Genomic DNA, 49,053 nt, shown 5'->3' with positions numbered 1-49,053 from the left:
GGTGTCAGCGGCCTGTTGAATGGGTGGCATGGCGGTCGATTTTCTAAGTGATGAGCAGGTTGCAGGGTTCGGCGGATTCCCCGACGAGGTACCAGCGGAGGACCTGGAACGCTTCTGTTGGTTGGACGACGCCGACCTGTCGGTGGTTGGTCGCCGCCGGGGAATGCACAACCGCCTGGGATTTGCTGTTCAACTGATCACGGTGCGGGTAGCCGGACGTTTTTTGACGGATCCATTGGCTGTTCCGTGGCCGGTGGTGGAATCCCTGGCCGGACAGCTGGGCATTGCCGATGCTTCCGTGCTCAAGCTGTATGCGCAGCGGGGACAGACCGGGTATGAGCACGCCGCGGAAATCTCCACCGCGTACGGGTATACGGATTTCTCCGATCCGGCCAGGTACGAAGAGCTGAGGCTGTTCCTGGAGGCCCGGGCCTGGACTTCGTCGGAGGGCCCGGTGCGTATGTTTGAACGGGCAGTGCTCTGGCTGCGTGAGCGCAAGGTCCTGCTCCCCGGCCTCTCCACGCTGACACGACTGGTTTTAGAGGTCCGTGCAGGATCAAATGACCGTCTCTATTCCTTGCTGATTGACGCTGCCGGCCCCGCGTTGATTCTGGAACTGGAAAGCCTGCTCCGCGTTGAGGAGGGATCAAGGCTGACTGCGTGGGAGCGGCTGCGAACCGGACCGGCGAGGGTATCGGTGCCGGAGTTGTTGCGGCAGTTGGAGCGGCTGGTTCTCTTGCGGGCATTGGGTGCCGGGTCCATCGATGTGGAGATGGTCCCCGAGGGCCGGATGAATGCCCTGGCCCGCTACGGGTTGGCGGGCAAGGCCTCATCGCTTCGAGGACTATCGGGACAGCGCCGGGGTGCGACACTGCTTTGTGCCGTGCGCGCATTGACGTCGGAGGTTGCCGATGATTTGTGTGATGCTCTGGATGCCATTGTTACCGAACGCGTTCTGCGCAAGGCAACCAGGGAATCCAGTGCGGCTCGGTTGAAGTCCCTGCCCCGTTTGTCCAAGGCCTCACTGCAATTGGCGAAGGCCGCGAAAACGCTGGTCGAGGTGTTGGACAACACGGAGTATTCCGGCGCAGAGGCCGCCTCGGTGCTGGCCGATCAGGTTTCCTTGTCCGAGCTACGCGCCGCGCTGGAGGTGGTGAACGAAGTGGTGAATCCCGACGGTGCCGAGGCTGACACCGCGGCCGAGATGCTGCGCCGGTTCGCCACCGTGCGCTCGTTCCTGCCGGCGTTGGCCACCGCGGCACCCTTCGGGGCCACCGTGGGCGGGACGCCAACGTTGGCGGCACTGACAGCGCTTCCGGAGGTTCTGGACGGCCGCAAGAAAGACCCGGCCGAGGTTGATCTGTCCGTGCTCTCGCCGGCTTGGCAGCGTCTTGTCACGGTTGCGGAGGAGATCGATCGCAAGGCCTACACGGTGGCGGTGACGGTGGCCGTCCACAAGGCGCTGCGGCGCCGGGACATTTTCGTGGTGGGCGGGCGTCGCTGGGGAGACCCTCGGGCGCGGTTGCTGACCGACCCGGTGTGGAAGGCCACCAAAAACGAGACCTTGAGGGCGCTCCAGCTGCCGGAAGACCCAACGGACCACCTTGCCGGTGTTCGTCACCGCCTGGACATCAGCTATCGTTCGGCGGCGGAACAAATCGAAGACAATCCTGCGGTACGCATTGATGATGCTGGCAAGGTCCACCTCTCACCCCTGGAGGCCAAGACGATACCGGAGTCCCTGACCCAGTTGCGGGGGCTGGTCTCCGGGATGCTGCCGCGGGTGGACCTGCCCGATGTGCTGCTGGAAGTGCATTCCTGGACGGGGTTCCTCTCGGAATTCAGCCACGTCTCGGAGGCCTCCGCGAGGATGGGCCAGCTCAGCGTCTCGGTCGCCGCCATCCTGGTGGCCGAGGCATGCAACGTCGGGCTAACACCGGTGGTCAAGGACGGCCACCCAGCACTGACTCGGGGACGCCTGAGCCACGTCGATCAAAACTATGTGCGCGCCGATACGCTTCGCGCGGCTAACGCCCGGCTGATCCAGGCCCAGTCCGGTCTGGGACTCGCGCAACGCTGGGGTAACGGGTTACTGGCGTCCGTCGACGGAATGCGGTTCGTGGTTCCGGTGGCCACCGTCAATGCCGGGGCGAATCCGCGCTACTTCGGTCAAGGCCGAGGCCTGACCTGGCTGAACTATCTCAACGACCAGGTCTCCGGCCTGGGTGCCGTTGTGGTTCCGGGGACGGTCCGCGATTCCTTGCACATTCTCGATGGGCTGCTCGACCTTGACGGCGGCCAACGCCCCGAGATGGTCGCCACCGACACAGCCTCCTACTCGGATCAGGTTTTCGGGCTCTTCACCCTGCTCGGATACCGGTTCTCACCCCGCCTTGCAGGGTTGCCGGACCAGCGGTTCTGGCGCATCGACACCACAGCGGACTACGGGAAGCTGAACGCGGTGGCCGGCCGCAACCGCATCAACATGGAGCTCATCACGGCCAACTGGCCGGACATGCTCCGCCTTGCCGGATCCCTGACCGCCGGGACCGTGCGCGCCTCGGAAATCCTGCGGGTCACCCAGGGCGGTGGGACACCAGCCCTGCTCGGAAAGGCGTTGGCGGAGTACGGAAGAATAGCCAAGACCGAGCATCTGCTGGATTTCATCGATGCTGATGAGGGCTACCGCCGGCAAATCCATACGCAGCTAACGCTGCAGGAATCCCGGCACGCCCTGGCCAGGCTCATCTTCCATGGCAGGAGGGGGCAGATACGCCAGTCCTACCGGGAAGGCCAGGAAGACCAACTCGGCGCACTCGGTCTGGTGCTGAACGCGGTCATCTTGTGGAACACCCGCTATCTGGACGCCGCGCTCACCGAACTCCGCGACCGCGGCGTCCCCGTCGCCGACGAGGACGTACAACGACTGTCGCCGCTGGTCTCGGAACACATCAACATGCTGGGCCGATACTCTTTCGCCACGGACTCCACCGGCACGCAACTTCGACCCTTCAGGAACCCCGACAAGGACCTGGAGACCTAAACGAGGCGACATTGCCCTGAACATATCTCGGCCGTAGGGGGAACCCTGACGGTGACTGTCATTTTCAAAATCCACCATCAAGGGGTGTGCTGCACAAAAGAGTTCATGACCTTTCGCGGGGAACACTGTAGGGGCTTCCCTAAGGCTTGGCGATTGAATCAATGATCAGAAAATTGAGATATCATCAGTAAATGCTGATCAATCAAAATGCTCCGGTGGACGCTTGTGGACTGGACCCCGCGGCCGCCTTGTTCCGTTCCCTTGGCGACCCGATCCGTCTGAAGATCCTCAAGCGGATGGCGGGCGGAGAGGTGCGCGTCGGCGACCTCACCCGCGAACTGGGTCTTCCCCAGTCCACGGCTTCGATGCACGTGGCCTGCCTACGTGAGTGCGGTCTGGTTGAGGGCCGTTCCCAGGGCCGCAGCGTGTACTACTCGCTGTCTCGCCCGGAGTTGATGGATATGCTCGCCCAGGCCGAGATCCTGCTGGCCGCCACCGGTAGTGCGGTGAGCCTGTGCCCGAACTACGGCACCGACGGCATCACCACCCCGATCATTGAAGAGGAGAACGCCCGATGAGTGACGCCTGCGGATGCAGTGATGACACCCCCGAAACCGGTGAAACCGAAGAAGAGGCCCTGGGGTTTTGGCAGGTAACTGAGGTTCGCGCTGCCGCCGTTTCCGGCGTGCTGCTGCTGGCGGGATGGATTTCCTCGCTGGCCGGAGGCCCCCGGATGCTGACGCTTCCGCTGGAAATCGGTGCGCTGCTGGTTGCGGCCTGGACGTTCGTTCCCTCCACGCTCCGACGCCTGTTCAAGGGAAAGATCGGCGTCGGGACGCTGATGACGATCGCCGCCGTGGGCGCGGTGGCCCTGGGCCAGTTCGAGGAAGCCGCGATGCTGGCCTTCCTCTATGCGATTTCCGAGGGGCTTGAGGAATACTCCCTGGCAAAAACCCGGCGTGGTCTGCGGGCGCTGCTGGATTTGGTTCCGGCCGAGGCCCGGGTCCTGCGCAACGGCATCGAAACCACGGTGTCCCCCTCCGAGCTGGTCGCCGGGGACCGCATGGTGGTCCGCCCCGGAGAACGCCTGGCCACCGACGGGCGCATCCTGACCGGACGTACCTCCCTGGACACCTCGGCGCTGACCGGCGAATCCGTTCCCGTCGAGGTCGGCCCCGGCTCCGAGGTCTACGCCGGGTCCATCAACGGCACCGGCCCGCTGGAAGTGGAAGTCACCAGCACCGCCGAGAACAACTCACTGGCCAAGATCGTGCACATCGTCGAGGCCGAGCAATCGCGCAAGGGCCCGGGCCAGCGACTGGCCGACTCCATCGCCAGGAAACTGGTCCCCGGCATTCTGATCGCCGCGGCCCTGATCATCGTCTTTGGCTTCATTGTCGGGGAACCGGCCTTGTGGTTCGAACGCGCCCTGGTTGTCTTGGTGGCTGCATCGCCCTGCGCGTTGGCCATCTCCGTTCCCGTGACCGTGGTGGCATCCGTCGGGGCCGCCAGCCGGATCGGGGTACTCATCAAGGGCGGCGGGGCACTGGAAACCCTGGGCAAGATCCGCACCATCGCCCTGGACAAGACCGGAACCCTGACCCAAAACAAACCCTCCGTGATCGAGGTCGTGGCCACCGCCCCCGCCACCCGGGAACGGGTGCTTGCCCTGGCGGCGGGCCTGGAATCCCGCAGCGAACACCCGCTGGCCCGCGCCATCCTCGCCGCCACCACCGAGCGTGCATCGGTCACCGACGTGGACACGGTTCCCGGGGCCGGTCTGGAGGGGCGGCTCGATGGCAGGCGTGTCCGGCTCGGCCGTCCAGGATGGATCGATGCCGGAGCACTGGCCCCGGACATCGAGCGGATGCAGCACGCCGGAGCCACGGCCGTGCTCATCGAGGACGACGGCAAGGTCATCGGCGCCATCGGGGTCCGCGACGAACTGCGCCCCGAAGCCCGCGAAGTCATCGCCAGGCTCACGGCATCCGGCTACACCACGGCCATGCTCACCGGGGACAACATCATCACCGCAACTGCCTTGGCCAAGGCCGCAGGCATCACCGAAGTCCACGCCGACCTGCGCCCCGAAGACAAAGCGGAGATCATCCGCACCCTCCAAACCCGGCAGCCCACCGCGATGGTCGGGGACGGAGTCAACGACGCTCCCGCACTGGCCACCGCCGACACGGGCATCGCCATGGGAGCCATGGGCACCGACGTGGCCATCGAAACCGCCGACATTGCCCTGATGGGCGAGGACCTGCACCACCTGCCCCAGGTCCTGGACCACGCGCGCAATACCCGGCGCATCATGCTCCAGAACGTGGGCCTGTCCCTGCTGCTGATTGCCGTGCTGATCCCGCTGGCCCTCTTCGGGGTGCTCGGGCTGGCCGCTGTGGTGCTCATCCACGAACTGGCGGAAATCGTCGTGATCACCAACGGCGTCCGAGCCGGCCGGATCAGCGGCAAGGCCGCACTGAAAAACTCGCAGCAGGTGCCGTCACTGGAGCCGGCCACATGAGCGGCCAACCAGAAGCACTCCCCGAGACCCGGGACCGAACCGAGCGTACCGTCAGGACCGCTATGCTCCTAGGCGCTGCCGTGCTGGTCGCCGCCGACCTGGGCATCAAGGTCTTGGCCGAGGCCGTGCTTTCCAACGGTGCAACGACCGACCTGGGGTTGATCAATTTCCGACTGCTCTACAACACCGGGGTCGCGTTCAGTGTAGGTGCGGACCTGCCCGCCTGGGTCATTATCACGGTCACCGGACTGATCATCGTCGCGCTGACCTGGTATGCGGTATCTTCCGCGCCTTCCATGGGCCGGATCTCCCGAACGGGTGCAACCCTGATGCTCGGCGGAGCGGTCGGCAACTTCATTGACCGGCTCGATGGGCGCGGTGTCGTGGACTACCTACACACCGGGTGGTTCGCCACCTTCAATCTGGCCGATGTGTTTGTCACTGCGGGCGTTGTTCTGTATGCACTCGGCACGCTTCGCGCCGCTCCTTCCCGGGACGGCAATTAACCACCGATGCATGCGCGCTGGCATCGGTGGTGAACTGAGCCGCCGACGTCCCGAAAGAGAGGGGCGTTTGGAGACGTCCCGCAAGAGGGTCCTCCACCGGACACACCTGCCGCTGACCTGCTGCTTTGCTAATGGTGGGCTATGTAGTGTCCGTATAGGGTGTACGGTGAACTGTCCGGTGACGGGGCCTTATGTGACACACTGATCTACATGTCTAAGATCATGGTCGGCTACGGACGCGTGTCCACGGAAGAGCAAGACCTCACCGCCCAACGTGATGCTCTGGCATCCCTCGGCGTTGAGCCGGAACGGATCTATGTTGATCATGGCTTTACCGGCAGGAACAAGAATCGCGCCGGACTCCGTGAAGCCCTCGCCGCGTGCCGGGCCGGGGACACCTTCGTTATTACCAAGCTTGACCGCCTGGCCCGGTCCGTCCGGGACGCGCACGAAATTGCAGACGACCTCGCCAGTCGCGAAATTAAACTCAGCATCGGCGGCTCCGTCCATGACCCCACCGACCCCATGGGCAAACTACTGTTCAACGTCCTGGCGATGATCGCCGAGTTCGAAGCCGACCTCATCAGCATGCGGACCCGCGAAGGCATGAAAGTCGCCAAGGCCAACGGCCGACTCCGAGGGAAGCAACCCAAGCTCACCGCGAAGCAGGAAGCTCACCTCCTCGAACTGCACGACGCCGGGGAATACACCATGACCGAAATGGCAGAACTATTCTCCATCAGCCGATCCACCATCTACCGGGCCGTTGAACGCGGCCAACGCAAGAAAACCGGCACAATCACTCCGTGACCTCTTCCTGTCACCAACGAAAGATGACGTGCGGCTCTCATCGTTGCCCGACACTGCGACAGCTTTGCGCCGGGCATTTCGCTTTTTCGCAAGCCCTATCCCCGCCAGGATCGACACCGGGATGTCGTTAGCGTGAATTTCCGTGCCGATCTTCCTCAGACCCCGATCAACAGCCGATAGCAGGGGGGACAGAATGACATCTGACAGCTTCGAAACACTCAAGCGAGTAGTGGAGTCAGAATCGGTGGCCGGTGAGTTTTTCAGGGCCGTTCTTGAGTGGAATGTTGTGGAGCTGGAAGAACACCCTACGGGGGAAGGCGCATGCGTCTGTGGTCAGCAAAACTTGGTCAAGATGTTCACTATCAGGAACCACAAAAACGGCTCTGAGCTTTTTCCAATCGGCAGCCATTGTGTAAATCACTTCGGCCGAGAAGACCTAAACCTTCAGGTCACCGTGTTCAGCGACCTTTTCTCTCTTCGCAAGTCCATTCTTGCGGGAGAGCGCATTACTCTTACCTCTGAATATTTCTCGCGTGCGGTGCTGAAATGGCTTCTTGACGAGGGAGCCTTCCCTGCAGACCAGTGGAACTACGGCAACGGCGAGAATGACTATCAGTTTCTCCTCGACATGTTCAACAAGCGCAACAAGGATGAACTCAGCCGGAAGCAAGAGGCAAAAATTTACCAAATGCTTAAGTACAAGGTGGTTCCATTCGTCAGGGATCACGCAGCTCTGGGGCAATGATCTGAGTAGTGGCAGAACAGGATTGCGCGTTTAGCTGACCCGTAGAGCGTGGAACATCAACCGCTGTTTCAAGGCATAGGCTGACGAGAATGGAAGACGACACAGAAGTACAGGGGCACCGCCTCTGGGTGGGCATGACCTCTGAGGGGGAAGCCGCTGTAGGCCGGATAGCACTCTGGGCCGCATCCGTGGAAGAAAACCTTGCGGATTTGTGTGCGTCACTGATTAACCACCTCGACCCTGAGGTCGGTCATGCGGTGGTTGCAAATATGAGCGCGTCATCAATGATCCAGCTTGCAAGGAAACTGGCGACTGACTCAGATGCAGTCAGAGTCGAGGACAGGGCGGAAATTCTGGCAATGCTCACGGAAGCGAAAGCTGCACTAGAGCAACGCAACAAGATACTCCACGCGAGCGTGTTAGAGATTATGTTTGGGGGCAAAACGGCCTTCCGTCACCGGAGAAAAGGGAGGCCCGTAGCGTCCGGCCCGCAGCCGCATTGGGAGATTACCTTGCGTGGAGTGGACGAGCTTGACGAGATTGGCGCACGTCTTTTCAGGGTGTCGGAAGACCTGTGGGGGTACGTCAACCTGCCGGCGGAAGAATTTCTGGCCGTCCCTCCGATGGAGCCTGGACAGGCCTCCGATTAGCCCTAGTTTTGCGTGCTGGGTTCCCCTAGACCATGCAAACCCGTTCAAGGACTTTTGGCTATGACGGCTTCCATACTTTGGTAGCACGAGCGATAGCCGCAGAAAGGGATTCTCACATTGAGAAGCCTCGCACGAAAGAGGGTCAGCACCATGTGGTGCTGACCCTCTTTCGTGCGAGGAGAGTCGCCAGGCTAGCGACTCATGCCCTTTTGCAGGATCTTCGCTAGGCCGGGGACTCCACGTGACTTCCGTGCTTTTGGTGCCTTCCCCAACGCTTTGGCCACTGCTGCGCTGGGTGGTGTTCCTTGGTCCTGGTCAGCACTCAGTCGTGCTTGCACGGCTTCCTTGTCGGCAACAGCATCCAGGCTCGCGGCGAGTCCCTCACGCCGCTCGGCCGAGTCGTATTTGACGCCGGCTTCTTCTCGCAACCCGGGGGACTGGTCTTGCTCATGACGCTCGGACTCCGACGTTCCGTTGTATTCCTCAGTGATTCCGGCGCTCTCTGCAATCTTTAACTTTTCGCTGACCAGCTCTGCTGCCTCTGCTCTGAGAGATTCTGCTTGCCCTGGCAAATCAGCATCTTCAAGAATGTCAGCGTTGATTAGGTTGCGCTCAGCTTGCACGTCCAGTTCGTCAATGCGTGTTCGTGCTTCGGCAGCGGTCAACGGCATGTTCGCATCTCGGCTGCCTGCATCCTTCCCTGCACCGGCATCCGGTCCGGCTGCCTTGTTTTCCTCCGCTGTTGTCTTCTGGCGGTGAAGGTCTTCTCTGTTTGCTTCTGCCAGGAGCAATGCTGCCTGTGTGGTCTCTTCGCGGCCTGATCCTCGCTGCTGGTCGGCCTGGGCCTTCCATCGGCTAATGAGTCCAGTTTCATCGCTGCGGCTGGCTTCCATGGTGTCCGCGTACTGGTGGGATTGGTTCCATTGCTTGTAGTACTCGGGGTCATTCTGGCTGAACCATTCGCGTGCCTGGTCCAGTTCTGACGGCAGCGCACTGTCTTGTGAACCGGTTCGCTCGATGCTTGCCGTTGGGGTGGATAACTCGGTCACGTCCATGCCGTACCTGCGCTGCACCTGGTCCCGGATCGTGTCGGCGGCGTTGCGGGCGGTCGGGTCGTGGTCCTTCCACGCTGTGGCTGTCTCGTGGGCGCGTTCAATGTCTTTGGTGCTGGCGTTGTCCCACCACCGGTTGTCCATGACTGGGGCGAGCTGGGCGCGGGCTGCTGCCCGTTCAGCATCGAACCGTGCTTGCAGTTCACGCCCTTGCTGTTCCTCGGCCGCCTGAGCGCGCCGCAGGGCCGTTTCACGCGCCCTGGCCAGCTGTTCGCCAAGTCGGCCGGCAACGGTCATCCCGACGCGGGACATTCCTTCGATAGCTTCCTCAATACCGTCAGATTCACTCATGGTCTGGCCTCCTGCTGCTATCTCTCAATGTCCGGGCGGGTGGTCCCGCCACGGGTGGTTACGGGGGTACGTGCTTGTTCGTATTTAGGTGGCACTACGGAGCCAGCCACACGTGCCGGCACTTCCCCGGCGGCACTCATGCTGACGGCCTCTGCTGCTTCGCTGTCAATGGCCGGCGATGGAACAGTAATGCTCGGAAGTGTGGCTGCCACCTGACTGAGTTGTGTCTTCACCAGTTCGCTGATCTGGCGTGCGCGGCGCAGGTCGTTGGAGGCTTTGTGCATGTCGTGGACGGCCTTGGAAACGTTCAGCAACTGCCGCAACATGATGGCCTGCGCCGCTGTGCCCTGGCCGCCCATGGTCGCCGTCATAAGGATCATGGAGGCACCGCGTGCGGACGGTCCAACACTCTTGATCGGACGCACAGGGTAGCGGCGCAGCTGCGCCGTCTTGGAGAGTTCATCGGCCGCAGCTGCCAGCGGCCCGGGCGTAGCCTCGGTGGCCGTTGACCAGGCTGCAAACGCACCGGACGTCTCCCGTGCGACGTGCGCCCAGGTCGCGTGATCGTCCAGCGGAACGTTGCGCAGGCTCTCGCGCAGCTGCGCAACTTCGTCGCTATACCGCTCCCACATTTGCGGGTCTGGTTCGCTGACCTCCCGCCCGACACTGACCGGACGCCGGCCACGTGCGGCGGCTCCCCATTCAGCCACGGCCTTCGTCGCAAGTTGTGGGCTGTCGTTCCAATCGCTGCGCAGTCGTGGCAGCGTCAAGTCCTTGGCAAGGTGTCCCCCGCCGTACCAGACGGGACGAACCCCCTTGGGGGGACGTTCGGCCACTGAGTAGCCAACAACTACGTCGTCGCGGCCGGCTGCGTAACGCGGTTTGATCATGGCACCCGTGTGGCGAAACCGGCGGACAAACTCGGCTTCATCCTGTGCCGCCGTGGCGCAGGCGCGGACCTTTCGGGCCAGGGACCTGCGTTCTGGTTCTGGTGCCCCTCGGCGTTCGGCCGCTTCACGTTCGCCCGGGCGCAGGCCTCGCATGGCGTAGACGGGAGAAAGTTCTTCTAGGCCATACTTCTTTTCCAGTGACCGTGCTGTGTCCTGTGCCCTTTTGAAGTCAAGGTGGCTGCTCCATTTGGTGCCGTCCTCGCGCACCATGGAAGCAGCAATATGAATGTGGTCATTGCCGGCCTTGCTGTGGCCGTGACGAATGGCCACCCACGACACAGGCGCTTTGCCGCTTGCCTCAGTGAACCCCATGTCGTCCATGAAATCGTTGGCAATCTCCGCCCACTTCTGGTCGGTAAGGTCACCTTCCTCAGCGCGCAGACTAAGCGAACAATGCCAGACATGTCCACCCTTTACCTCAACGCCCAGGATGTTCTTAGCCTGGTCCAGTTCATGTGCAATGGACAGGGCCGCGTCGCGTCCCAGTTCGTCGTCATTGTGCCACGCCATGATCGGTGCGGAGCCGGTCACAAGGTGCGGGTCTGTGTGTTCGTTGGCGCGGCCCGAGCCTGCCAGGTAGACCAGCAGTCCCGCCATGCGGTCGCCCTTAGTGATGTTCGGAATCATTAGCCGGCCAGCCCGTCAACAAGATTGTTGATCCGCTCCGCAATGTCGCGGACCCGTCGCAGTGCGGCCCGTGCCTCGTCGGGAAACTCGTCGGTGGCATTGGCATGCTTGGCGAGCTGGTTCACATTGTTGGACAGGGCCGCCAGGTATCGGCGAGCTGCCATGAACTCAGTGGCCAGAGCGCGGCGTTCGGCCAACGATTCAGAAGACTGGGCGTAAAGGGCAGCACTGACCAGGATTTCCGATGGGCTTCGTCCGGTCTGCTCTTCCAGAACGTAGAGGCGGGTGCGTTCCTGTTCCGACATGGACACCCGCACGTACTGGGTTTGACCGTCAATGTTCGCACGGCGACGACGGCTCAAACGACGGCTGGAACTCTGTTCCTCAGCCATTGCCTTACCGCCTTTCCATGCCCAGCGCAGCGCCCCGGATTCTCCGGGATCACACTTCCAGTGTGACGCATCCTCGACACGAAGTCGAGGTGCAAGCCCACTTATGGCACATAAGTGTATAGCTTGCTCCGTCTGGTGACTCCATGCGGGAAAACTCACCTTCGCAGACGGTGAGTGAACGGCTGCGCCGTGCTCCTTCTCTTTAGCGCCCTAGCGGGCCGAATGCCTGCTGCGCTAGACTGGGTGCCATGGCTACCCAAATAGATGCCCAGAGAATCGAAGCCGAGCTGCAGAAGCGGCTAACCAACCGCATGGATTCAGTGCGAGCCCTGGTGAAGTCTCGCCAAGCCGTGGCAGACGCCCGCGACGCCCTCAGTAAGGCCGAAGACGAAGATGCTCGGCGGTTCCAGGCCGCGCTGGGCGCAGGCTGGACAGTCGAGGAGCTGCGCAGCTCTGGCCTCCCTGAGCCAGAAAAGAAGCTGCGCGTGCGCAAGCGAACAACCCGCACGAGAAAGGCCCAGGAGTCTGATCCGCTAACCGAGCGTGCTCAACAAGAAGTTAACCAAGCCAAACGAGCTGTGCACACGGCAAACGAGGCTACGAAGATGGCACGAGAAGAACTTGGCACAGCTGACTGAATAGTGGCACGGTAGCGCGAAACGATGAGTTGCCTCTCGTCCACAAGTGCACAGCAAAAGATTAATCCTTCGGTCTTTTCCTGCACACAGGTGGACGACAGGGACCAGGTGACCGGCTGCACACAACCGCCACGGCACCGACACGATAAGAGGTCACGCAGGGCGAGCAGCGGTCATGCACAGCCTCCTTCGTCCGTGGATTATGGCAAGCGAAAAGGGCCGGCTAATGCCGGCACTTTTTTATTGGTTATGTAACCTCGTGCAGACAACCAATCAAATATTTTGTCTGTCTTGTTGGTCGCACAGTCGCCGCGCGGGTGTATCCGGGTCTGGAACGCCGGAGGCAAGCCAACCCTCTAATTGAGCCCGCTCTTCGGTAGCCGGGGAGTCCATCTTTCCCCTGACAATGTCGGGTTCGATTCGATCCGCGAATGAATGCTCCATGGTTCTATCTATCCATTCCATCGCTCCGTTGGGGACCTGTTGAACGCACTGTATTACCGGCCATCGAATCTGACGCTGGTGTCGTCTGACGCTGTCCAGCAGGTGATGGGAAATCTGAACGGTGGCTCTTGCGAAGAGCCTCCAGTTCGGCGTCGAAAGTTGGTTGCGGAGCATCTTCACCGCGCATTTCACGCCCTATGCGCTCAACTTCCCATCGGGTCGATTTTAAGGCGTCTTCGTGCTTGAAGGGTTCTCTCAGCGCGGTTGCGGCATCTCTGTATTCTTGTCGTGCTTCCTCGATCTTTTGTTCTTGTTTTGTGACTGCTTGGGGCAGACGCATGACTTGATTTTCCAGTCTGGTAATCAGTCCCACATTCGGGTTCAACGCGGCGTCCCGGCGAACTTCCACGTACACTCCGGGGGCTTGGTCAATGTGAAATCGAACCGGTGATGAGTTGATGTCCCCGAGGATTGCCATACCCTCCATGACGCGGACATTGTGACCAGCTATGGTGGCGGCAATACCCGCATCACGTTCTGCATGCGCCGAAGGCCTAAACGACGTATTTTCCTTTACCCAAGAACCTAGTGCTTCTGCGGCCTCGGTTCGCTTGTTGTAGCGTGAATCGTTGATCGTCATGGCAAACGATTCACCGCCAAGTTCGCCGGTCGTCCGGGCAACGGCTTCCTGCAACTTAGGCAGGTTCTCAATCAACTTGCGCCCCCTTGACTCGGCGCCGTCCTTGCGGTGCACCAAAGACGACTGATTGCGATTCCAAGCACGGCTCAGTCTCTCCAGACGCGAAAGTTCTTGGTCCGCTTTGGACTTCTCGAGGATCAATGGATTGCCGCTGGAGATAGCCTTGACCTCCGCGTATGAGAGTGTATTTTCTCCAACATCCTCGATTTCGCGCACGTCCAGTTTGCCGCGCATGATCTGGTCAATGAAGCGCGATTTCCGCTCCAAGGTCTGCCACATGAAGGTGTCGAACGATCCTTTGGTGACCACCTGGGATATGTCGACTTCGGGGTTTTGGTTCCCCTGACGGATAACCCGCCCATGGCGTTGGGAAACGTCAGCAGGCCGCCAGGGAGCGTCCATATCCACTAGGTGCACTGCCCGGTCTTGGATGTTGGTTCCCACGCCCATTTTCTGTGTGGAACCGACAAGGACGGCGACTTCTCCGCTGCGGCAGGCGGCAAAGAGCCGGCCCTTTTCGGCATCGTTTTTGGCCTCGTGCATGAAGCGCACTTTTTCCGCTGGCACACCACGGCTAACAAGATCGTCTCTGAGCTGGTCATACACATTCCAGCCCTTTGACGGTGTGCCCATATCGCAGAACACGATTTGCAGGGCTCCAGGGGTTGGGTGGTCTCCGCCGGTGGCAGGGTCTTGGTAGATGCGGTCCTTGTTTTTCTCATAAACCCCGGTGATGAGGTCCGCCGCTGCACTTGTTTTAGTGGCTCCTTCCAGCATCTCCAGCGTCGGATCAACGAGTCGCATATCGAGTGCGGCCTTGCGGCCGTCGCTGGATATTTTGAGCATGTTGTCATCGTGTGGGTCGATCAGTCGTTGCTGGACGGCTTCAGCGCGTTTCCCGATGTCCGCAATGTAGTCCGTCAGCTCTGCGCTGGGTTCCACAGTGACCATCCGCGGGAGTCGTTTTCCATCGTCGCGTGCAGCCATTTTTGGTACGGGTAGCTGGAGGTCTTCGGCGGTTTTGACGTCCGCGAAGGTGTGGAACATTTTCAAGAGCTCAGGGACGTTCTGGAATTTGGCGAACCGTTCCTTCATCTTGAAGTTATCTCCACCGGCTACGGACATTTCCATCTCGGAGACGACCTCACCGAATGTTGCTGCCCAAGTGTCAAAGTCGTGAATGCCCGCTTTTTCCAAGAGGTCCGGACGCAGGTACCTCATCATCACGTACATTTCGGTGACACTGTTGGCAATCGGGGTTGCCGTAGCACCGGTGACGACCCGGTCGCCGTGCGTTTCGCGTAAGTATTCGATCTTCGCGTGTAGGTCCGAGGCTCGCTTAGAGCCATCAATGGCGGCGTCGCTGATATTGGAAGGTGTATCGAGGTTCTTGAAGTCGTGTAGTTCATCAACGATTAAGTAGTCGATGCCCGTCTGCTCAAAGGTGATACCTGGGTCCACAGGCCTATCGAGCCTGGTCTTCATCTTTTCTTCTCGCGCTTGGAGGCGTGCCTCCATCTTCTTGACCGTCATCGACTTTTCGCCGCGTTCAGCTGCCCGGGCACTGGTGGCAGCCAGTTCTTGGCGCATGCGTTCCGTCTCGCGGTTCATGTAAGCCTGCTCCGACGCAGGAGACAGCTCGATGCGTTCAAAGGCTGTGCGAGTCATAATGACCGCGTCCCAGTCATTGGCCGCGACGCGGGCGACGAACTCCCGGCGCTTTTCCCCTTTCAAATCGGCCGACGACGCGGCCAGGATGCGTGCTTGGGGATAGATTTGTAGCCATTCCCGGGCGAACTGGTCCAGCATGTGGTTGGGAACGACAACGGCCGGCTTGTTCGTCATTCCAAGACGGCGTAGTTCCATTGCTCCCATGGCCATCTCGGCAGTTTTGCCTGCTCCAACTTCGTGGAAGAGTCCTACGGAGGGTTCTGAAATCATGCGGGCGACCGCGGCGCGCTGGTGAGGTCGCGGTTTCCAAGACTTCACCAGCCCAGGCAGTGTTAGTCGTTCACCTTCGATGGTGTAATCACGCAGGACCAGGGAATTGAAGCGGCGGTTGTATTCATCGGTCAAAGCAACAGTGCGTGCCGGGTCTTCCCAGACCCATTCGCTGAACCGGTCCTTGATCATCTGTGCCTTTTCTTGCGCAGCCGTGGTTTCTGTGGGATTCACGATGCGCCGGGTGCTCTCGGGGTTGTCTGGGTCGGGGTCGGTGACCTGGACGCGGCGCTGTTCCAGCAGGTTCTTGAAAATGTCTCCGGCGGGCATCCGGTCGGTACCCCAGTCATTACGGGCCTGAAAGGTGTGTTTGCTGGCTTTTACATCCCAGTTCGCGCCGCTGGCGCGGTCCACATGGGCGCGAGGGTCTTTGATCAGTTGTTGTAGGAACTGTGCGTGGATGTCTGGGGAGATCCATACCGAACCGATCTTGGCTTCGATTTCATCTGCACCTAGTGGGCGTGGCATCACATTGTGGAGGTCCGTGACGTTGCGTTGATAGGACGGATCGTCGGCAGCCGCTTCGGTGGCTGCGTCGAGCTTTTCGCGGATATTGCCACTGAGGTATTCGGCCCGTGTTTCCATGGCACCCGGTTCTCCGGGAATGTCATAAACCAAGTCTCCGAGGGCTTCACGCGCTTCTTCTTGTTCGATGCCCAGCAAAGAGGCGATGTTCTCCAAATCCACTTCCCCGGTGGTCTCCAGGGTCACTGCCAAGGCATCTGCCGGGTTGTCGACGCCAAGGACGGGTTTGCGTGGCTGTACTTGGCGTTCCTTGAGTAACGCTGCGGGTCTAGCTTTCTGTGTTCCCTCATCGAAGTATTCAAGTGCCGTCACTAAGGGACCGTAGGGGTCTTTGCGCAGCGTCGCCATGACACGGGGTTGAGTCCGGGCCATGATCTCCTGCCCGTTTTCTTCGGCGCGTCCGGTGCGCCGCTCCCCGAACCGGTTGATGGGACCGTACTTGTCTGCATATTCCTGATACTTAACGGCTAGATCCGCCCGTGCTGTTGTCAGCTCGTCGGTATCCTCGACGTTGGATGCTTCCAAGGTCAACACGGCGCGTGCACGATCGCGCAAGCCCAGTAGTGCGCGAAGCTCTGCTTGTTGGGTGGCCGGGACGCTCAGTTGCTCGGTGACTCTGGCTAGGTTCACTTGGGTGAAGGTGCCGTCCTCAAGGGCCGCAATATGTCCTACCTGCTCGGTGGCTGGGGACAGCGGCAGGCTCGCGGCGGCCCGCACCTCGGGGGAGCGCTGGTCTTGGCCGAAACCCCGCCCGGCGTTTACGGCCGTTGTCGCAATCTCCTGCAACTGCTCGTGCAGCTGTGCTGGGACTGCTTGCAAGTCCTTGGTGCGTACGTTCACTGTGGCGGTGCCGTACATACCGTTGCCTACTTCAATTTCTCCCAGCACCTTATCCGGGTTCTGGGTGAAGTAGTCATTGATGCGTGCATCGACCCCGGATGCTGTGGATACCGGATGCGACGTAATCCACGCCGCGTTTCCTGGTTCCTCCCCGGGCAGACGGCGGCGAAAGACAAGTACGTCAGTCAGGGCATCAGTGCCGGCTGACCTCCGGTGAGCGCCGTTGGGCAGGCGTACCGCACCCAAAAGGTCCGCATTTTCGTAGATTTCTCGGCGTGCTGCGGGGTTCTGTGCATCGAGGGTAAAGGCTGAGGAAATGACTGCGACCATCCCGCCTGGCCGGGTGAGGTCCAAAGATTTAATGATGAAGTGGTTGTGCATCGAGTGTCGGCCCTGGTTGTGGGTCGTATCGTGCAGGATGTTCCTGCCAAAAGGCACGTTGCCTACGGCTGCGTCGAAGCGTCCACTTCCGAATTGCGAATCTGCGAAGGACTCGGAGCGGATGGTGGCTTCTGGGTAGAGAGCCTGAGATATGCCTGCGGTGACTGGGTCCAGCTCTACGCCGGTCATGGTGGTACCTTGTGGGGCCAAGCCAATGAAGGTGCCCGCCCCAGAGCCCGGTTCCAGGACGTTCCCGCCCTCGTAGCCCAGACTTTGCAGCGTTTGCCATATTTCGGTGGCCAGTGCCGGGTCTGTGTAGTGGGCATTGATGACCGTGCGGTTGGCTGCGCGGTATTCATCCTCGGTGAGTAATTCGCGCAACTCGGCCCTGTCAGCAGCGAACTCAGCCCGGTTTTCATCAAAGACCTCCGCGACACCCGAAGCTCCCCAGCTTCCCCACCGGGCAAGAATTTCCTTCTCCCCTCCGGTGGCCGCCCGCTCGTCTGCTTGCAGTGCTCGCAAGGTACGTAGGGCATCAAGGTTTGCCTGGAAGCGTGCCCTCGCTCCTGAAGGCGCCAGGGCATCCTGGCCTGCGGGAATGAACCGCGCCGGTGCGGCTACTGATTCAGGTGGCTGTCCCTGTCCAACTGGTCCAGTTCTTCTGTCGCCTGCTGTTGCAGTTCTCTCATTTCCTTCACGAACTGGAGGTGAAGGCTCATCTCGCTCGGCTCCTGGTCCTCGTCCTCCGTCAGTTCCTCGGCCTGCGGCGTCAGCATCTCTACTCTCACGATTTCCTCGGCCTGCGTTTTCGCCGCGTTCAACCGACCTACCTTCTCCAGGTAGCTCTCCCCCTGCAGGTCCTTTCCCGCGATTTTCACCGACAGGTCCCCCACCGCGTTCTCCGCTTCCTTCCCCAGGTTGGTAAACCATTCCTCCGGGTTCACTATCAGCTCGTACTGGCGCGGGGCCAACATCTTCCACGTGTCCTGCGCGAACTTGCCGTATGTGTTCATTGCGAACCTCCTCTGGTTCTGGAAAGAGAAAATCATCAAGAGATATTTGGCCCTGAATCTGGGTTTTGCGTGCTCTGGCCATCGGTAGACTCCCGGGTTGAGTTAGCTGGTTTGGTACCAGCGTATCCATCGCCTGCTAAGCCGTCTTGGCGCAGCGCACGAATAATAGTGGATCGACTGACCTTGAATTTGGCAGCAATCCTGTCAAGGGACCATTCCTCGCGTTCCCTCAGCCTGCGTGCCTCGCGCACATCATGAGGCTGCAACCTCGGTGGCCGGCCACCCTTGCCAGCCGCCACGGCCAACCCTGCCATGGTGCGTTCACGAATGAGCTCGCGCTCCATCTCGGCCACTGCGGCGATGATGCTAAACATCATCCGGCCCTGCATGGTGGTGGTGTCGATGCCTTCGCTCAACGAACGGAAGGCGATTTTGCGGTCCTTCAAGGTGTCCAGCAATTCCACCAAGCCACGCACGGTCCTGCCAAGGCGGTCCAGTTTGGTGACCACTAGTGTGTTCCCGGGCTGCAGGGCACGCAGGCAGGCGTCCAGCTCGGGGCGTGTCATCGTCGCCCCTGATTTCCCGTGATCGGCGTACACGTCATAGCAACCTGCGTCCGTGAGTTGCTGACGCTGGCTCTCTAAGGACTGATCGCGAGTGGACACGCGTGCGTATCCAAGAGAGACGCCCTCAGGGACCATGCGTGGTTCCTCCACGCCGTCCAGGCTTTCTGGCCGTTCCATGTTGATCTCCTCCTTGTGGGTCAGAAACCGTGTCAAGGTCTTGGAACGAGCATACATGTTTCGTACTTGGTTTGTGACTACCTTTGGAGGCAGTTTTTGCGGTTCACAATTATGCGTCGACAAACGATCGTTTTTGGTCCGTCTCAAAAAAGAACGTCAAGAGGCCTTGACGCGCATTTTCTCGTCAAGTTGACTGGACGTATGGAAAACGACGACACACACCGCCTCCCGCCCGACGTTAGCGAATACATCAAAGCGTGGGACGCACATGAATCGCGACAAATGTGGCAGAGAGTTGTCGACCGGGGCGGCGATGCGGAGGTGGCACAATCTGCTCTCGACCAAATCCCTGAGGTGGATGCAATCGAGGCGCTTGCCGCAAATGCAGCCGCCGTCAACCTCCTTATTGGTCGACGCTGGTACGTCATGCAAGCGGCCCGCGAGGCCGGCGCGACATGGGAGGCGATCGGGACGGCATTGAGGATTACGAAGCAGGGCGCACAGGACTACTACCGTCGTCAGATCGAGAACCAGGAGAAGTACGCCGCTAACCTCCATGACACCGATCGAGCCCGGGCCGCACTCGACGGGAACGATGTTCAGTGACGGTCGTTAAAGGGGGTGGAACAGGATACGCCTGAAAGGGGCAGTGCTTACTTGGGTGGGACCCAAGTACTCCCGAGACAGTCCATGCTCCAACTTCAGATAATAGTGAATATCTGAAGTCAACTACGTCCGTGGCTTCAGATATCGCGGTATCGGCGGATCGCGAACACCTTCAAACAACTTCAGATATCACATTTTGCCATTCCGCTCTCCCAGGGGTCGCTGCAGAAAACGGATCTTATTGTGCCGTAAGGAGTCACGGGGGAACATTTCTGTGACACGTTGGAGTCTGTTTTCCCTGCCAGCGGCTATTTGTGGACTTGTGACAGGTGGCTGGGGCATAACCTCCGTCAGATTTCAGGGCTTGTAGATGAATCCCCTAGTCGTAGCCGCATCGGCCAGATCGTCACGAAGGAAACTACGCTCGCTCTTGGTAAGCCCGTCAAAGTCGATGTACGTGTGCCCGGGTGTGGGTGGTACGAACGTTTGAATGGCCGAGTCGTCTACGGCTCGGCTGCCGGCTGCCACGACTTCACTAACCGAGACAGCGCAAGTGCCGGCGGACTGAAGGTTGAGCTTTCCTGTGTGGTGGTCGTAGGCGCCCTGAGGAGTCTGGAAACTTTCGCGGCTGCAGGAACATTGCAGGCTTGAGGATCCAGGATGAAACGCTTGCTCCGTTATCTCTTGGCCATCTACGTAGCGGGGATGAACCTGCCGTAGCAATAGTTCGTCTTGGTTCGTCAGCTGCTGCGCACCAGAGGGAGGCCGGGGCCAAATCCGTTGCGGGACGGGGTTGACCGTCAAGATACCCACTCCTCAATAATTTTGACTAAGGCTTCCATATCCTCCGGGTTCCCTTCGACTCGGGACCGGGTCTGTCGGTTCGAGCGCCGTGTTTCGAGCTCAGCTTCTGAACTGACTGCAATCACATAGCGACTCCCGTCGGCGCTCCATTCAAGCTGAACTCCTCCGGCGGGAGTCGGGAAGATGCCCGGACGTAGATACTTGGCCTCAAGGGTTTTTAGGACATCTCGCGCAAATTCAAGACTCGGTGTGGCTACAGCCTCGCCTTCTTCAATCCAGCCGTCCTGGAGGTCCGCCAGTTCTAATAGTCGGCGTCCCCATTCGGTGTCCGGAACATCGAACACCTCTACTGAAGCTACGTCGGCGACGGAATGGATTGATGAGTCGGGTCTGATCCTGAAGGTTCCCTGGAGTCGAACCCAGCAGTTATCAGATTCTTGCCTGAGAACCTCATGTAGATCGGCCCACAGCTGAGGATCCTGATAGACCCCCGGGACCTTTGTGGAATTGGTCGGCGCGAATGTAAATGTTTGTTCATCTACGTCCAGAGCACTGACTCGCCCGACTCTTGATCCGTCCTGCACAACCAGACTGTTTCGCACGCTTCCGAAAAAGTTTTTCCGGATGGATGAGGAGTACACAATAGGATCTGCGGCCCCGCTTCGGAAGATGGCTAGCTCGTCTTCTTGAAACGAAGAGCCGAATCGAGCCATTGCAGCCGCAGCTTCATCGGGGAAGTTTTCGGGGAGAACCAGATTGTTGACGATGCCAGCGAAAGCTTCCTCGATGACTTCCATACTCAAGTCGAAGTAATCCGCGAAGTCAGCACCCAATAGCCCCTGGTCCTTTTCGGATCGCTCAAGAACTGGGATTACGCTGCCGGGTTTCACCCGGACCAGTCTCAGATCGAAGGACGACGTGAAATTCTTAGGGACACGAGCCCTATCTGGGTTGGCTCTCTTCCAGAGAGCCTTCGCTACCGTTTCGATGAGAGCTTCGAGGCGCTCCAATTCGATAAGCCCGTTCACCGGGAATCCGAGCCGCTCGAACCTTCCGCCACTCAGACGGAGATCGACAAACCCTTCCGAGCGCGTGGAAGGATCATCGGCATCGTTGCCAGCGTCCCCATCGGCGGCGGCTCCGCGGCCGCCTTCGGAGTTGTCAGTATCCATAGACAGATCGTAGCCTACGAAAATCTTCAGGGTTCTCCCCGACAAACAGATGAGCAGTAAGCCGTGGATCACGGGTAGCCGAAAACGTCCTCAACCCCTGCACTGTCCCTTTCAGGCGTATCCTGTTCCACCTCCTTAAAGGCTACTGCCACTTCTGAGACGGCACAGTGGGCTGTATTCATGGTCCAAGTCTTAGGCCTCAGCTTTCCGATCACAGGAGTCCGGCTTTAGTGGTCGTAACTAGCTATCCCTCGATCCCAAACCAAAAAAACGCTCGAAGAACACACCGAGTTTCGTGATGACGTTTTGTTTTTTCTCTCCGTGGCCGCCGTCCGAGGAGAAGCGCGAAACTGGCGGAAGAACCTTGGTGATGGCTGTTCCGGTGGTGTGGATTTGACCGTCCCGGAAGGCGGTCTGCACGAAGTCGCGGGTTTCCTCCGGCCGGAGGTTCTCCTCTTCAATAATGGTCTCGAGCTCAGCTTCACGTTTGGCGGCGATGAATGCCCGCCATTCCTGGTCAATCTCTCCATCGGCAGAAAGAGAGTCGACGAAGTCTTCGATGAGGTCCTTCTTGTTGCGCAGGGTGGGGCTGGCATCCACCGCGCGGGTGATCTCTGCGCGGATTTCCTTGTCGTCACCGTCACCGTGCTCGGCCCGGTATTTCTGGACGAGCATCAGGATGTAATCGACGTTAATCTCGACCTGTTTGATCAGCTCGATCTCGAAGACAATGTCGTCGTTGATCTGCTCCTTCTCGGCGTCCGTGCCCTTACGGAAGTCCGCGTACAGGTCCAGGTACACACTGCGGTAGTCCTGCCCCTGCCGTTCACTGAGGATTTCGTTTCCGGTGAATTCATCAAACGAGGTGAGAATGTTCTGCAGGCGCAGGATGGTACCGAGCAGAGAAATGAATTCCTTTTGTGCTGACTCGCCGATGATCGGGGACCCCAACGGGAAACCAACCAAGAGCTCGGTCACTTTCTCGGCGTAGTCGCTATAGTACTCACCGTATGGCTTGAGCAGCACGACCCCACGGGCATCCTTGTTACCGAACAGTGCGATCGCATCATTGGTCTGCTCCTCCAGATCACGGAACGAGACGATGTTGCCGTAGGTCTTCACGGAGTTCAAGATGCGGTTGGTGCGCGAGTAGGCCTGGATCAGACCGTGGGCGCGCAGGTTCTTATCTACGAACAGGGTGTTCAAGGTGGTCGCATCAAATCCGGTGAGGAACATGTTGACCACGATCACCAGGTCTATCTCGCGCTGCTTGAGCTTGAGGGACAGGTCTTTGTAGTAGTTCTGAAATCTATCGGCGCTGGTATCGAACGAGGTGCCGAAAACGGCGTTGTAGTCCTGGATCGCGGTTTCCAGGAACGTGCGGGCGTCGGTGTCTAGCGCGCTGGTGTCGAAGCCTTCTTCTTCCAAGGCACCGTCTTCCACAGGGTCGTTCGCACCGTAGGAGTAGATCAGCCCGATTTTCAGCCGTTTGTCGGGAACCAGCGCTTTCTGCTGGTCCCGGAAGTGCTGGTAGTAGGTGCGGGCGGCGTTGATCGACGCAGTGGCGAACAGGGCGTTGAACCCGCGCACCCGCTTTTCCCCGAGCGTGTAGCCTTCGGCGCGTTTGGTCTTCTGGTCGAAGTGCTCGCGGGTGTACTCCACGATCTTGCAGATCCGCTCGTCAGCCAGCAACGCTTTTTCGGTGTCGATCGATGAAACCTGCTTGTCGACTACGTTGCCGACCTTGACCGTGTTCACGTAGTCAATGCGGAACGGCAACACATTCTTGTCCGTAATCGCATCCACGATCGTGTACGTATGCAGCTTGTCACCGAACGCCTGCTCGGTAGTCCTCAGCTGCGGGTTCCCACCGCTGCCAGAATTGGCTGCGAAGATCGGAGTGCCGGTGAACCCAAACAGGTTGTACCGCTTGAACGCCTTGGTGATTGCCGTATGCATGTCACCGAACTGGGACCGGTGACACTCGTCAAAAATGAGAACGACATGGCCGGCGTAGATCGCATGGCCCTTGTTCGCGTCGATGAAGGTAGAGAGCTTCTGGATCGTGGTGATAATGATCCGTGCACTTGGATTCTCCAGCTGCTTCTTCAGGACGGCGGTGGAGGTGTTCGAGTTAGCGGCACCCTTTTCAAACCGGTCATATTCACGCATGGTCTGGTAGTCCAGATCCTTGCGGTCCACCACGAACAACACCTTGTCCACAGAGGGCAGTTTCGAGGCCAGCTGGGCCGCCTTGAACGACGTCAATGTCTTGCCTGACCCGGTCGTGTGCCACACATACCCACCAGCCCCGATGGTGCCTAGCTTCTTATAGTTGGTGGCGATCTCGATCTTCTGCAAGATCCGCTCTGTGCCGACGATCTGGTACGGGCGCATGGCAAGCAGCATCTTATCGGCAGTCAACACGCAGTACTTGGTCAGGATGTTCAGCAGCGTGTGCTTGGCGAAGAACGTCTTCGCAAACGCCGAAAGATCGGTGATCGGCTTGTTCTGCGCATCCGCCCACCACGAAGTGAACTCAAAAGAATTGGAGGTCTTGCGGACCCGCTTCGAACCTGCAGACTCGCTCAAATGCTGGCGACGCGTGGTGTTGGAATAGTACTTCGTCAACGTGCCGTTGGAAATCACGAACAACTGAACGTACTCGAACAGGCCAGAGCCTGCCCAGAAGCTATCCCGCTGGTAGCGGTCGATCTGGTTGAACGCCTCACGGATATCCACGCCGCGGCGCTTGAGTTCGACGTGGACCATTGGCAGCCCGTTGACCAGAACCGTCACGTCATACCGGTTTGCGTAGGTCCCACCGCCCTCGCCCTGTGGGATCTCGTATTGATTGATGACCTGAAGGCGGTTGTTGTGGATATTCTGCTTGTCAATCAGCGTGATGTTCTTGACCGACCCGTCATCGCGCTTCAGCAGCTGGACATGATCGTCCTGGATGCGCACCGTCTTCTCTACAATGCCGTCATTCGCCCCCGAGACACGCTCGGAAAAGAACTGCTCCCACTCAACGTCCGAGAACGTAATGCCATTCAACACCTCCAACTGGGTACGCACATTCGCGACTAGTTGTTCCTCGGAGGTAATTGGTAGGTACTCGTACGCCTGGGACTGGAGAAGCCTGATCAGCTCGCGCTCAAGGTCAGCTTCCGACTGATATGAGGCTTCAGCCTTCGCATCAGGCACATACTCTGAGACGACAGTGCTCTCATTGGAGACCGCAATCGGATCATACTTCCGCCCAGTCGCCTCACTCATGCCGTCATCTCCGGAAATACCACGTCCGTGAGAAGCAACAGAAGATCGGCTGAAGACAATGACTCCAACAGCGGATTCCCGTCTGGAACCTGCGTGACCTCGGTCAGGTCCGCGAGTTCTCCAGGCAATGTACCGGGCGGGACTTCGAAACCCTCGATATCTCCGTGACCGGAGAAGACGATAGACACCATCTCACGCGACTTCGACCCCCGGACGAAGACTGTGTCCTTCAGGAGGACATGTTCAAGGAGCACTGGAGGCAACTTCGGCGTTGGCATGACTGTCAAACCATGTTGCTGAATTGCCGCCAATACCGCATCTTTGTGCGTCGGTTGATACTGCTCGTTCATGCGGCCGCCTCCTCGAACGTCAACAAGCAATCACGGTAGTACTCGTACTGCTTCCGTCGAGCCGCAAGCTCAGCAGGAAGACCAACACTGAGGTCATTCACGAGCGCATCGAACTTGTCCAGCAGCTCGACTACCTGCTTTTGCCTCTCCTTCGTCGGGAGGGGAATCTCAACTGAGCGCACGATAGCGGCATTGAGGTTCTTGACCGTGCCAGCGCCAGCACGACGCGAAAATTCTTCCTGCACAGGAGTTGATCGCAGCAAGTAATACAAATAGTCGGAAACAAATGACTCCTCGAACGCGCTAATCGCGAGCCAACCATCATGGATGTATCCGTCGATCTTGGAGATGTATGGTCGTCCAAAGCTCATCGAATTCGAGAGAACGAAGTCACCCGGACGCACGCGGCGCGACTTCGCGGCGCCCTCCGGTGTGACACGTTGTGCCGTGTCCGTGATGTACTTGCCGCGCGCAGGAACATCCCCGATCTTGATCCAGGGGACACCGTCAGCACTGTCAGCGATGAATTGTTGGATCGGGCGCGGCGATGCACCTCGAACGATCGTAGCGACGTCGCCGAACCTGACTCGAGGAACATCCTCGTCGCTCTCCAGAAGAACACCCGCATAGTGCTCGTATTGGCGGCGGCGGGCTTCCAGCTCCGCTTCGAGCTCCGCTTCGAGCTGGGTGAACTGATCCAAGATCCGTACAATCTCCCGCTGTACTTGAAGTGGCGGGACGGGAATTGGCGAATTGCCTAGGTCCCCTGACGATAAGTGCTTGACAGTCGACGCTTGGATACCAAGGTGAATTCGATCTAGTTCACCTTGGACGTAGTAGTACATGAACTTAGGCTCTAGAGTGTCTGCGAAGTCTTGGAGCCGACAAACACGTTGGTTCAAGAGCGCTTTTCCGTGAGACCACCGAGTGACACGAAAATCGCCGTCCATTCCAATCAGAATGTCACCGTCGCTAACGATGAATCGACTATCAAATTCTCCCGAGTAGTAAGTGCCTGAAACACCCGTATTTACGTCTCTGATTCGAATGAGCGGAAGCCCAACCCCCTCTGTGTTGAATAGTTTGGACTTGAATGCATAGCCGCTGAACACGACGCAGAGCTCCCCCAAAGGCTGAAACTCGACGCCATCCGGACATAGTTCGGTGATCAGAGCATCAATTCGGCTCATTTCGCACCTTCCAGATCGGCGACGATCTCGTCGATCGAGATCCTCAGTTCCTGTTGCCGCGTGACGATGCTGGCGATTTCTTCATTGAGCACGCTGATGTCGATGACTTCGCGGGTGTCTTCGGCTTCGACGTATGAGGTTACGGCGATGTTGTAAGCGTTCCCGCTGATATCTTCGTTCGACACGAGTTTGGCGAAGTGTTCTGCGTCCTGGCGGTCTGTGAAGGCCTCGAGAATGGCTTGCTGGTGTGTTTTGGTGAGTTTGTTCTTGTTCCCGTTGCGGGTGAACTCGGCCGAGGCGTCGATGAACAACACAGCGTTATCGGTCTTGGATTTCTTGAGCACGACGATGCAGGTCGCGATCGTGGTGCCAAAGAACAAATCTGGCGGCAACTGGATGACGGCGTCGACGTAGTTGTTGTCGATCAGGTACTTGCGGATCTTGGCTTCCGCACCCCCACGGTAGAGGACACCTGGGAATTCGACGATAGCGGCGGTGCCGTTGACGGCCAGCCAGGACAGGATGTGCATTGTGAAGGCGAGGTCTGCTTTGGACTTCGGCGCAAGGACCCCAGCAGGGGCGAACCTTGGGTCGTTGATCAACAGCGGGTTCGCGTCGCCATCCCACTTGATCGAGTACGGCGGGTTAGAAACAATTGCTTCGAACGGCTCGTCGTCCCAGTGTGCGGGATCGGTGAGGGTGTCGCCGTGGGCGAGGTTGAACTTCTCGTAGTTCACGTCGTGGAGGAACATGTTGATGCGGGCCAGGTTGTACGTGGTCAGGTTGATCTCCTGGCCGTAAAAGCCCTGGCGAACATTGCCCTTGCCGAGTATCTTGTCGAATTTCAGCAGCAGGGAGCCCGATCCGACCGCCGGGTCATAGACCTTGTTGACCTGGGTCTTGCCGACCACGGTGATGCGGGCCAGCAGTTCAGAGACTTCCTGCGGCGTGTAGTATTCGCCGCCGGACTTGCCTGCGCTGGAGGCGTACATCTGCATGAGGTACTCATAGGCGTCGCCGAACAGGTCAATGGAGTTGTTGGAGAAGTTGCCCAGCGGCAGGTCCCCGATGGCGTCCAGAAGTTTCACGAGCTTTTCGTTGCGTTTGGCAACGGTGTTGCCTAGCTTGGAGCTGTTGACGTCTAGGTCATCGAACAAGCCCTTAATGTCGTCTTCGCTACCAGTGCCAACTGCGGAGCCCTCAATGTTCTTGAAGACCCTGGCCAGGGTCTCGTTCAGGTTCGCATCGTTCTGGGCCCGCTTGCGGACGTTCTGGAACAGCTCAGATGGAAGTATGTAGAAGCCCTTCTCCACGACCGTCTCGGTGCGGCCGAACTCTGCCTGCGAGTTGGGGAGAACGGCGTAATTGAAACTAGCGTCACCGGCTTTGTGTTCGCCGGCGTTGATGTACGTAGTGAGGTTTTCCGAGATGAACCGGTAGAAGAGCATGCCGAGCACATAGCTTTTGAAGTCCCACCCGTCGACCGACCCTCTGAGGTCATTTGCGATGCGCCAAATTGTCTTATGTAGCTCAGTGCGCTGCGCTTCTTTGGTCGTGGGGGTCATATCTCGTCTCCTGCGCGCGGGCGCGCTAATAAATTGTGTTCAGGTCCAACGACTCAGGATATCTACGAAATCTCACAATGCAGCTTCCCTCCACCCAAAACGGCTCAATCCTGTTCCAGCGTTCAAACAAAAGATCCCTGGACGAGCCCAACGTCATGGTGCATCCGACCTATCTATACCCGCCCAGGGCATGGAAATCATGATGGATCCGCACAAAGCGGGCCGGCTGACCGCCTCGTTCGGTCTACATACGTCTTGCTAATCCACCACCAACACTCATCGCTCTAGCCCTTCTTTGATCCCCTGTCCTGCTGCATAGGCTTTCGCTCTTGGGCCGGTTGAATCCTGGCAATGAGCGCATCCTGGGTATTTTGCAACGTGGTGATGGTAGCGCGGGCTTCTGCCAGCTGGCTTTTGAGCTCTGCCGTGGCTTCCGCGTGCAACCTCGCAGCAAGGGTGAGCTGCTCTCGCGCCTCAGCTGCCGCGGCCGCGTTATCACGTGCTGCCTGGTCGCTCTCCTCGGCCTGGGTTTTTAATTCCTTGACGGTTTCCTGGTGGGTGCGGGCGGCGGTGTCGAGGTCGGTGGCGAGTTCATTAATTTCGCGGTCCTTGTGGGCCTTCTCGTCCCGCCAGGCTTTCTCGATGATGGCATGCTCGGCCGTCGCGGTGTGGACTGCCTCCGCCCAGACTGTGCCGGCGAGGCGCAAAGCCTGTTCGGTGATGGTGGCAGGGGTGGCGGCGATCTTGGAGCCGGCGCTGTCGCGCTCGGTCCGCCATTCCTTCAGGAACCGGGTGGCGTCGGCGTTGGACACGCCAGCGGCTTCGCGGACGGTGGCGACCGTGGGGTTCTTCTCTGCGCTGATGCGCTCGGCGGCGGCGTACACGCGATCTTTGACGGACTGTTCGGCCACGGCGACTCTCCTTTAGTAGTAATCGTAGTAGTAATACTACTACGATTACTACTAAATGGCCATCGCTTCGCCGCATGAATTTGGAGGTTCCCCCGCCGTTAGTAGCGCCACCATTGGGTGCCCGTCGCGGCGGCGTCCGCGGCCTGTTTAGCGGGTGCCCATGGCCATAGTGGGCGTGCCGTCAGCGGCCGCCAGCGGGTGGAATCCGCGGCGGGCGTAGATGGCTTTGTGAGCCTCGCTGCGTGCTTCCGTGTAGAGCGGCGCGCCGTCCGGGACGACTTGCTCTATAGCCGCCCTGGCGAAGGCCAGGCCTTCGCGGGTTTGCGGGTACATTGCCAAGTAAGAGACCTTGTAGGCCTCCCGACCGAGCAGGGTCCGTCTCCATTGCCGGATGGCATCAGCATTCCGGGCGGACCGGCGTGGGTGCATCTCCCCAAGTGCTGGGACGACGGCCGGCAGCATGAGGAGAAGGACGCCGATCCCCACTGCCCCGCCGGCCTTTATGATCCCCAGAAGGGCCTGCAGGCCAACCCTGTCCACCGTGGGGATCCACCCCGACAGTGCAATGGCCGCGACGGCGCAGAATCCTGCGGGTGCTAGCCACTTCAACCGGGTCGGCGGTTTCTTGCGCTCGATGGCGATGATCGCTTTCCTCTCCCAATGCCACAGCCGGCCACCCCAGGCCAGCAGGCCAAGGGAGTACAGGTGCATCAGGTAGAGACCACGGGCACGGCATTGAATACCGGTCTTGCCGGATTCGGCGGCGAAAGCCTGTGCGGCAGTCCAAGCCAAGGCCGGCGTGTCCCGCAAGCGTGCCCGTTCAATCTTCATCGCTTGCTCTCGTGCTCTTGAGGTGATCCGTGGCGGCGTCAGCGCTTAGCCAAGCGCTACCGTACTCGATCGGGCCCGGTCCAGCGGTACTTTCGTCATCACAATTTCCATGCTGACGGTTTCTCTCCCTAGGTATGTCATTGCGTCTTATCGTCCTGGACGCCGTTCACGGGGTATCCAACCCAGAGATCGTTGCCGCAGCCGGTGCAGGTCCCTAACCCATCGCTCGTCCCTTCGGGATGATCAGGACTGTGCGATGGGCCTACTGCGCACACCCACACACCGCGTTCATCGTTCATCTCACTCATAGCGCTTCCCTTTCCCCTGCCGTTCCCGGAGCTGGCGGTTCTTGTCCACGTGTCCCAGCCCTCCGGCCCTGGTCCTTCATCGTTTCCAGATCGTCCCTCATGGTCCGATCCTTCTGGCGGGGTCAACTGCCCAGGGGTTTTCCCTGGGGAATTTCTCGGGCGGCCAGCGGCGGCCATTCCTTGCCCCTGTTGTAAGCCTGCTCCAAGGCACTGACTTTCTCGTCAATAGCGGCATTGATGAACTCACTGAGGGAACGGTGTCCGGTGTGCATTTGGGTGTTCAGGTAAGCGGCGCGCATCCGGTCCGCGTCGTCTTCTCGCTGGTAGAAGCTTGTCTTCTTCGGCGCCACCTTGGCGGGCCTTTCGTCCGTGGACGGATGGACAGCCTTGGGCGACACTGGGGCGGCCGCCGGCTGGCTGGCCAGTTCGCTCACCACATCACTGGGGGCTGCCTTGCGCAGTCGCGAGGGGGCAGCGGTGCCCAGGGCTGCTAATGCGTCGGGGTCCGGGGCGCTCCCCCGGCGTCGGTTCTCTGCCATGGTCCTACTGCTCCTTCATGATGGTGCGGGCGATTACTTCCAGGCTGTCCAGTAGCTCGCGGCCGGCCGGACCGTAGTTGCGCAGCGGCACGGCTGCGGAATTGGCTTTGGCGAAAGCTTCGCGCTCCGGCAGGTAGGGCGGGAGTAGCTGGGGGCCGTAGTCGGATTCCAGCCTCCCAATCCAATACGCCTGATCCACTTTCCGCTTGTTCACTTTGTTGACGATGATCCCGGCCAGGGCCAGGCCGGGATTAAACAGCTGTCGGACACTGCCCAGGGTTTTGACGATTTCAGCCAAGCCCTCGACCGATGCGGCGCGAGGCTCCGTGACCAGTAGGGCTGCATCAGCGGCCACCAGCGCGTTGATGGTGAGCTGGCCCAGCGACGGCGGGCAATCCAGCAAAATGACGTCATAGCCCTCGGTGGCCCCGTCAAGGGCGATCCGCAGGCGGTGTTCGCGGCCCATCATCTGGTCTTGCTCCCGGCCAGCCAGTGCGCGTTCGGAAGACACTAGATGCATGGTGGGCCATTCTTGGCCCTTGCCGGCGTCGGCTTGCCAGTCGGAGCCGGCATGTACGGCCGCGTCGGCCATGATGCCCGGAATGATCTCGCCACCCTCTCCCCCGGCCATAACGTCGTTCAGGGTGAATTCTGCTTCGTTGACCCCTAGGGTGCTGGTGGCGTTGAACTGAGGGTCAACGTCGATCAGCAACACCCGCTTGCCCAGGCGGTGGGACAGGACTTCGGCCAGGCCGGCGGTGACGGTGGTTTTACCAACGCCGCCCTTCTGGTTACATACGGCAATGATTTGCGCGTTCATATAAATACCTCCAACACTTCTATTAGTGGTGTTAGGGGTGGAATCATCGAGCAATTCCACGCCATTCCATCGTTGTTAAGCAAACTCTACTGGAAACCTCTAACAGTTCTAATAGAACCATTAGAGGCCATTTAGGGAACATTCCCGACTGGTGTGCGGATAGTTCGTGATACGCCACGGCATCCACCCAAGCGCTGCCCACCACGGACAGGGTGGTGACCGTCATTTCAATGTTCTTTCGTTAGTACCTCTAACACTTCTAACAGTACCATTAGAGGTGTTAGAGGTTGAGATTCGTGTAGCTCGGCTGTGCGGTGATAATGGCTACGTCGTAGCGGACGAGGTCGGGCAGCTGGCCAGCTTCGGTGGACACCAGGCGGTTGGTTTCCGCTCGGGTGATTTGCTGCATCGCGTCCGTCATAGTTTTACCTCTTTTGCTTCTAATAGAACTGTTAGTGGCGCGTCGCGCCGAGCGCTGCTGCTACCTGGTCGATCAGGTCTGGTCGGAAGCCCGACCAGTGGTTTTCGTCGTCCACCACCACCACAGGGGCTTGTGAGTATCCGAGTTCTTCCGTGATGTATTCCAGCGCGGCAGGGGAGGTGGTGACGTCCACGGACTCATAGCGAATACCTTTCCTGTCCAGCGCCAGATACGTCATGCGGCACTGCGCGCAGGCCGGTTTGGTGTACACCGTAACGGCTGCTTGTTCCGCGTTCATGTCGATCTCCTTTTCGCTTCTCTTTATACTTCTAATAGTACTATTAGAAGTATAAGAGGTCAATGATTTTCCTTGTTTTTCTGGGTTTTGTCTTCCTTGTCAATGGTCTTCTTGGTGTCGTTTCTGGCGTGCGCGGCGCTGGGTAGATGTGGTGTCAGAACGGATAGTACCTCAGCGTAAATCCCCTCAGGCGCCTGAAAACACATCCCCGTTGCCAGGTTCCTGTGCCTTGTCGAGGTGGCTGCGCCCTGCCGTCCATGGTCGTCATTGCTGAAAAGGACCCTTGCCCTTTGGTGGGTGGGCCGGGCGCTGTTGTCTTGGTCCATGGGGGAGTTGTCCGGGCTTGTTCCTGTTGTCAGTGCGAGGTTCTAGGGTTGGGTCTTATGGAAAGAGTGTTGGTAACGACGTCGGCGGCCGGCGTACCGCTGGTGTTGGATATTGAGGGCCGGCGTTGGCAGGTCGGTGCGGAGCCGATCCGCTGGTATGAGCGTCAGGCGTGGTGGGAATCTGCACGGCGGATGCCGCGCGGTTCAATGGCCAGGATTGATGTGGAGATATGGCAGGTACAGGCCCGGATCGGCCGTAACCCAAGGTCACCGCTGGTGACGTTTGAACTCGTCCATGACCGCGACGGCGGCGGTTGGGTGGTCCGTGCCAGGGAAACGGCCGCCGCATAGCCGGCCCTTATTCTTATACCCTGCCGTCCCTTAGCCACCCCAAGACCAGTCAATAAGGATCGTTTTTGGCGTGGTCGGCCGCTACTTGGCTCCCGCCCTGAATGACCTCTGCCTGGCACCGCGACGTGGGCTAAGCGTTCAATCCTGTTCCATTACTACCAAGACCCGGTTATGGACAGCACAGCAGAACAGGCGAACACGTCATGGGCAGGGCTAACACGGGGTGGCTTGTTAGTAATGGAACGGAATTACACGCTAGGCCACCTTAGGACCCGCTGGATCAGGGGGTATCGTCGTGAACTATGGCAGGCTTGTCCCGTGTTCTTCAAACGAAAGAAGTCCTCCAAACCAGGTGTGAAGGCTCAGCAGCAGTTGTCGCCGGCTATCCTGACCAAGCGAACTTTAGGCGTTGATTCTGCGGACCAAGCCGCCCAACATCCCGCCCTATTCGCGCAGTGGCAGAACGGTGATCTACGTCCTTCTGCAATTACTCTTGCCTTTGATCCCCAGGCTCGTGGTGGACGAGACCGGATGTTTTCCTCGACACAATTTGTGGGGCCATGGGTTGATGAAGCTTGCGGGACCCGCGAACCCGGCGTGGACCGGTGGGAAAACGGACTGTTCTATCCAACTTGGGAGCAGCTGTGCAAATTATCGGCCCTGACTCAAACATCCTTGGGCACACTCCTGAACAGTCCCGATACGCCCAATTTTTTGAACGGATGCTCGCAAGTGCCCACGGCCTTCGCACTTCGTCAAAGCTTCCACCCCCTCATCGTGGCCACCACGGTCAACGCGCACCCCCGCCAGGCCCCTCTAGAAGACATGACACAAGCTCTCAACCAGGCAATCGCTGCCATTCTTCAATCCATCGAAGACGAAACCGATCCACTGACCCTGTTTCTCAGCGAACACGACAAATCGTGATGCCAAACGGTCGGCAAATCTTGGTTTAGAGGCCACTGTGACCACTGGGGGAGTAAAAAAGTGAGCGAAGCATTGCAATACCTGCTATTTGAGCGGGGGAGGCTCCTTGGTCCAGCTGGGCAGCGTGTTTAGCGCGGCGTTCTAGCACGCGGGTTCGTTCAAGGTCTTGGAGAACCTTGTTGTGGGCATCCTGGGCGGCTTTACGGCGGTCGGGGGAGTGCATGGGGTGTCCGTCGATGGTCCAGGCATTCAGGCGGGTGCGGAGCCATTCGCGGAGGCGTTGGGTGTTCCTGGTGACGGGTGCGCCGTCGTGGGGCCAGCGGGAGCCGTCCGGGCGGGTGTCAATGGCGTTCATGACGTCTGAGACGGTCCATCCGGCTTTGAGCCAGGGTTTGAGGACGCTTGCCAGATCCTTTGCGGACAGCGGACGTAATGCGTAGTGGTGGTGACGGATTTCAGCGGCAGCGGCCCACCGTTGTCCTCGGCGCTTTGTCGTTGCGTGAACTGGCCAGTGCGGCACTGTTCGATTTTCGGAGAAGGTGGGCACTGCGGCGCGTGCGCCGCCTTCAATGTAGTTCACGGCGCAGCCGTGGCCTTTTTGAGGGTTTTTCGCGCGTGTACGGGTTAAGAATTTATTTTCGCTGGAAGGTTCCACCCCTAAAGGGGCGGTGGGGGTGCAAGTCTTATCCACATCCACTGATTCAGGGGCGTCCTGCACGGCTGCCAATGTCGAGGGAATGCAGATGACATAGACGGGCAATTCGTTGCCCTCGGCGTCCTTCTCGCGGACGTATCCGGCCGAGCGTCCGGAGGCGACGGTGCCGAGGTAGCCCCATTTGTGGAGCAGCGTCAGATAGTTGGCCACCGTGCGGCGGGAAATACCGAGCCATTCAGCGAGTCCGGGGCGGGCGTCTGGCTCGTTGAAGCCCTTTGCCCGGCCTCCCCAGGGGACGCGGACAGTCATGGTGTCGTAGTCGGTCATGGTGATCAGCATTTCGAAGAAACCCATGAGGCGACGCTGAAATGGCCGTGTCCGGGCCGCTAGGCGTTTGTCCCTGCTTAGCTCCGGCAGTGCCTGGTAGAGGCCGTGAGCGGCACGCATGGATCCAACGGGGACGGCGTTCTTGATGTGCTTCTTGTTGTTTTCTTGCTTCCTGCTCACGCGGCACGGACGATAGTTGACCTTTTCGTCAGCCGGTGTAGCGGGTGTGGCAAGTGTGAGGTTGACACGCTGACCACCGTTCAAGGTGTTTTCTGGTGTGTATGAGGGGCTTACGTGTAAGCTTATGGACATAACTGAAGGACCCTCCTAGAGGGTGTGAAAGTCTGAGCCCTTCACCCGGCGCCGGCAAGCAATGGGGTGTAGAGCTTATATAACTTGATACGAAGGCCCGCCCTAGTGGTGGGCCTTCCTCATTTAAGACGCTAGGCGGCCGATAGGCAGCGCCTCCTGTCCTTTAAGTAATTCGATATCGATGTCAGCAAGCGCGTTGCTGATCATCGGTTCAATGAGGTCTTGAAGAGACACTTTTTGGAGGTCTGCCATGGTGCGCAGTTTCTCGCTGTCTGCCAACGGCAACTTGATGTTGAAGCTGTCGCGCGGGCCACGGCTGGGCCGCCCGGTACGCTTCTTCATTGGTGTCATGGTTCGATCATGCCTCAGCTTTTGTAAAAGAAAACTCAAATTCGGGGCGTGTCGCTTAGAAACCTTTGGCGACGGCTGCCGCTGCTGCGAGCCAGGCCCGCTGTGTTGCAGATTGCAGTGCGTCATAACGGATGGGTCCGTTGACCAGGGCCGGATCGTAGGGAATACGGACAACAGCGCGGACGTGAGGGGCGAACCCGTCTGCAATGCGCTGCGCTTCTGCCTTGGCGCGTTTGAGAGCGTCGCCGCTCATGCTGCGTTTGGCGTCGGTGGATTCAGAGACAATCACGACGGCGTTGCGCGCCAGCTCGGCATCGTGGCCACCACGCGATTCAAGGGTCTGCAGCGTCAGTCGTGCAGCCTCGGCGCGGTCTTCGATAGCGGTTACCGGCACCACGAGCTGGTTCGTGTGGTGGATCATCTGCCGCCAGTTCGCTGCTCGGGCGGTGTTGCCGGAATCCATGACGATGAGCCGGTAATAGCGGGTGACTACCTGGTGGGCAATGTCCACTTCCTCGGCGGTTACTTCGTGGTCGCCTTCCTCGTTCTCGTCCGAGCGCAGGACGTCGAACTTGTCTGAGGTCTGGTGGTGGACGAAACGGGCGATTTCGGCGGCATTGGTGCTGGGGGAGAGCAGCGTCTGGCATGAGTCGATGAGGTCCAGGACGCTGTTGCTGTGCCCTCCTTGTTCTGTGCGCCATCCCAACGTGCCTTGGGACTCGTTGTTGTCCCAAGCGACGGTGGCGGCCCCGCTGTAGCGGGCAAGAATGGCCGAGAGCATGACGACGGTGGGTGTTTTGTTGGCCCCTCCCTTGCGGTTGACAACGGCAACGGTGCGTGGGCCGGGCCAGTGCTGGCTTACGGTGCGAATGTCCTCACGTTCGGCCAGTTCTTCGGGCGACGGTTCCATGCGGATTCCGAGCTTGGTGAGGGTGCCGCGCCAACCGCGGGCTGCAGGTTCCAGGACAGGCGCGCTGACCAGGAACGAAGTGTCTTTCAGGCTTCGCCGTGTTGGCTCAGGGGCCGGCGGTTCAGCACTGGCAGTGGAGGTCGGGGGCTGGTCAACTGCAGAGGCGAAGGTAACGGGCGGAGCCGGCACAGCTTCCACGGGAGCCGGCGCAGCTTCCGGCACTGATGTGATCAAGGGGGCCGCCGTGGGGGCTTTTTGCCGGCGGGGGGCCGGCTTTACGGGGGCGGCTTCGCTCACGGCTCCCTCGGGGGAGACAACAATCTGGCCTTGCCCGTCTGGGTCGGTGGTGGAGACTTTCACAGGGCGTCCGAGCTGGGCGGCTGTGTCGGTAATGAGGCGCAGGGCCTCGCGCAGCACACCTGGTTCATCTTCTGCCTGGATCGGGTGGGATGTGCCGTTGATTGTGACTTCTCCGGTGCCATTGGCCCGCAGAACGGCGTCGATCTTGGGGAAGTCAAGTGCTTGGGTTTCCATCGTCATTCCTTTACTTGGTGCCGTTTGGGGGTGTGAAGCGGTTGACCTGCCAGGGTTTGTCGGCGGCAGTTCGCAGCAGCTGCACGTCGTAGTTGCCGGCATCGGTCGTGAAGACGACGTTGCAGCCGAACCCGTTGCTTTCATCGACTTTCAGCTGGCCTGCCCCGGTGATCTTTTTGACCGGGATGTTGGCAGGGTCCACGTACTGGTAGTCAGCCACGGCTTGGGAGGTCATGAGCTGACCAAGTTCCTGAATCCATTCCTTGTCCGAAACAGTGGGGCGCGCGTAGAGGGTCATGGCCTGCGTTGCTGTGTCCACGGCGGCTTTCTTGCTGGCATCGTCCCAAGCAATGCCCAGGGTGGCCGGGGCGGTGCCTCCGGGGGCCTGCTCCTTGCCGCCTGCACTGAGTGAGAGTGGTGCCGTCGTGGAGCTAGTTGTTGGTTGTTCTGCCGGGGCGTTGTTGGATGCGGGCGCGCACGCTGTGCAGAGCAGTAGGGCTGCCGCCAGGACTGTCAGGGATCGTTTTTTCATGGTTTCTCCGCTTACTTGCTGCCAGGCATGTACAGGAAAGCGCTAGGGACGCTGTTCTGGACTGTGCGCGTGTAATAGGTGTGGTCGTTGGGGGGAAGGTTTCCGTTGTAGCCCTCTTCCACATAGCTTCCGTCGCCGTTGACCGCTTTCACGACGGCCACGTGACCGAAGGTGGCGTCTGCGCCGCCGGCTCCCGGTGCGTACCAGACGACGGCACCGACGCGGGGTGTCTTGCCGGTGGGCCAGCCCTTCACGTCCCATCCGTCTTTCCAGGTGACGGCCGAGCCGAGCAGAACACCGTCGGGTCGGAACGTGCCGTTGACGACCTTGTACGGGGCGCTGGTGCTGCCCAATTGCTGGTTGACGCGCCAGAGCGCGAAGTCAACGCATTCGCGGTTATACATCCCAAGGGGGCTGGGCTGATAGATGGGGGAATTGGGCCAGGGCAGGTCGTCGCCCTTGCCAGATTCGCCGGGAATTCCACAGGAACTTTCCCCACTACCATCCGTGGCCGGGACGTCGCCTAGGGCGGCTACAACTGCTACAGCTGCTGGCCAGTAGCTCTGATAGTGGTAGGGGTCCGCGTTGCGCTGGACACGGTTGGCTGCTTTGGTGGGTTCAAGCTTTTCCCAGCCGTCTACTTGCTGCAGGGCCTTGAAGAAGTTCGTGGCCGAGATAGTGGGGTCCATGCGGTCCGTGTAGCTGCCCCATGCGCCGTTGTCGCGCTGTTGGAACAGGCCCCGGGAGTCAGGGCCGGGGCCGTCGCCACGGTCGAGGACTTGCAGGCTGGATTCTCCCATTGCGACCATGACCCCTATGGTTTGGCCTCGTGCCGAAAGTTTCAGTGCTTTGCCGGCGTTGATGATCAAGGCCGCGTTTTTGAGCTGGGCGCCCTGGTAGCCGGCTATGGGGACTTTGGGGAGCTTACTTTCGTCCACACTGATACTGCCGCCTGTGGGGGCGCAGACGTTGGCGGCGGCCTTGTCTCCGCCGCCAAACAAGATGATGGAAAGAACCAAGAAGATCGGAGCAAAAATTGCTGCCACGATCACTACCGGTCCGGTCTTAGCATTCTGCATATGTCCCCCTCAACTGCATTGCACTGCTTCCTAGTCTGCGTTCGGGTGTGGTACTTTGCCCAGCCGCAGCGAGTTTCGGTTGTCCCATACCCAGTCCCTGACTTCATCCCGGGAAATCAGCCAGGTCTTTTCGATCTGGTAGGCCGGGATCACTCCGGTCTGCAACCACTTGTAGGTGGTCTGCTTCGACTGATTCAGTGCCTCAGAAAGCTGCGTGACCGTCATTCGCTCCGGGTACGCGCCAAACAGTGCGTCCAGGTACTTCCTATCCATTAGGACATTTCCCCATTCCATGGATATACAATACAGTATAGATCAGTACAATCTAGTATCATTGAGTACATAGGTTACCTTTCAGTGAAAGTGCTTACAGATACGATCATTGCGGAGATGACAGGGGGATACTAAATGCCAGTTTCAAAGAACCGCTGGATAAGTCTCGGCAATGAGCCCGTTGACGATCCAGCACCCGTAGTAGCTGATGAGCCGTCAATGCTCCTACCAACGGGGCCATCAAAACCCCAACTCAGTGTCCCTCAGCCGGATCATGTGGACCGGCTTCCGCGCCGAAGCGTCGCGGACGGAGCTGCGGACTACTGGTGGCTGGGAGTCCACGGTGGAGCAGGGGAATCCTCCCTGGCTCGCCTGGACAAAAGTACCCGTGCTGCCGAGCATCATTGGCCACATGCCGCTGCCGGCGCAGTCGTCGTCTTGGTTGCACGGTCCAACATTCACGGCCTGCGGGCAGCCCAACGTGCTGCGACTGAATGGGCCTCGGGGTCATTGCCAGGCATCCAACTCGCCGGCCTTGTCGTCGTGGCCGATGCCCCGGGCCGGCTTCCTAAAGAAATCCGTGATTTCGCCCGGGTCGTGGGCGGGGGAGTGCCGCACCTGTGGCACGTGCCCTGGATTGAGGGTTGGCGATTGGGCCACGAAGTGCCCCTTGATCTGCTCTCCAAAGATTTGCGCACTGTACTTAAGCAAGTGCGTATTGCTGCATCATCAACCACAGTCGAATTCCCGGCTAACTAGAAAGTAGGAAAACCATGTTGCTCTCCAAAGCTTTGCACTGGTCCGGCGTCATAATCGCTGAGGTTCCCAACCCCGGCACGGGCACGGCCCCTCCCGGGTCCGAGGGAATCCTCACCATCCTCCAGTGGGTCGCTTGGATTGTCTTTGCCCTCGCTGTTGTCGGCATCCTCATTACCGCCGGAACCATGATGGTGAACAACCGTCGCGGTGAAGGCGGCGAGCACGCAGGACGCCTGTCGTGGGTTCTCGGCGGCTGCATCCTCGCCAGCGTCGCCTCCGCCCTTGTAGGCGCACTCATCTAAGGAGTAGAGCCATGACTGAGCCAGCAGAAACGAACGAAGCCCAAAATCCACTGACGAAGCCCAAGTTCATTATCTCGGCCGTAGTCGTGGCACTCCTGGTTGCCCTGGGAATCATATTTGTGCTGACACCCAAGGGCGCTGAAACTACTGCCACTCCGGCCGGGACCAGCGCCCCTGCTACAACCGGTCGCCCGGCTAATGCTCCCGCCGAGCCGAGCGTGTGCGGCCTCCCTGACGGTGACCAAAGCAAGCCAGTAACACCTCCTTCCAACACCAAGTGGGAGCTGGTTGGAAAGTTCGCGGTGCCGACTTCACCCCAGGGGTTCGGGCCTGGAAAGACAACAGACGATGGGGTTCGCACCTGCTTTGCGCATTCCCCGAACGGTGCACTGTACGCCGGCGTTAACATGATCACTTTGGGAAGTTCCGGGCGCGGCGATTTGCTGGCCAAATACCTCATTGCTGATGGTCCCGAGCGGGACAAGATGCTTAAAGAGGAAACGGCAGCAGCCCCGCAAACCTCTGAAACGGCGGCGTTTCAAGTGAGCGGTTTCAAGATTGTGGATTATTCGGACAATCGCGCAGTGGTTGAGTATGGCCTTACAACCGCCAATGGGAGCAATGGTTCGGTTTCAGTGGTCATGCAATGGCAGAACGGCGATTGGAAATGGGTTGTTCCCCCCGCTGGTCAGTCGCAAGTTCAGCAGCTGTCCGATCTGAGCGGATTCATTCCCTGGGCTGGTGTTTAGCTTGCTTCCCGCAGATCAGAATGGGCAGCCCTGCAAACCCTGGGACATAGATTGCATGGTCACCGACTGGGCCAGTGACCGAGCAAACGACGCAACCCAGAACATGGCAACAGCTATCGCGGATGCTACTGGCAATGTCGTCAAAACTCTCGGGACGTTCTGGGTCAATGTCGGCACCCCCAATCTGACGGCATCCCCTGGGGGAAGCGATGCCAGCGACCCAGTTATGTTTCTGCAAAACAGTCTTTGGTTCTGGACGGCAGCGTTGGCCGTTCTGTCTGTGCTTGTAGGCGCTGCCAAGATGATCATTGAGCGCAGGGGTGCCCCAATGCGTGACCTCGGCCGGTCGCTGGCAACCCTTGTCGTCGTTTCCGGTGCAGGTGTTGGCGCAGTCGGGCTATTGACCGTTGCAGCCGACCAGTTCTCCGTGTGGATTATTGAGAACTCCACGGGAAAGTCATTCAACGAGAACATAACGCACATGCTGCTGATCACAGCGCAAGGTCCGCTGGGGTCGATCATGATCATTCTGCTGGGCTTGATCGCGATTCTTGCCTCTGTAATTCAGATCGTCCTCATGATCGTGCGCGGCGGTCTACTAGTCGTCCTAACTGGCATATTTCCCACAGCGGCCGCATTCACGAACACGGAGGCTGGCAAGGGCTGGTTCCAGAAATGCTGCGCCTGGTTGATTGCGTTCATCCTCTATAAGCCAGCGGCCGCGATCATCTACGCAACAGCCTTCCGGCTTACTGACACCAATGTTTTCGGAAGCTTCGGCAACGGCGAGGAATTTGGCTCGGCACTCGTGACTGTGATTACAGGACTGGCATTAATGGTCGTTGCCCTGTTCGCCATGCCTGCTTTGATGCGCTTCGTTACCCCCATGGTTGGAGCAGCTGTGGGCGGCGGCGGTGGCGCTCTGGCCGCCGGGGCTGTGGCCGGCCTGGCATCCGGTGCGGTCAATATGGGCATGTCGGGACGTGGTGGCGGCGGACAGTCCAGCAATAGTTCGGCACCTCCTGCTGCGCAAAAGACCTCTGGCCAAGACCCATCTGGTACAGCAAGCCAAGGGGATGCGGGTTCCACGGGAACGGCCGGGAAGTCCGGCGGCCCAGGGAACAACGCCAGCGCGCCGGCTGCATCGGGCGCTGAGGCTTCTTCGGCCGGCTCAGCTGGCGGTGGAACTGCCGCAGCTGGTGGGGGTGCGGCTGCAGGCGGTGGCGCAGCTGCAGGCGGTGGCGCAGCTGCGGCCGGGCCTGCTGGCATTGCCGTTGCCGCAGGTGTTCAGGCAGGTCAGGCCGCCGCAGGGGCGGCCAAACAGATGAGCGAAGAATCAACAGGGGGTGCCTGACATGGCGGCTATCGAAAACACGTACAGTGAACCGACCTACGGGAATTGGCGACGGCCACGTAAGGCAGGAATCGGGACCTTAGGAGGATTGGCCACAGCTGGCCTGTTCCTAGGCCTGATTGTCACTGTGATTTGCTTCTTCATCGGAGGTTGGCTTGCTGGGTTGATGGCGCTGGTTGTGCTGGGCCTGGCTCTGGCTGTCGTGTCCATCAATGACAAGCACAACAAGTCAGTGGGCGAACGTCTCTTTGGCCGTTTAGCGTTCAGCTCCACTCGACGGCGCAAGACCAACCTCTACCGTTCCGGCCCGCTCGGGCTGACACCGTGGGGCGAGTTCCAGCTGCCGGGCATCTCGGCTGGCTCGAAACTGTATGAGTTCAATGACTCCTATGGCCGGCCTTTTGCCTTGATTCATCTGCCGTCAACGGCCCACTACACCGTTGTCTTTGGCACGCAGCCTGATGGGGCGTCCCTGGTCGATCCTGAGCAAGTGGACGCCTGGGTGGCGAATTGGGGTGGATGGCTAGCTGGCTTGTCCAATGAGCCGGCAGTGGTGGCCGCGTCCGTGACAGTGGAAACTGCCCCGGATTCCGGGGCGCGCCTGCGCCGGGAAGTCGAGTCAAACATTCATGAGGACGCACCGGAGATTGCCAAGGCCATGTTGCGTGAGGCTTTGGAAACCTACCCGCAGGGATCGGCCACGATTCGTGCCTGGGTGGCGTTGACGTTCAGTGCCGCTGCCCGTTCCGGTGGCAAGCGGCGCACGGCTGAGGAAATCGCCCGTGATCTGGCGTCCAGGCTGCCCGGGCTGACTGAACGCCTGGAATCTACGGGTGCCGGTGCCTGCGTCCCGCTGGCTGCGCAGGAGCTGTGCGAGGTCGTACGGATTGCCTACGATCCGGTGGCCGCACGTCTCATTGACGAAGCCCACTATCAGGGCACGCCTGTTGATCTGGGTTGGGGCGACGTTGGCCCTTCCGCCCACCAGGCGGACTGGGATGGTTATCGGCACGACTCGGGCCACTCTGTTTCCTGGACAATGACCGGTGCACCGCGCGGGCACATCCTTTCATCCGTGCTGGCCCGGCTGGTGGCTCCACATGCGGAGATTGACCGTAAGCGCGTCACGCTGCTGTACAGGCCGATTGAGTCCGGCCGGGCGGCGGCCATTGTTGAATCTGACCAGACAAATGCAATGACTAGGGCATCGTCGACAAATCGGCCCACGGCCCGCTCACTCGTGGATGCACGCGCGGCACAAGCAACGGCTGCTGAGGAAGCCAAGGGGGCCGGACTGGTCAACTTTGGTCTGGTAGTCACGGCCACCGTGCTTTCATCTGAGGGCCTGGCTGACGCTGTGGCCACGGTGGAAGGCAACCTTGGCCCGTCAGCCCGGCTGCTCCTGCGACGGGCCTATGGCTCCCAAGATTCGGCCTTTGCGGCGTCATTGCCGCTCGGCCTGGTCCTGCCCAAGCACTTGAAGGTTCCCGAAGAGATCCGCGAGGCCATGTGATGTTCGGCAGCAAGACAAAGCACAAGAGGACCAGCACCAAAACGCGGACGCTTCCAAGTGCCGTTGTTCGCCGTCCGGGTTTGCGGGGCTGGCGGGGTGGTGGCCAGGGTGAAGCGGCCTATGTGACGGCCGCCGATGAGTGGCGTGGCACGTCCGTGCAGGTCTGCGGACTGTGGCCCTTTGTTGGCGGCAGCGGTACACCGATTCTTGGTGTACCGATTGGGGTTCATACTGACACGGGCGCACCGTTTGGCGGTGACCCTATTAGCTGGTTCATGCACGGGATGATCAACAATCCGTCCATGTTCGTGCTGGGCCTGCCGCACTATGGGAAGTCCACGCTGGTGAGGCATATGGTCCTAGGCTTGGCCGGCCGGGGTATTAACCCGCTGATCTTGGGGGACTTGAAGCCTGACTATGTGGACCTGATCAAGGCCATGGATGGCCAGGTTATTAGCCTGGGGCCGGGCCGTGGCCACCTGAATGTTCTTGATCCTGGCGAGGCTACGGGCGCTGCTGTCCGGCTGATGGCTGCTGCCGAGGAGAACAGGGCGAAGGCCCATCGGACGACGGATGAGAACGAGAAGCGGCGGCTGTTGGGTGCCGGCGTGAAGGCTGAAAAGCTGGCCGAAGAAGTCATGGCCGACGCTCATAGCCGGCGGCTGAACATGGTGACGGCGCTGATTACGATTGTGCGGAATCAGAAGCCCAGCGCTCATGAAGAATCCATGATTGACCGGGCGCTGCACATCCTGGACGAACGCCTGGACCGGGTGCCGTTGATCGGGGATTTGATCGAGGTCATTAAGGCTGCGCCGGATGAACTGCGCGATATTGCCCTGGATCGAGGGGACATGGAACGCTACCTGGATGCCACGGACCAGCTGCGCACCTCGCTCTACTCCCTCAACGGTTCGGGGCGCTTCGGGGATATGTTCTCGCAGCCGACGGACCAGCCAATGAACTTGGGCAAGCCGGTCGTTTTTGATCTGTCGGGAATTTCCGATACCCAGCGGGATATTCAGGCAGCTTCGTTGCTGGCCTGCTGGTCTACCGGCTTTGCTACGGTGCAGGTCGCTCATGCCCTGGCTGATGCGGGGCTGGAGCCGCGCCGGAACTACTTTGTGGTGATGGATGAGTTGTGGCGGGCGCTGCGCTCGGGTGAAGGCATGGTGGACCGGGTGGACTCCCTGACTCGCCTAAACCGTACTGAGGGCGTGGGGCAGGCCATGATCACTCACACCATGAGCGACTTGGAGGCCTTGCCCACTGAGTCCGAACGAATGAAGGCCCGCGGATTCGTGGAGCGCTCCGGCATGGTGGTGTGTGGTGCCCTGCCGGGCGGGGAAATGGAGAAGCTAAACAAGGCTGTGACGCTCTCTCGGGCGGAACAGGCCCGGCTTATTTCCTGGGCTGACCCCGGCTCGTGGACGGACGTGGGCGGCTCCCGCAAACGGGTACGTCCGGGGCTGGGGAAGTTCCTTTTCAAGGTCGGCGGCCGCCCCGGTATTCCGGTGGCGTTGAAGCTGACCAGTGTTGAAAAGTCGCTGCACGATACGAATAAGCGCTGGCACGATGAGGGGGAAGAATAATGGGTGCACCGAGTAGCAACAAGCGGTCCCAGCTCGGCGGTGAAACGATCATCCTGTGGGTGGTCATTGCTATTGTGGTGCTGGGCGTCGGCTCCGTGACCGGGGCCGTGCATTTGGGATCGCTGCTGTCTGGTGACGGCCAGCAGCTCCCGGGCAATCCGTTTGCCCTGGTCATTGGTCTTTTCGTGGGCACCGTCGTGTGGCCGGCGGCCGCCACCTGGATTCTCATCGGCTTGGGTGTGGTTGTTCTGGCATTGGCCGTGCTGGTGCTGCGGGTGGTGCTGCGCCGGAAGTCCAAGCGGTCCCGCGTGGACGTTGCCGCCCAGCACATGGCCAAGGGCAAGGACTTGCGGGCGCTGAGCCTGCGCGGGGCAACGGCCACGGCCGAACGCCTCGGCGTGAAGGGCTCACCGGGTGTCCCGGTCGGTAAAACGGTCCTAGGCAAGCAGATGGTTTTCGGCTCGTGGGAAGACATGCACATCGACATTTGGGGGCCTCGAACGGGTAAAACGACCTCGAGGGCAATCCCGGCGATTCTCGCCGCCCCGGGCGCTGCCCTGGTCACCTCCAACAAGCGCGACATTGTGGACGGCACCCGCGACGTGCGCGCCGCCGAAGGTCCGGTGTGGGTCTTCGATCCCCAGTCAGTGGCCCTTGAAGAACCGGCTTGGTGGTGGAACCCGCTCTCTTACGTGACGGACGAAGTGCGGGCTGCACGTCTCGCGGACCACTTTGCCGCCGGCTCGCGCGGTCCCGATGCGAAAACGGATGCTTATTTCGACCCGGCCGGTCAAGACCTTCTTGCCGGGCTGCTCCTGGCGGCCGCCCTCGACGGCAGGCCCATCACGCAGGTGCACACCTGGTTGACCCGGCCCAAAGATGATGAGGCCGTGGACATTCTCAAAACCCACGGATTCACCCAAACCTCCAACGCAGTCTCAGGCGTCGTCAATGCACCCGAAAAGCAGCGTGGCGGTGTCTACGGCACGGCGCTGCAAATGGCGTCCTGCCTGACCAATCGCCAGGTTGCCCAGTGGGTCACTCCGCAAGGTGCGTCGGACACTCGCACACAATTCGATCCAGCCGCGTTCGTGCGGTCCAAGGGCACTCTGTACAGCCTTTCCAAGGAGGGCAAGGGAACTGCCGGCCCGTTGGTGACCGCGCTGACCGTGGCCACCGTGGAAGCGGCCGAGGAACTGGCGGTGCATTCCCCCGGCGGGCGCCTGGCAACACCCATGATCGGCGTCCTGGACGAAGCCGCCAACGTCTGCCGCTGGCGCGAGCTGCCTAACCTGTACAGCCACTACGGCTCCCGGGGCATCGTCCTCATGACCATTCTTCAATCCTGGTCCCAAGGTGTGGAGGTATGGGGACGCGACGGGATGCGCAAACTCTGGTCAGCGGCAAATATCAAGGTCTACGGCGGCGGTGTCGCCGAAGCTGAGTTCTTGAACGAGCTGGCACAGTTGGTGGGGGAGTACCGGTACTCCAACACCACCCAAAGCCGTTCCAAGCAGGGTACGTCCTACAGCCACGACGACGACCGCAAGGAACGGACTTTGGACGTTTCGGACCTTGCCGCGTTCCCCCGTGGGCGGGCAATCATGTTTGCCTCCGGTGCGCCGGCCGCGCTGCTGGAAACGGTGCCGTGGATGAAAGGACCGCACGCCGAAGCCGTCAGGGCCTCCATTGCTGCTCATGATCCGGCGAACCGGCCGGCTGCCGCTGCCAACCGTTGGATTGCTGCGGGGGCCTCCGATGAGTGACGGTCTGGGGGAGTGGGACGACGAACTGGACGGAACATCTACCGAACCGGTAGAACAGGGCGAAGAAGTCCCTGAATTGTTCTATGCCAACGTGGCAGAGTTTGTGAGTCAGAAACTGGCCCCCACCTATCGCCGTCCTATCAACCCGGGCGGCGGGGTCACTTGGTGCCCGCAATGGTGGAAACATGCCGAAGCGATTAGCCGGTTAGAAGCGCTCTGGCGGGCTTGGGAGTTTCTGCGGTTGGAGGGTGCAACTGGGATGAGTGTGTGGTGGCGTGACCACGCAGACCACCACATGTCTGTCCTGCTCTCGGGTGACGGTCCCTTCAAGAGCTGCAGCCCCGACGACGGGCACAAGGCCAAGCTGCCACCGCTGCCATGCGAGGAACCCCCAGAGGGTTTGTTTTAGTGCGCGCCTTGATCTCACGGTTGCTTATGATGATCCATCCTGACCGGCGCACACTCAGCGAGCTGGCCGATCTTTTGAGCAAGAGAAAAAGGGCTGCCAGCTGGTGGGACCACTCCCACATCACGCGCCGCTTGGCCAGGCTTGAAGACGCCGAAGAATACAGCCGGCTACCGGCGGAGAAACGATATGTGTTGCTGCAGGCGGCACGTTTCTCGGCCCACTTCTACTCCGTCGCCACACTCCCGGTGCTGGCTTTGGCTATGGCCCTTCTGCAGGGCGTCTGCAAAGTCCTTTGTGAGAATTCAGCGTCTTAACATGTGAGACAAACCGGGTCGCAGCTTTTAAAAAGCGAGAACTCCTGTTAATCCAGATGGTATCTAATCGTCTGTATCGCCAGGAGCTCTCGCATGCCATCATCCCATCTTGCTGTCTTCATTGACGAATTCGCCGCGGCTGGCCAGGTGGAGATTGATCCGGGCAAAGTCCTTGCGGCGTTGTGTGAGTTGCCAGACCCACGAAAGAAGCGCGGGGTCCGGCACCGCTTCGCACACCTACTGGTGATCATGGTCTGCTCGGTATTGGCCGGTGCGAAATCCTTGGTGGAGATGGCCGAATGGTCCGCCGATACGGCGCGCGGGCAGCTCGCCATCCTGGGTATCGGTTCCCCTCACGCCACAACATTGGCCAGGGTTCTCCAACTCCTGGATGCCGATGCCCTGGACCAGTTGGCCGGGGCATGGGCACAAGGCATGACACCGGTGTCGGCCATCGCCATTGATGGCAAGGAAGTCCGTGGCGCCAAGAACGGCGGCGGCACCAGGATCCACCTGCTCGCCGGCATTGACCACACCACCGGGGCCGTCCTCGTGCAGCAAAACGTGTCCGAGAAGCACAACGAGATCACCTTTCTTTATGCCGCTATTGGAGGGAATCAAAGACCTTGCCGGCGTGGTGATATCTGCCGATGCGTTGCATACCCAGCGGGAGCATGCCCAGTACCTGCATTCCCGTGATGCCCACTATGTCCTTACCGTTAAAGCGAACCAGCCCACGCTTCACGACCAGCTCCAGGCCCTGCCCTGGAAACAGGTGAGGGCCGGGCACAAGACCCACGAAACCGCCAATGGCCGCGAGATCCAGCGGACCGTCAAATGTGTCAGCGTTGCTGCCGGGATCAAGTTCCCCCATGCATCTCAGGCCGCACAGATCACCCGCAAGTCCCGGCCGCTCGGAACCCGGAAGTGGTCGACCGAGACGGTCCACATCGTCACCTCGCTGGCGCCGGAAGCAGGGAAACCGGAACTCATCGGGTCCCTGATCCGCGGCCACTGGGGAATTGAAAACGGCCTCCACTGGCGCCGGGACGTGACTTGGCGAGAAGACTCCAGCCAGGTCCGGCGGGGCAACGCGCCCCGTGTCATGGCGTCCCTGAGGAACATCGCCATCACGATATTGAGGCTCGAAGGTGAAACAAACCTTGCCAAAGCCACCCGCGGCGCACGCAACTATCCGCAGCGCGCCCTCAAACTCGCCGGCCTAACTACCAGCTAAACGACTTTGCAGACGCCCTGGGCCCTTCTGATACCAACCACCCTCAAACTTGCGGATTCATTGAATATTGGCGTTGATGTGCAACTAACTTCAACGATTGCAATCGTCGTTACGCTGATCGTGTTCGGCATGCTCGATCTGTATGGTGCCAGCCAACAAGCAGCTCATGCTAAAACATGGGTCTCCGCTTTCGAGGATGTGGAGAAATACCTACCCCGTTATCCTTCTCGACCGGTCTACCCGGCTCACCCTCCAAAAGCGTCAGGGTGGGCCGAGCCGTAAGTCCGCCTCTGTACTTCTCACCTATGATTCATAGATCAGGGGTCTGAGGAAGAGCGGTACGGAAATTCACGCTAAGGTGTCAGCGGCCTGTTGAATGGGTGGCATGGCGGTCGATTTTCTAAGTGATGAGCAGGTTGCAGGGTTCGGCGGATTCCCCGACGAGGTACCAG

The 49,053-nt window shown here is 59.8% G+C and carries 48 protein-coding genes; 23 read left to right on the top strand and 25 right to left on the bottom strand.

The genetic code is table 11. The features are described from left to right. Nucleotides 1–28 precede the first annotated feature (28 nt). The 7 genes from ACX80D_RS15055 (at nucleotide 29) to ACX80D_RS15025 (ending at nucleotide 8,278) form a co-directional block, all read left to right on the top strand. Entirely contained in the window at nucleotides 29–3,043 is a 3,015-nt protein-coding gene (locus ACX80D_RS15055; protein ID WP_459323684.1) for a Tn3 family transposase, read from the top strand. Between the two features lie 191 nt (nucleotides 3,044–3,234). Further along, nucleotides 3,235–3,621, top strand: coding sequence for an ArsR/SmtB family transcription factor (locus ACX80D_RS15050; RefSeq protein ID WP_459323683.1), 387 nt, complete (start codon nucleotides 3,235–3,237; stop codon nucleotides 3,619–3,621). Beyond that, a complete protein-coding gene (locus ACX80D_RS15045; RefSeq protein ID WP_459323682.1) occupies nucleotides 3,618–5,567 on the top strand; it encodes a heavy metal translocating P-type ATPase in 1,950 nt (649 codons plus the stop codon). The genes ACX80D_RS15050 and ACX80D_RS15045 overlap by 4 nt, the downstream gene beginning before the upstream one ends. Further along, the gene (gene lspA / locus ACX80D_RS15040; protein ID WP_459323681.1) at nucleotides 5,564–6,073 is read left to right on the top strand and encodes a signal peptidase II; all 510 of its coding nucleotides are present in this window, start codon (nucleotides 5,564–5,566) and stop codon (nucleotides 6,071–6,073) included. Before ACX80D_RS15045 ends, lspA begins: the two co-directional genes overlap by 4 nt. A 210-nt stretch (nucleotides 6,074–6,283) precedes the next feature. Next, the gene (locus tag ACX80D_RS15035; protein ID WP_459323680.1) at nucleotides 6,284–6,883 is read left to right on the top strand and encodes a recombinase family protein; all 600 of its coding nucleotides are present in this window, start codon (nucleotides 6,284–6,286) and stop codon (nucleotides 6,881–6,883) included. Between the two features lie 193 nt (nucleotides 6,884–7,076). Then, complete coding sequence (locus ACX80D_RS15030) at nucleotides 7,077–7,628, top strand: hypothetical protein (RefSeq protein ID WP_459323679.1); 552 nt, start codon at nucleotides 7,077–7,079, stop codon at nucleotides 7,626–7,628. 89 nt (nucleotides 7,629–7,717) lie between these two features. Continuing rightward, nucleotides 7,718–8,278 carry a hypothetical protein gene (locus ACX80D_RS15025; protein ID WP_459323678.1) on the top strand — a complete coding sequence of 187 codons (561 nt, stop codon included), beginning with the start codon at nucleotides 7,718–7,720 and terminating at the stop codon, nucleotides 8,276–8,278. A 191-nt stretch (nucleotides 8,279–8,469) separates the two neighbouring features. Here ACX80D_RS15025 and ACX80D_RS15020 read toward each other — a convergent pair whose 3' ends face one another. Genes ACX80D_RS15020 through mobC form a run of 3 tightly spaced genes read right to left on the bottom strand, consistent with a single transcriptional unit; the run spans nucleotide 8,470 to nucleotide 11,650 of the window. Beyond that, the gene (locus tag ACX80D_RS15020; RefSeq protein WP_459323677.1) at nucleotides 8,470–9,681 is read right to left on the bottom strand and encodes a hypothetical protein; all 1,212 of its coding nucleotides are present in this window, start codon (nucleotides 9,679–9,681) and stop codon (nucleotides 8,470–8,472) included. A gap of 17 nt (nucleotides 9,682–9,698) precedes the next feature. Further along, complete coding sequence (locus ACX80D_RS15015; protein WP_459323676.1) at nucleotides 9,699–11,258, bottom strand: relaxase/mobilization nuclease domain-containing protein; 1,560 nt, start codon at nucleotides 11,256–11,258, stop codon at nucleotides 9,699–9,701. After that, nucleotides 11,258–11,650 carry a plasmid mobilization relaxosome protein MobC gene (gene mobC / locus ACX80D_RS15010; protein WP_459323675.1) on the bottom strand — a complete coding sequence of 131 codons (393 nt, stop codon included), beginning with the start codon at nucleotides 11,648–11,650 and terminating at the stop codon, nucleotides 11,258–11,260. The genes ACX80D_RS15015 and mobC overlap by 1 nt, the downstream gene beginning before the upstream one ends. A gap of 248 nt (nucleotides 11,651–11,898) precedes the next feature. Between mobC and ACX80D_RS15005 the strand changes: the two genes are divergently transcribed. After that, on the top strand, nucleotides 11,899–12,288 hold the full coding sequence (locus tag ACX80D_RS15005) for a hypothetical protein (RefSeq protein WP_459323674.1): 390 nt from the start codon (nucleotides 11,899–11,901) through the stop codon (nucleotides 12,286–12,288). Between the two features lie 448 nt (nucleotides 12,289–12,736). On the opposite strand, the gene ACX80D_RS15000 is transcribed toward ACX80D_RS15005, so the two are convergent. The 3 genes from ACX80D_RS15000 to ACX80D_RS14990 form a co-directional block, all read right to left on the bottom strand. After that, complete coding sequence (locus tag ACX80D_RS15000) at nucleotides 12,737–17,701, bottom strand: helicase-related protein (RefSeq protein ID WP_459323673.1); 4,965 nt, start codon at nucleotides 17,699–17,701, stop codon at nucleotides 12,737–12,739. Between the two features lie 95 nt (nucleotides 17,702–17,796). Beyond that, on the bottom strand, nucleotides 17,797–18,192 hold the full coding sequence (locus tag ACX80D_RS14995; protein WP_459323672.1) for a TnpV protein: 396 nt from the start codon (nucleotides 18,190–18,192) through the stop codon (nucleotides 17,797–17,799). Nucleotides 18,193–18,227: 35 nt separating this feature from the next. Further along, entirely contained in the window at nucleotides 18,228–18,935 is a 708-nt protein-coding gene (locus tag ACX80D_RS14990; protein ID WP_459323671.1) for a recombinase family protein, read from the bottom strand. Nucleotides 18,936–19,217: 282 nt separating this feature from the next. Here ACX80D_RS14990 and ACX80D_RS14985 point away from each other — a divergent pair, with 282 nt between their 5' ends. Further along, complete coding sequence (locus ACX80D_RS14985; RefSeq protein ID WP_459323670.1) at nucleotides 19,218–19,541, top strand: hypothetical protein; 324 nt, start codon at nucleotides 19,218–19,220, stop codon at nucleotides 19,539–19,541. Between the two features lie 357 nt (nucleotides 19,542–19,898). Here the strand turns inward: ACX80D_RS14985 and ACX80D_RS14980 are convergent, their stop codons facing one another. From ACX80D_RS14980 to nrdH, 13 genes are all read right to left on the bottom strand, one after another. Continuing rightward, nucleotides 19,899–20,069 (bottom strand): hypothetical protein, encoded by a 171-nt coding sequence (locus tag ACX80D_RS14980; RefSeq protein WP_459323669.1) that lies wholly within the window; start codon nucleotides 20,067–20,069, stop codon nucleotides 19,899–19,901. Between the two features lie 272 nt (nucleotides 20,070–20,341). Then, nucleotides 20,342–21,589, bottom strand: a complete 1,248-nt coding sequence (locus ACX80D_RS14975; RefSeq protein ID WP_459323668.1) for a hypothetical protein — start codon at nucleotides 21,587–21,589, stop codon at nucleotides 20,342–20,344. A 168-nt stretch (nucleotides 21,590–21,757) separates the two neighbouring features. After that, the gene (locus ACX80D_RS14970) at nucleotides 21,758–24,796 is read right to left on the bottom strand and encodes a type I restriction endonuclease subunit R (protein WP_459323667.1); all 3,039 of its coding nucleotides are present in this window, start codon (nucleotides 24,794–24,796) and stop codon (nucleotides 21,758–21,760) included. Further along, nucleotides 24,793–25,146, bottom strand: coding sequence for a hypothetical protein (locus ACX80D_RS14965; protein WP_459323666.1), 354 nt, complete (start codon nucleotides 25,144–25,146; stop codon nucleotides 24,793–24,795). The genes ACX80D_RS14970 and ACX80D_RS14965 overlap by 4 nt, the downstream gene beginning before the upstream one ends. Then, entirely contained in the window at nucleotides 25,143–26,336 is a 1,194-nt protein-coding gene (locus tag ACX80D_RS14960) for a restriction endonuclease subunit S (RefSeq protein WP_459323665.1), read from the bottom strand. The genes ACX80D_RS14965 and ACX80D_RS14960 overlap by 4 nt, the downstream gene beginning before the upstream one ends. Continuing rightward, entirely contained in the window at nucleotides 26,333–27,901 is a 1,569-nt protein-coding gene (locus ACX80D_RS14955) for a type I restriction-modification system subunit M (protein ID WP_459323664.1), read from the bottom strand. The genes ACX80D_RS14960 and ACX80D_RS14955 overlap by 4 nt, the downstream gene beginning before the upstream one ends. Before the next feature lie 284 nt (nucleotides 27,902–28,185). Continuing rightward, the gene (locus tag ACX80D_RS14950; RefSeq protein ID WP_459323663.1) at nucleotides 28,186–28,812 is read right to left on the bottom strand and encodes a DNA-binding protein; all 627 of its coding nucleotides are present in this window, start codon (nucleotides 28,810–28,812) and stop codon (nucleotides 28,186–28,188) included. 147 nt (nucleotides 28,813–28,959) lie between these two features. After that, on the bottom strand, nucleotides 28,960–29,643 hold the full coding sequence (locus ACX80D_RS14945; protein ID WP_459323662.1) for a hypothetical protein: 684 nt from the start codon (nucleotides 29,641–29,643) through the stop codon (nucleotides 28,960–28,962). Nucleotides 29,644–29,780: 137 nt separating this feature from the next. Next, the gene (locus ACX80D_RS14940) at nucleotides 29,781–29,951 is read right to left on the bottom strand and encodes a hypothetical protein (RefSeq protein WP_459323661.1); all 171 of its coding nucleotides are present in this window, start codon (nucleotides 29,949–29,951) and stop codon (nucleotides 29,781–29,783) included. A gap of 122 nt (nucleotides 29,952–30,073) precedes the next feature. Beyond that, nucleotides 30,074–30,490, bottom strand: coding sequence for a ParB family protein (locus ACX80D_RS14935; RefSeq protein WP_459323660.1), 417 nt, complete (start codon nucleotides 30,488–30,490; stop codon nucleotides 30,074–30,076). A gap of 4 nt (nucleotides 30,491–30,494) precedes the next feature. Continuing rightward, on the bottom strand, nucleotides 30,495–31,310 hold the full coding sequence (locus ACX80D_RS14930) for a ParA family protein (protein ID WP_459323659.1): 816 nt from the start codon (nucleotides 31,308–31,310) through the stop codon (nucleotides 30,495–30,497). A gap of 280 nt (nucleotides 31,311–31,590) precedes the next feature. Further along, nucleotides 31,591–31,731 (bottom strand): hypothetical protein, encoded by a 141-nt coding sequence (locus tag ACX80D_RS14925; RefSeq protein WP_459323658.1) that lies wholly within the window; start codon nucleotides 31,729–31,731, stop codon nucleotides 31,591–31,593. A gap of 31 nt (nucleotides 31,732–31,762) precedes the next feature. Beyond that, nucleotides 31,763–32,029 carry a glutaredoxin-like protein NrdH gene (gene nrdH / locus ACX80D_RS14920; RefSeq protein ID WP_459323657.1) on the bottom strand — a complete coding sequence of 89 codons (267 nt, stop codon included), beginning with the start codon at nucleotides 32,027–32,029 and terminating at the stop codon, nucleotides 31,763–31,765. Between the two features lie 383 nt (nucleotides 32,030–32,412). On the opposite strand from nrdH, the gene ACX80D_RS14915 reads away from it, so the two are divergent. Together ACX80D_RS14915 and ACX80D_RS14910 are read left to right on the top strand one after the other, a co-directional pair. Next, nucleotides 32,413–32,706, top strand: a complete 294-nt coding sequence (locus ACX80D_RS14915; RefSeq protein ID WP_459323656.1) for a hypothetical protein — start codon at nucleotides 32,413–32,415, stop codon at nucleotides 32,704–32,706. 318 nt (nucleotides 32,707–33,024) lie between these two features. Beyond that, nucleotides 33,025–33,633, top strand: coding sequence for a hypothetical protein (locus ACX80D_RS14910; protein WP_459323655.1), 609 nt, complete (start codon nucleotides 33,025–33,027; stop codon nucleotides 33,631–33,633). 25 nt (nucleotides 33,634–33,658) lie between these two features. Here the strand turns inward: ACX80D_RS14910 and ACX80D_RS14905 are convergent, their stop codons facing one another. From ACX80D_RS14905 to ACX80D_RS14880, 6 genes are all read right to left on the bottom strand, one after another. After that, on the bottom strand, nucleotides 33,659–34,795 hold the full coding sequence (locus tag ACX80D_RS14905) for a hypothetical protein (protein WP_459323654.1): 1,137 nt from the start codon (nucleotides 34,793–34,795) through the stop codon (nucleotides 33,659–33,661). Nucleotides 34,796–35,050: 255 nt separating this feature from the next. Continuing rightward, a complete protein-coding gene (locus ACX80D_RS14900) occupies nucleotides 35,051–35,278 on the bottom strand; it encodes a hypothetical protein (protein WP_459323653.1) in 228 nt (75 codons plus the stop codon). 55 nt (nucleotides 35,279–35,333) lie between these two features. Further along, nucleotides 35,334–36,722, bottom strand: coding sequence for a MinD/ParA family ATP-binding protein (locus ACX80D_RS14895; protein WP_459323652.1), 1,389 nt, complete (start codon nucleotides 36,720–36,722; stop codon nucleotides 35,334–35,336). Nucleotides 36,723–36,732: 10 nt separating this feature from the next. Beyond that, complete coding sequence (locus tag ACX80D_RS14890; protein ID WP_459323651.1) at nucleotides 36,733–37,254, bottom strand: hypothetical protein; 522 nt, start codon at nucleotides 37,252–37,254, stop codon at nucleotides 36,733–36,735. Nucleotides 37,255–37,265: 11 nt separating this feature from the next. Continuing rightward, nucleotides 37,266–38,333, bottom strand: coding sequence for a CHAP domain-containing protein (locus ACX80D_RS14885; RefSeq protein ID WP_459323650.1), 1,068 nt, complete (start codon nucleotides 38,331–38,333; stop codon nucleotides 37,266–37,268). A gap of 30 nt (nucleotides 38,334–38,363) precedes the next feature. Next, nucleotides 38,364–38,606, bottom strand: a complete 243-nt coding sequence (locus ACX80D_RS14880; protein ID WP_459323649.1) for a helix-turn-helix domain-containing protein — start codon at nucleotides 38,604–38,606, stop codon at nucleotides 38,364–38,366. A gap of 135 nt (nucleotides 38,607–38,741) precedes the next feature. Between ACX80D_RS14880 and ACX80D_RS14875 the strand changes: the two genes are divergently transcribed. From ACX80D_RS14875 to ACX80D_RS14820, 12 genes are all read left to right on the top strand, one after another. Next, nucleotides 38,742–39,365, top strand: a complete 624-nt coding sequence (locus tag ACX80D_RS14875; protein WP_459323648.1) for a DUF6668 family protein — start codon at nucleotides 38,742–38,744, stop codon at nucleotides 39,363–39,365. Nucleotides 39,366–39,379: 14 nt separating this feature from the next. Further along, on the top strand, nucleotides 39,380–39,667 hold the full coding sequence (locus ACX80D_RS14870; RefSeq protein ID WP_459323647.1) for a hypothetical protein: 288 nt from the start codon (nucleotides 39,380–39,382) through the stop codon (nucleotides 39,665–39,667). A gap of 11 nt (nucleotides 39,668–39,678) precedes the next feature. Continuing rightward, a complete protein-coding gene (locus ACX80D_RS14865; RefSeq protein ID WP_459323646.1) occupies nucleotides 39,679–40,416 on the top strand; it encodes a hypothetical protein in 738 nt (245 codons plus the stop codon). 55 nt (nucleotides 40,417–40,471) lie between these two features. Then, a complete protein-coding gene (locus tag ACX80D_RS14860; protein WP_459323645.1) occupies nucleotides 40,472–41,770 on the top strand; it encodes a hypothetical protein in 1,299 nt (432 codons plus the stop codon). Between the two features lies 1 nt (nucleotide 41,771). Then, nucleotides 41,772–43,283 (top strand): SCO6880 family protein, encoded by a 1,512-nt coding sequence (locus ACX80D_RS14855; RefSeq protein WP_459323644.1) that lies wholly within the window; start codon nucleotides 41,772–41,774, stop codon nucleotides 43,281–43,283. Beyond that, nucleotides 43,283–44,875: an ATP/GTP-binding protein gene (locus ACX80D_RS14850; RefSeq protein ID WP_459323685.1), complete on the top strand. Its 1,593-nt coding sequence runs from the start codon at nucleotides 43,283–43,285 to the stop codon at nucleotides 44,873–44,875. Before ACX80D_RS14855 ends, ACX80D_RS14850 begins: the two co-directional genes overlap by 1 nt. Next, nucleotides 44,875–46,641, top strand: a complete 1,767-nt coding sequence (locus ACX80D_RS14845) for a type IV secretory system conjugative DNA transfer family protein (protein WP_459323643.1) — start codon at nucleotides 44,875–44,877, stop codon at nucleotides 46,639–46,641. The genes ACX80D_RS14850 and ACX80D_RS14845 overlap by 1 nt, the downstream gene beginning before the upstream one ends. Then, a complete protein-coding gene (locus tag ACX80D_RS14840; RefSeq protein ID WP_459323642.1) occupies nucleotides 46,634–47,050 on the top strand; it encodes a DUF4913 domain-containing protein in 417 nt (138 codons plus the stop codon). The genes ACX80D_RS14845 and ACX80D_RS14840 overlap by 8 nt, the downstream gene beginning before the upstream one ends. Nucleotides 47,051–47,076: 26 nt before the next feature. Next, the gene (locus ACX80D_RS14835; protein WP_459323641.1) at nucleotides 47,077–47,364 is read left to right on the top strand and encodes a hypothetical protein; all 288 of its coding nucleotides are present in this window, start codon (nucleotides 47,077–47,079) and stop codon (nucleotides 47,362–47,364) included. A gap of 93 nt (nucleotides 47,365–47,457) precedes the next feature. Continuing rightward, nucleotides 47,458–48,063, top strand: coding sequence for a transposase family protein (locus ACX80D_RS14830; protein WP_459323640.1), 606 nt, complete (start codon nucleotides 47,458–47,460; stop codon nucleotides 48,061–48,063). Then, complete coding sequence (locus tag ACX80D_RS14825) at nucleotides 47,963–48,601, top strand: ISAs1 family transposase (RefSeq protein WP_459323639.1); 639 nt, start codon at nucleotides 47,963–47,965, stop codon at nucleotides 48,599–48,601. Before ACX80D_RS14830 ends, ACX80D_RS14825 begins: the two co-directional genes overlap by 101 nt. 60 nt (nucleotides 48,602–48,661) lie before the next feature. After that, nucleotides 48,662–48,883: a hypothetical protein gene (locus tag ACX80D_RS14820; protein ID WP_459323638.1), complete on the top strand. Its 222-nt coding sequence runs from the start codon at nucleotides 48,662–48,664 to the stop codon at nucleotides 48,881–48,883. Nucleotides 48,884–49,053 lie beyond the last annotated feature (170 nt).

The sequence above is a fragment of the Arthrobacter sp. Sr24 genome, from assembly GCF_054511175.1.
The sequence above is the reverse complement of the archived record's forward strand: the minus strand, read 5'-3'. Positions and strand labels throughout refer to the sequence as shown.

Coding starts and splice junctions, on each gene's coding strand:
- ACX80D_RS15055 (WP_459323684.1), top strand. CDS start 29: ATGGCGGTCGATTTTCTAAGTGATGAGCAGGTTGCAGGGTTCGGCGGA.
- ACX80D_RS15050 (WP_459323683.1), top strand. CDS start 3,235: ATGCTGATCAATCAAAATGCTCCGGTGGACGCTTGTGGACTGGACCCC.
- ACX80D_RS15045 (WP_459323682.1), top strand. CDS start 3,618: ATGAGTGACGCCTGCGGATGCAGTGATGACACCCCCGAAACCGGTGAA.
- lspA (WP_459323681.1), top strand. CDS start 5,564: ATGAGCGGCCAACCAGAAGCACTCCCCGAGACCCGGGACCGAACCGAG.
- ACX80D_RS15035 (WP_459323680.1), top strand. CDS start 6,284: ATGTCTAAGATCATGGTCGGCTACGGACGCGTGTCCACGGAAGAGCAA.
- ACX80D_RS15030 (WP_459323679.1), top strand. CDS start 7,077: ATGACATCTGACAGCTTCGAAACACTCAAGCGAGTAGTGGAGTCAGAA.
- ACX80D_RS15025 (WP_459323678.1), top strand. CDS start 7,718: ATGGAAGACGACACAGAAGTACAGGGGCACCGCCTCTGGGTGGGCATG.
- ACX80D_RS15020 (WP_459323677.1), bottom strand. CDS start 9,681: ATGAGTGAATCTGACGGTATTGAGGAAGCTATCGAAGGAATGTCCCGC.
- ACX80D_RS15015 (WP_459323676.1), bottom strand. CDS start 11,258: ATGATTCCGAACATCACTAAGGGCGACCGCATGGCGGGACTGCTGGTC.
- mobC (WP_459323675.1), bottom strand. CDS start 11,650: ATGGCTGAGGAACAGAGTTCCAGCCGTCGTTTGAGCCGTCGTCGCCGT.
- ACX80D_RS15005 (WP_459323674.1), top strand. CDS start 11,899: ATGGCTACCCAAATAGATGCCCAGAGAATCGAAGCCGAGCTGCAGAAG.
- ACX80D_RS14995 (WP_459323672.1), bottom strand. CDS start 18,192: ATGAACACATACGGCAAGTTCGCGCAGGACACGTGGAAGATGTTGGCC.
- ACX80D_RS14990 (WP_459323671.1), bottom strand. CDS start 18,935: ATGGAACGGCCAGAAAGCCTGGACGGCGTGGAGGAACCACGCATGGTC.
- ACX80D_RS14985 (WP_459323670.1), top strand. CDS start 19,218: ATGTGGCAGAGAGTTGTCGACCGGGGCGGCGATGCGGAGGTGGCACAA.
- ACX80D_RS14970 (WP_459323667.1), bottom strand. CDS start 24,796: ATGAGTGAGGCGACTGGGCGGAAGTATGATCCGATTGCGGTCTCCAAT.
- ACX80D_RS14965 (WP_459323666.1), bottom strand. CDS start 25,146: ATGAACGAGCAGTATCAACCGACGCACAAAGATGCGGTATTGGCGGCA.
- ACX80D_RS14960 (WP_459323665.1), bottom strand. CDS start 26,336: ATGAGCCGAATTGATGCTCTGATCACCGAACTATGTCCGGATGGCGTC.
- ACX80D_RS14955 (WP_459323664.1), bottom strand. CDS start 27,901: ATGACCCCCACGACCAAAGAAGCGCAGCGCACTGAGCTACATAAGACA.
- ACX80D_RS14945 (WP_459323662.1), bottom strand. CDS start 29,643: ATGAAGATTGAACGGGCACGCTTGCGGGACACGCCGGCCTTGGCTTGG.
- ACX80D_RS14940 (WP_459323661.1), bottom strand. CDS start 29,951: ATGAGTGAGATGAACGATGAACGCGGTGTGTGGGTGTGCGCAGTAGGC.
- ACX80D_RS14935 (WP_459323660.1), bottom strand. CDS start 30,490: ATGGCAGAGAACCGACGCCGGGGGAGCGCCCCGGACCCCGACGCATTA.
- ACX80D_RS14930 (WP_459323659.1), bottom strand. CDS start 31,310: ATGAACGCGCAAATCATTGCCGTATGTAACCAGAAGGGCGGCGTTGGT.
- ACX80D_RS14925 (WP_459323658.1), bottom strand. CDS start 31,731: ATGACGGACGCGATGCAGCAAATCACCCGAGCGGAAACCAACCGCCTG.
- nrdH (WP_459323657.1), bottom strand. CDS start 32,029: ATGAACGCGGAACAAGCAGCCGTTACGGTGTACACCAAACCGGCCTGC.
- ACX80D_RS14915 (WP_459323656.1), top strand. CDS start 32,413: ATGGAAAGAGTGTTGGTAACGACGTCGGCGGCCGGCGTACCGCTGGTG.
- ACX80D_RS14900 (WP_459323653.1), bottom strand. CDS start 35,278: ATGACACCAATGAAGAAGCGTACCGGGCGGCCCAGCCGTGGCCCGCGC.
- ACX80D_RS14895 (WP_459323652.1), bottom strand. CDS start 36,722: ATGGAAACCCAAGCACTTGACTTCCCCAAGATCGACGCCGTTCTGCGG.
- ACX80D_RS14890 (WP_459323651.1), bottom strand. CDS start 37,254: ATGAAAAAACGATCCCTGACAGTCCTGGCGGCAGCCCTACTGCTCTGC.
- ACX80D_RS14885 (WP_459323650.1), bottom strand. CDS start 38,333: ATGCAGAATGCTAAGACCGGACCGGTAGTGATCGTGGCAGCAATTTTT.
- ACX80D_RS14880 (WP_459323649.1), bottom strand. CDS start 38,606: ATGGATAGGAAGTACCTGGACGCACTGTTTGGCGCGTACCCGGAGCGA.
- ACX80D_RS14875 (WP_459323648.1), top strand. CDS start 38,742: ATGCCAGTTTCAAAGAACCGCTGGATAAGTCTCGGCAATGAGCCCGTT.
- ACX80D_RS14870 (WP_459323647.1), top strand. CDS start 39,380: ATGTTGCTCTCCAAAGCTTTGCACTGGTCCGGCGTCATAATCGCTGAG.
- ACX80D_RS14865 (WP_459323646.1), top strand. CDS start 39,679: ATGACTGAGCCAGCAGAAACGAACGAAGCCCAAAATCCACTGACGAAG.
- ACX80D_RS14860 (WP_459323645.1), top strand. CDS start 40,472: ATGGTCACCGACTGGGCCAGTGACCGAGCAAACGACGCAACCCAGAAC.
- ACX80D_RS14855 (WP_459323644.1), top strand. CDS start 41,772: ATGGCGGCTATCGAAAACACGTACAGTGAACCGACCTACGGGAATTGG.
- ACX80D_RS14850 (WP_459323685.1), top strand. CDS start 43,283: ATGTTCGGCAGCAAGACAAAGCACAAGAGGACCAGCACCAAAACGCGG.
- ACX80D_RS14845 (WP_459323643.1), top strand. CDS start 44,875: ATGGGTGCACCGAGTAGCAACAAGCGGTCCCAGCTCGGCGGTGAAACG.
- ACX80D_RS14840 (WP_459323642.1), top strand. CDS start 46,634: ATGAGTGACGGTCTGGGGGAGTGGGACGACGAACTGGACGGAACATCT.
- ACX80D_RS14835 (WP_459323641.1), top strand. CDS start 47,077: ATGATGATCCATCCTGACCGGCGCACACTCAGCGAGCTGGCCGATCTT.
- ACX80D_RS14830 (WP_459323640.1), top strand. CDS start 47,458: ATGCCATCATCCCATCTTGCTGTCTTCATTGACGAATTCGCCGCGGCT.
- ACX80D_RS14825 (WP_459323639.1), top strand. CDS start 47,963: ATGCCGCTATTGGAGGGAATCAAAGACCTTGCCGGCGTGGTGATATCT.